A 57,671-nucleotide genomic window follows, 5' to 3' on the forward strand; every position below is an offset into this window, starting at 1 on the left:
CGAATTCGGCGTCCTTGCCTGCGACCTCGTTCGACGCATAGTCGTCGGGGAATTTCACCTTCACCGTCCCGCTCTCGCCAGCGGCAAGCCCGATTAGCTGGTCTTCGAAGCCGGGGATCAGGCGGTTCGAGCCGATCACCACCGGAACGTCCTCGCCTTTGCCACCGTCGAATTCGACGCCGCCGATTTTCCCGTTGAACGAAATCGTGACGCGGTCGTCCTTCGCGGCTTTCCCTTCTTTCGTCACATAAGGCCGTGTGCCTTCCGCCATCTTCCGGATGGCTTCGTCGACCTGCTCGTCGCTCACCGTCGTGACCGGTTTTTCGATCTTGATCTTGGAGAAATCCGCGAGCTCGATTTTCGGCAGAATTTCCATCGCGACCGTATAGGCAAGATCCGCCTTGCCCTCGATCACTTGCTTGATCGCCTTTTCGTCCTCGTTCGCGAGCGTGATTTTAGGCTCCATCGCGAGCTTGAGGTTGTTGTCGGTGACGATTTTGGTGTTCGCTTCCGAGATCGCCTGCTCGATCACCTCGCCCATCACGGCCTTGCCGTGCATGCGCTTCAGGTGCTGCATCGGCACCTTTCCGGGACGGAAGCCCGGCAAATTCACGCGATCCTTGATGGAAGCGAGGCGTTCGTTCGCCTTCGAGTCGAGTTCAGCCGCAGGCAGAACCACCGCGTATTCGCGCTTCAATCCGTCCGAAAGGGTTTCTTTAACTTGCATCGATCTCTTCTTTCCAAATGCATGAATTGGTGCGGGCGGAGGGACTCGAACCCCCACGTCTTGCGACACGGGAACCTAAATCCCGCGCGTCTACCAGTTCCGCCACGCCCGCGATCGGCGGATAGGGCCGCCTCAATTTCCCTGCCCGCGAACCGGGATCGCTTGAGATGAAATCGAACCGTTCGATTCCCTCTCAAACGATCCTGTTCCCCCGAAAAGGCGCAGTCCCTTGCGCGTCTGAGGGCGCGCCAAGGCGCTCCCAAGCGCGAACTCGATTCGTCGGGCGTCGCTCTATAGCATGGACGCGACGGGATGCCAGCCGCCGCCGGCTATTGTGGCGCCACGCGGTGATCCGCCCCGTCGAGGCCGCGGATCAGCGTAATGACTTTTTGGTGCCCCTGGGGGTCGCGCCATTTGGCGTTGCAGAGCGTCGGACCGCAGACGACTTCCGGAAACTTATACAGGGGCTTGCCGCGGGCGGTTTTCAGCCCGTAGCCGACATTGGGCTTCCAGCCGCCGGCGATCAGCGACTGGCGATAGTCGGAATAGCCTTGCGAAGCCTGCGCCCAGGCGGCGAGCGGCAGAAACCCGCACGCGCTGCAGAAGCCTAAAATAGCGGCAGTCTTATTCATGCGCGGCGCGCTCATGTCTCAAGCCTCCTCGAATCCTGGCCGTTCTCGCGCTCCCCCTACGGCGCACGAGAAGTCGAAGCTCTCGATCATTGCCCAACGGGCCGGGCTGCGCCATAGCTAGATGGCGATGTCACAACCTCTCTCCCGCCGCGTCGTTCTTTCCGGCGTCGCCGCCAGCCTGGCGGCGCTTCCGGCCGTGGCGCAGTCGCCGCCGCGCTCCCTGCGGCAGATCGAGGCGCGGCCGGGGAAGGCGCGCCTGTCCGGCGGCGGCGAAACCGGCATTCTCGGTTTCGAGGGGAGCACGCCGGGGCCCGTCCTGCGCTACCAGCAGGGCGACGAACTCGCCGTCCGTTTCCTGAACAAGCTCGACCAGCCCGCAACCATTCACTGGCATGGCTTGCGCGGCGTCAATGCGATGGAGGGCGTCGCGCCGCTGACGCAGGCGGCGGTTGCGCCCGGCGGGTCCTACGATTATCGCCGCAAGCTCGCCGATCCCGGCCTGTTCTGCTACCGGCCGAGCGTCTATGGCGCGACGCCGGAGCTCGTCGGGCGCGGCCTCAAGGGCCTGCTCATCGTCGACGAGCCGGCGCCGCCGCCCGCAGACGCCGACCTGCTTCTCGTCCTCGACGACTGGCGGCTTGATGACGCAGGTCAGATCGTCGGCGGCTTCGACGATCCGGCGGCCGCGCGCGGCGTCGGCCGGATCGGCCCGCTGCTCTGCGTCAACGGCAAGGCTGCGCCGGCCCTGCAGAGCCTGGCGCCCGGCGCCAGGGTGCGGCTGCGCCTGGCCAATCTCAGCAACGCCCGCATCATGGTGCTGTCCCTGGCGGGCGCGCAGCCTTTCGTGATCGCCATCGACGGCCAGCCCTGCGACGCCTTCGAACCGATCAAGCGGAGCATTCCCGTCGCGCCGGGGGCGCGCTTCGAGCTGATGTTCGACATGCCGGAGACCGAGGGCGCCAAGGCCAATTTGATCTTGCGCGGACCGAATGGCGAGGATCGCGACCTTTTCGTCGCGGAAGCCAAGGGCGCAAAGACGTCGAAGCGTCCGCCGATAGGGTCGCTGCCGCAGAATGCGGCGCTTCCTGCCGAAATCAAGCTTGCAAGCGCCAAGAAGGTCGATCTCGTGATCGAACCGCGCAAGGCCGCAGCCGGCCCCGCCTGGACGATCAATGGCGCTTTGACCAAAGGCTACCAAGGCCCGCCGCTCTTCAAAGTGGCCAACGGAACCCCGGTGACGCTGGGCTTTGTCAACAAGTCTGGCGCGGCGCTCGCGATGCATGTTCACGGGCAGTGCATGCGTCTTCTGCATGACCTCGATGACGGATGGGAGCCCTATTGGCGCAACGGCGTCATCGTTCCCCCGGGAAAAACCAAGCACGCCGCCTTCCTCGCCGAATCGCCTGGAAAATGGGCCGTACATGATGATATTCTGGAGCATGAAGCGGGCGGACTGGCGACTTGGTTCGAAGTCGCCTAGAGCAAGCGTCACAAAGGTTAATAGAACCCGAAATAGAATCACGTTTTTTCCGTCTGTTCAGATCCCTGTCTGAACTTCTGTGACGGAAAAAGCTTCGACCGCGAGTTGAAAGCATTGCCAAATGCTAGATCAAACGCACTTGAAGCTTTTGGCGGCTTAGCCCGCCCGCGCCGCCGCGCCTTGCGGCGGGATCCGGATGGCGTGTTTTCTTGCCTGATCGAGGGGGGAGGCCTTGGCCCCGAAGTATTGGATATGACCAGGGCCGTGCGCGGACCTCTTCCGGAGGAATTTCCAAACTGGAAGTTCGATAATCTTGACGTTGAGTATGATGCGGCGACGGAATCCGTCTGGATGATCTATGGCGCGCAGGCGCCCGTCTGCTACACGCCGCATACCCTGAGCGAAATGAGCCGCTTCAGCCAAGCGCTTCAGGCGCTGTTTGCCGCCGGCCTCACATCACGAAACCCTATTCGTTACTTGGTCATCGCTTCGAATAAGCCGGGGGTCTTCAATTTAGGCGGCGATCTGGCTGTTTTTTCCGCCGCTATACGCGCGCATAACATCGACCTGCTGCGTCGTTATGCTCATAGTTGCATTGACTTGATAGACAGTCTGGTGAGGGGGCTTGATTTACCTATCGTTACCGTCTCTGCAGTGCATGGCCAGTGCCTTGGGGGAGCATTTGAGGCGGCGCTCGCGACAGATTTCATCATCGCGGAGGAGAATGCGCGTTTCGCAATGCCGGAAATCGCCTTCAACACATTTCCTGGAATGGGCGCCGTTTCGCTACTGAACAGGAAACTTGGCGCCGCGCTCGCACAAAAAATCATTTCTGAAGGCAGAGCGTATTCGGGCCGCGAGATGTATGATCTCGAAGCGGTCGATTTTCTCGCCTCCGACGGCGACATAAAGTCGGCGACGCTTGCCTGGATGCTCAAAGGCGGCAAAGTGGCCTGGGTTCGCCGGCGGACGCTGGCGGAAGTGCGTCGCCGCACAGCGCCAGTGACTCGCGAAGAGCTCATGCGGATCACCGATCTATGGGCCGAATGCTCAACGCGCATCAGTGACGCTGACCTGCGTCACATGGAGCGGTTGGTCCGTGCACAAGGCCGGCTCCTCAACGCAATCAGCGTTACAAAGCAAGATGACTGCGCTCGTCCGGCACTCTCGGAGGGATGAAATGGAAGCCGCCTCGCAGTTCGTCAAACTTTCGGGCGACGATACAGCCGAGAAGCCGGAAGCAAAGGCCGAGGTGAAGACGGATAACGAGATCTATCAGGACCTCGTCGAAACTCTGTTCGCGACCCAGGGCTCCTTCCTTGCAGGGATAGCCGCCGGCATGCTCGCACCCACAATCGCATGGCTGTCGACGTGGCAATCTGTCTACTTGCAACTCATTATTTTGATGAGTTGCATGGCCGCCTACCGCATTTCCGTATTGCTCGCATACACACGGCAACCTCCAGCGCAACGCCGCAAAGATGCCCGTCGATGGGAGTTTCGATACGCGATAGGCGCCGTGGGTTTCATGACCGCGGTCGGCATCACCGCCGCTATACTTTTCGTAGAACACCACGATGAAATGCTGGCTTATTATGGAGTAATTTTGATGACCGGTTGCGCGGGAGCGTTAGCGAGCCGCAATTCTGGCAGGCCAATGATCGTTTTTGGACAAGTCATCGGGGCGTGCGCGCCTCTCGCGATCGCTTGTCTTTTTTACTACAGCTTCTGGTATTGGGGTCTGACGCTTATTCTGATCATCGGAATGATCTCCGTAAAATCGACAACAACATTTCTGCACGCCAACTTGGAGACGGCACTCCGTAACGGCTACGAGGCGGTCAGGCAGCGAACGCTCTTCAGCCTCGCGCTGAACTCGATGACGCACGGCCTGTGCATGGGCGACGCCGACCTCTCCGTCACGGTCGTCAATCGGCGCGTCATCGATTTCTTCGGCATCGTCGCGGCGACAACGCCGATCCGGCTCGAAGCGCTGGCGCATGCGATCGGCAAGAGCGTCGGCATGTCGTCGCAGGAAGGCAAAATCTTTTTCGAGCGATGGAGGCGGCACGTCACAATGCCGCGTGCGAATATCTTCACGCACAAGCTTGGCGAACGCTTTTTTGAATTTCACTGCGAACGCGCCGAAGCGGGATCCTTCATTACCGTCATCGAGGACGTGACAATACAAAAGCGCGCGCTCCGCGAGATCGAGCGCATGGCGCATTTCGATGATCTGACCAATCTGCCGAACCGCTATCAATTTCAGGAGACGCTTGAGGAGGAAATGGTTCAGCTCAGGCAACGTGGGTTTCACGCCGCGTTGCTCAACATCGATCTCGATCGGTTCAAGGAGGTCAATGACACATTGGGCCATTCCATCGGCGATCAGCTGCTGTCTGCGGTCGGAGCGCGTCTTGCCGCCTGCGTGCCGCGTCCACATGTGGTGGCGAGGCTCGGCGGCGACGAGTTCTGCGTGCTGCTGCGCGCCGGCGAACGCCTGCCTGACGTGGATGAACTCGCCGCCAATATACTCACCGAGATGCATCGCACCTTCATCGTCGAAAACCATGTCGTCAACATCGGCGCGAGCATCGGCATGGCGGCGGCGCCAAAAGACTCGGAGACCTCCGGCGGCCTGCTCAAATGCAGCGATCTCGCGCTTTACCGGTCGAAAGCCGACGGGCGCGGCAAGGCGATCTGGTATTCCCAGGAGATGCAGGATGCGCTGACCCGAAAGCGCGCAATCGACACCGAATTGCGTCATGCGTTCCTGGCGAATGAATTGATCGTCTACTACCAGCCGGTCGTCGATTCCCGCACCGCGACCATCGTTTCCTTGGAGGCGCTGCTGCGATGGCGCCACCCGACCCGAGGAATGATCTCGCCAGGCGAATTCATTCCTATCGCCGAAGAAACCGGCATGATCATCGAGCTCGGCGCCTGGGCGCTGCGGCAGGCGTGCAATGACGCGAAATCGTGGCCCTCGAACGTCCGAGTCGCCGTCAATATCGCGCCGAGGCAATTCCAACAGAAGGATCTCGCTGAAATGGTCGCGGCGACGCTCCGCGAATCTGGATTGGAGCCCGATCGTTTGGAGCTCGAAATCACCGAAACGACGCTCATGGTGTCAGATGACGTGGAAAGCAAATTGCGCGAAATCGACGCGCTCGGCGTCCGTCTCTCACTCGACGATTTCGGAACCGGCTACAGCAGCCTCGGCTATCTCAATCGCTTCCCGGTCAAGAAGGTCAAGATCGATCGCGCCTTCGCGCGGCAGGCGATCGAGTCGCCCAAAACGCAGGCGATCATCTCGGCGATCTCTGCGCTCGCACAGGATCTATCCATCGATCTCGTCGCCGAAGGCGTCGAAACTGACGCTCAACTCGCGTTCATGGCGAGCAAGAATATTTTTCTCATTCAGGGTTACCTCTACACGCGACCGCGGCCAATCGAGGAGCTGAGACCGCTCCTCGATTATTGGCGCGATGCGCCGCGCCTCGTCAGCGCAGCGTGAGATTTCGCCAGCAGGCCTCAGTTGTGCTCAAGCGCCACCAGGCTGCGTCGATCAACCCCAGGTTGCAACATACGCTGCGCGCGAAATATCGCGTGCGATGCGTTATAGCGCCGGCCGAATCGGGCCAGGTAGCGCTCTATCGCCGCGGCGCCAGGCTGCGGTTCGACGACGTCTCTGGCGATCAGCAGTTCGTGCGCGTCTTCCGCAGTGAGCGCCGTATTGCTGTCCATCAGACGCTCGGCCTTCACGAAGCCCAATGTCCGACCGACTGCGGCGTAAAGCCCCAAGAGGTCGGAGGGATCTCCCGAGAAAGAGAATTGCGCGTCCCTTTCGGCGACGATGCCGGAGCAATGCATAGCGAAGTCGAAATCGGAGCCGGTCATGAGGCCGCGCGCCCAGGCGAGCGTGATCACCGGCGTATCGACGATCAGCTCGGAGTTTTCGGCGGCCATCTCTCCAAAACCCTCCGCCGGCCTCGGCGCCTCTCGCACGCCATGCGCGAAATCGTAGACGATGTAGCGGAGCTCGTTCAGCTCGCCTCGGTCGATCGCCGATAATATGTCTGTAATTGTACGGATCGTGGGCGCGTCAAAACCCGGACGAGTCTTGCGCAATACTAGAGCCTGGTGGTCTTTCAACCAGATGGTCGAAAGACAGCCGCCGGTGACAGAAAGTTCAGCTTGGTCACGCAGATAAGGAAAGTTCAACATGTTTCCCGCCATAGTTTGTGAAGGCTCGATTAAGTTAAATGAAAATTTAACTTCGCCAACCCTGGCGCTGATGATTGCCACGAAATTGCGCCGAAGTTACGCCAAGTGCATGACGCTTAAGCAACTTCTCTAACGCGCGAACCTTACGAAAAAATCATCGTCAGGCGACGGGATTGTACAATAAACGGGCCGCGCAGACTTTTTCGAGCGCGTGTGGCCCTTGGTCGCGGGACAAGTGGGCGCAGCTGATTTATATTAACTAAAGCGCAGCTGGAGGTTCCGGAGTTCGCAGTTCGCTTTCGCGCACGGAATATGCGAATTATTGGCGCGTCGGAACCGGACTGCGCGCCAATAAGAGACCGCTCATCGCAGAGCGGCTAGTTCAGAAGGGAGAGCACCAGATGATCATGCGATTTTTCGCCGCCATGCTGTTCGCGGCGGCCGGCTGGATCACGCAAGCGCATGCGCATGGCGACGTCGGCATCAACCAGGGCCAATGCCTGATGAAACTCGGCCCCGATACGATGACTTTCACGGGGTATCAGCCACAAAAGTCACGGGAGCAGTTCTGCGACGATATTCCAGACGCCGGGCCCACCATTATCACCCTGGATGCGCAGCAGGACGAACTGCGTGACATGAATCTTGAGATGCGCGTCGTCCGTGACGTCGGCCAGAAGGACGACACCGAAAGTCTCGAGGCGAATACGGAGTATTACTCTCCCCCCAAGAAGTATAAGTCGGGCACGCTCACCTTCGAGCATGTCTTTCCGAAGGAAGGCAAGTTTATCGGACTGGTGAAGGCAAAAAGCGATGACGGCACGAAGGAATATGTCGCGCGCTTCCCCTTCTCCGTCGGCTTGACCCAAACCAGGGAAATCACGATCGCCGTGTTCTTCGGGGCCCTGGCGCTGGTTGGCTTCGGCCTCTGGTACAGGCACCAGTTCATGGGCAAGAAGCCCACGCCGAAGGCTTAAGGCGGCTTCAGCTTAAGAGCTCCACTCGACCGTCGCGTAAGGTTACGCGGCGGTCCATTTGTTTCGCGAGCTCCATATTGTGAGTCGCGATGAGCGCCGCCAGTCCGGTGCTGCGCGCGAGCGCCAACAACGTCCCGAAAACATGCTCCGCGGTGCGCGGATCGAGATTGCCGGTCGGTTCGTCGGCAAGCAGAAGATGCGGCGCGTTCGCGACGGCGCGGGCGATGGCGACGCGCTGCTGTTCGCCGCCGGAAAGCTCCGACGGCCGGTGCGACGCGCGCGGTCCGAGCCGCAAATAATCGAGCAGCTGTTGCGCCCGCAGGCGCGCTTCGTTGCCGCTCAGGCCATTGATCATCTGCGGCAGCGCCACGTTCTCGAGCGCCGAGAACTCCGGCAGCAGATGATGGAACTGATAGATGAAGCCGACGGTGGGGCGCCGCAGCCGCGTACGCTCGGCGTCGGACATGCGCGACGTCGGCGCGTTTGCAATCAGCACTTCGCCGCCGTCCTGGCGCTCCAGGAGTCCGGCGATATGGAGGAGCGTCGACTTGCCGGCGCCAGACGGCGCCAGCAGCGCGACCGTCTCGCCCGGGTAGATTGACAGATTGACGTCCATCAGAATGTCGAGCCGCGCCGCGCCCTCGCGATAGTGGCGCGCAATGCTGCGGAGTTCGAGAACGGCCTCGCTCATCGCGACTACTCGTGCCGCAGCGCTTCGATCGGATCGAGCGATGCGGCTTTCCAGGCTGGATAGATCGAGGCGAGAACGGCGAGCGTGAGCGTCATGGCCACAATCGCCGTCACCTCGCGCGGGTCGACGATCGCCGGCAGGCGCGAGAGAAAATAGAACTCCGCGGGGAAGAGATTGGCGTCGAACAGCTTATTGACCCCGACGCGGATGGTGTCGAGATTTTTCGCCAGCGCCAGACCTAGCGCAAAGCCGGCCAGCGTGCCGACGACGCCGATCGAAGCTCCGATGATCAGGAACACGCGCAGGACCGCGCCCCGCGTCGCGCCCATCGTGCGCAGTATGGCGATGTCCTGAGTCTTGTCCTTCACGAGCATCGTCAACCCGGAGATGATGTTGAAAGCCGCGACCACGACGATCAAAGCGAGAATGATGAAGAGGATGTTCTTCTCGACCTGCAGCGTGTCGAAAAACGTCTTGTTGCGCTGGCGCCAGTCGGTGACGATCAGCGGCCGGTCGATGGATTTTTCGACGTTGATGCGAAAATCGTCCATCTTCTCGGGATCGGTGACGAAAGCCTCGACCACCGTCGCCTCATTCTCCTTGTTAAAGAAGAGCTGCGCCTCGGTGAGCGGCATATAGACGAAAACGCTATCGAATTCGGACATGCCGATAGAAAAGATCGCAACGACTTTGTAGGCTTTGATGCGTGGGGCGACCCCGAAGGGCGTCTGCACCCCCTTGGCGATGAGCAGGCTGACCGGGTCGCCGACGCCGACGCCGAGCGTCTCCGCCAGCCGCTGACCGATGGCGACGCCGCCGGCCTTGTCGAATCCGGCAAGCGCGCCGCTCTTGACATTGCCCGCCACGCCGGGGAGCCGCGTCAGGTCCTTCTCGCGCACGCCGCGCACAAGCACGCCCGATTGGCCGAACTGAGTCGATATGCCAGCCGCGCCCTCGACCATGGGAATTGCAAGCTGGACGCCGGGCAGCTTCGCTGTCTTCGCGGAGACCCGGTCCCAGTCCGTGAACGGCGTCTCCACCGCCTGCAAAAAGGCGTGGCCGTTGATGCCGATGATCTTGTCCATCAACTCGCGATGGAATCCGTTCATCACCGAAGTGACGACGATGAGCGTCGCGACGCCCAGCATAATGCCGAGGAACGAAAAGCCGGCGATGATCGAGACGAAGCCGTCGGCGCGACGGGCGCGCAGATAGCGCAGCGCCACCATCCGCTCAAAGGCCGAAAAGGCCCCGGCGCCTCTTGCCGGTTGCGCCGCGCCGGCGCTTTTTGCCGGTTGCGCCGCTTCGGTCATGCCTGAGCCTGTCTCATTGCGGCGACGATGCGGGTGACGGCGTCCTGAGGCGTGAGAAGCTCCCGCTCTCCGGTGCGGCGCTGCTTCACCTCCACCCTGCCCTCAGCCAAGCCCTTGGGCCCGACCAGAACCTGCCAGGGCAGACCGATGAGATCGAGCGTCGCGAATTTCGCGCCGGGGCGTTCGTCGCGGTCGTCATGCAGCACGTCCAGTCCCGCGTTCTCGAGCTGCGCCACGAGATCGGCGCAGACCTTGCCCGTCGCCGGGTCTCCGACTTTCAGATCGGCGACCCCGACATGGAACGGCGCGACGGATTCGGGCCATATGACGCCGTTGTCGTCATGGCCCGCCTCGATGATGGCGGCGGCGAGGCGCGACGGCCCGATGCCGTAGGAACCCATTTGCACGACGACCTCCTTGCCGTCCGGTCCGTTGACGACGGCCCTCATCGGTTCGGAATATTTGGTTCCGAAGTAGAAAATATGGCCGACCTCGATGCCGCGCGCCGCGACCCGGGCATCCTCGGGAACGGCGGCGAAGGCGGCGGCGTCATGCATCTCGCTCGTCGCTGCATAGCGGCTGGTCCATTTGTCGACGATTCCCTGCAGTCCCGCCGCATCGTCGAAATCGACCGAGGCGGGCGGCGGCGCGAAGGACAGAAAATCTTTGTGGCAAAAGACCTCGCTCTCGCCGGTCGACGCGAGAATGATGAACTCATGGCTGTTGCCGCCGATCGGGCCGGATTCGGCCGCCATCGGAATGGCGGTCAGGCCCAGGCGCGCGAAGGTGCGCAGATAGGCGACGAACATCTTGTTGTAGGAATGCTGTCCGGCTTCCGCCGTGAGATCGAAGGAATAGGCGTCCTTCATCAAGAATTCGCGCGAGCGCATCACGCCGAAACGCGGCCGCACCTCATCGCGAAACTTCCACTGGATATGAAAGAGATTGAGCGGCAGATCCTTGTATGAGCGCACAAAGGCTCGGAAGATCTCGGTGATCATCTCCTCATTGGTGGGGCCGTAGAGCATCTCGCGGTCATGGCGGTCGGCGATGCGCAGCATTTCCTTGCCATAGGCGTCATAGCGCCCCGACTCGCGCCACAGATCAGCGGGCTGAATGGTCGGCATCAGACATTCGATGGCGCCGGCGCGGGTCTGCTCCTCGCGGATAATGGCGTTGATCTTGTTCAAGACCCGCAACCCGAGCGGCAGCCAGGCGTAGATGCCGGCCGACTCCTGTCGGATCATGCCCGCCCGCAGCATCAGCCGATGCGAGACGATCTCGGCCTCTTTCGGGGTCTCGCGCAGAATGGGCAGGAAATAGCGAGAAAGGCGCATGTCGAATCCGGTTGGGCGAATCGGGGAGCGGCGAGCATAGCCTGTCCGCCGCCCGAGCAAACGGCGCGGGCGAGGCTGTTGAACCCCGGCGCGGCCGAAAACGCAAGCGGCGGGCGCTCTTCCTTTTTGGCCGCGCGCGCCCATTTCGGGAGCACTAACTCTTGAGGAGGCCGGCATGGGCGAGGCTATGGGCAAGGCTGTGGGCAAGTCTAAAGGAGAGCCTGCGACTAGACATCCCTGGGGAAGCGTCCGCGACAATCCCGAGTTCAGTCGCTTCGAACTGGACATCGATGGAGAGACGGCGCTCGCCTATTATCGCATCGACAATGACGTGATGGTCTTCACCTCAACGCAGACGCCGCCAAAGCTGCGCGGTCAGGGCGTCGCGTCGGAACTCATTCGCAACGCGCTGCTATTCGCGCGGGCGCGCGGATTGAAGGTTAAGGGCGATTGTTCATTTGTCGTCGATTATCTGCGGCGCCATCCCGAGTTTGCGGACTTAGCACGCTGACCTAGCGCCCGCGATTGTGAGCAAATTACCATTCCTGTTCGATGACAAATATCTTCCCCGAGCCCCATGATTATTGATTTCGGGGTGCTCCCTTCTCCCGCTTGCGGGAGAAGGGATGGCGTGGCGAGATTTTGGCCTTAGACCATGACCGCGGCTCTTTCACAGCGCCTCCGCCTCCGCGGCGAGCTCCAGCCACTGTTCCTCAGCCGCGGCGAGCGCCTGCGCGAGTTCCTCGCGTTGCGACGCCAGCCGCGCCGCCTCCTGCGGATTGCGCGCGAAGGCGTCTGGCGCGGCGAGCGCCTCGTCGACGCGGGCGATCAGCTGCGTGAATTTCTCGACGCGCGCCTCGGCGGCGGCGAGCTTGCGCCGCGCCTGCCCGGCGTCGCGACGCCTTGGCGCCTGTTGCTTTGCCGCCTCCTGCTTTGCCGCCTCTTGCGCCGGCGTCGCGAGCGCGCGCTTGGGCTCTTCGTCGCGCGATTTTGAGAGCACCAGCCGCGCATAATCGTCCATGTCGCCCTCGAAGGCGCGCACGGTTCCGTCATCGACCAGCCACAGGCGATCGGCGCAGGCCTCGAGCAGATAGCGGTCATGCGAGACCAGCACGACGGCGCCCTCATAATCGTTGATCGCCTCGATCAGCGCGGCGCGGCTGTCGATGTCGAGATGGTTCGTCGGCTCGTCGAGGATCAAAAGATGCGGCGCGTTGAAGGTGGCGACGCCGAGCAGCAGCCGCGCCTTCTCGCCTCCTGACAGCTTGGCGATGAGGGTTTCGGCGCGCGCGCCGGAAAATCCGGTCTGCGCCGCGCGGGCGCGAATGCGCGCCTCAGGGGCGCCCGGCATCAGCCGCGCGAAGATTGCGTAAGGCGTCTCGCCCTCATTCAGATCATCGACCTGATGCTGCGCGAAAAATCCCGCCTCCAGCTTCGCCGCGCGCACCATCTCGCCGCTGCAGGCCGCCAGCCGCCCGCCGAGCAATTTGGCGAAGGTCGACTTGCCATTGCCATTGGCGCCGAGCAGGCCGATGCGATCGTCGTTGGAGATCGACAGCGTGAGCCGCGACAGCACGATCCGATCGCCATAGCCGACCGCCGCTTTCTCCAGCGCGATGATCGGCGGCGATAGCGGCTTCTCGGGCGACGGCAGACGAATCGGCAGGACCGAATCGTCGACGATCGCCGCGACCGGCTCCATTTTGGCGAGGAGTTTCAAGCGCGACTGCGCCTGGCGCGCTTTGGTCGCCTTGGAGCGGAAGCGGTCGACGAAGGCCTGTAGATGCTTGCGCTGCTCTTCCTGCTTCTTGGCGCCCTTGACGGCGAGGAGCTGCGCCTCGCGCCGCTGCTTTTCGAAGGAGGAGTAGTCGCCCTTATAGAGCGTCAGTCTTCCCCGCTCGAGATGCAGAATATGCGTGGCGACGTCGTCGAGCAGATCGCGGTCATGGCTGATGACGATCACGCTCGCCGGATAGCGCGACAGATAATCGACGAGCCACAACGTGCCTTCAAGATCGAGATAGTTGGTCGGCTCGTCGAGGAGCAGCAGGTCGGGCTGCGCGAACAGCACCGCCGCCAGCGCGACGCGCATGCGCCAGCCGCCGGAGAATTCCGACAGCGGCCGGCGCTGCGCCGCGGCGTCAAAGCCCAGCCCGTGCAGGATGGCGGCGGCGCGGGCGGGCGCCGAATGGGCGTCGATGTCGGCGAGCCGCGTCTGAATGTCGGCGATGTCGTGCGCATCATGCGCGACGTCGGCGCGCGCCAGCAGTTCGGCGCGCTCAAGGTCGGCCGCCAGCACGAAGTCGATCAGCGCCGTCGGACCGCCCGGCGCCTCCTGCTCGACGCGCCCGAGCCTTGTGCGGGCGGGAATCGAGATCGCGCCGCTTTCGGGGGCGATTTCGCCGCTGATCAGCCGGAACAGCGTGGTCTTGCCGGCGCCATTACGGCCGACGAAGCCCGCGCGGGAGCGTCCGGGGAGGAACACCCCGGCGTGGTCGAACAGCAGCCGGCCGCCGAGCCGGTAGACGAGATCGTTGATCGTGAGCATTGCTGCGATGCTTTAGGGCCTCGCCCGAGGGCGCGCAAACGCGGCGCCATGCGCGGCGATTGGCGCCGCCGGTCGGTCTTGTCTTGCGCCGCCCGCGCCTCTATACACGCCCTCGCGCCGCCGCCATGCGGCCGCGCAGCCGCGCCCATCGTCTAGAGGCCTAGGACGTCGCCCTTTCACGGCGAAAACAGGGGTTCGAATCCCCTTGGGCGCGCCAAACGGCGTAGCCGCCTGTCCCGGACGATTGGTCGGGATCAAGCGAGAGAATACGGCGAAGCCGTCCGAACCCACGGCCTTCGCTCATCTCAGGCCGGCCGCCTTCAAAATGGCGTCGGCGTCAGCCAGCCATACAGCGTCGTCCGCCTTCAGGCGCAAAAGAACGCGCCGCAGCGCGAAGGCTCCGTCAGGCGTGCCGACGACAAAGGGATGAATTCCGATGACCACAGTCGTGGCGCCTCGCGCCGGGTTGGCGCGAGCCTCAATGGTCAGCTCCGAAACATAGTCTAACCAGAGCGTCTCGATCTCTCTGGTCGTTTTCATCCGCGCCAGATATTGCCCCATGTCGACGGTTACGGTCGGATAGGGCAGCAGGATGAGCGAGCCTTCCGGCGTCTTCAGACGTGAAATGACATCCGAATCCATCTGGTCGAGGGTGTAGGCGACGCCTTCGGCGGCCATCGCCCGCATCGTGTCGCGATTGGCGTAGACGCTCGGACTCGACCAGCCCGTCGGCCGGACGCCGGCGGCTTTCGCGATGAGATCCAACGTGCCGCGAATATAGGCCTTCTGCGCGGCGATCCCGCTCCGCAGCGGCAACATGCGGCTGGTGTTGTTCATGCCGTGCGCGATGAGCGGCGCGTTCGGCAGCATCGAACGGAACTCCTTCCAGACCGATGGGCGCCTGCCGAAAAACTCCGCATTCACCACGATGGTGAGCGGCACATCGAGTTCCTTAAATAGCCGGCCGACGCGGACGACGCCCCAGTCGATCGCATATTGACGGAACGCCTCGTTCACGAGGTCAGGCTTGCGCGACGCAAGATCTGGACGGAAGATCGGACCTTGGCCGAAGCCGAACTCCTCCAGGAAGAACGCAAAGCTGACGGCGACCTTTTTGCCAGCCGGCCAGGCGGCGGTATGGATCGCTTCGCGCTCGAAACCCGTAACGGGGTCAATGCGATCTTGCGCACCGCTCTCGAGAGGAAGCAGAACGGCAAAAAGGAGCGCGACTCCCACGATAAGGCCGAACTCAGGAACATTTCGCGCCGTGATCGCGGCTGCGGGGTTCAGGTTCACGGAAGATCGCTCAAGCTCTTCGCGCCGGGCCCGGGCGTGATCAGCGTCGGCCATTGACGCGAGCCGAACGGCGCCTGCGGCGGCAGGACCACATTCATTTTGCGCTTCGCGTCTTCGTCGATGATCGCCTGCCGCGCGTCTCCGCCCATCAATTCGAAATCCATGAGATGGTAGTCGCCGAAAAAGGCGGCGCCAACGGATCGGTCGGCGATGATGCGCGTCAGCGAGTCCAGCATGTCGTCGGGCGTCGTGGTGAATGATATCGTCTCGATCAGCATCAAGCGATCATTGATGGCGTCAGGGCCGAAGAACTGCGCGAGCACGCTAAACAGGACGTTGTTCTGGCGGGCGACATAGATCGTATTGCTGGCCGCATAGGTTTTGTCCCAGTCGGCGCCAAGCGTCTCTTTCCAGCCGCCGATGACATCCATCCAATGGGCGACCTGGGTTTGCGCCGCCCAAGCGATATTTTTCTTCAGCAGCGGCGACTGCGTCTTGGCGAATTTTTGCAGGCCTTCCGCTGAGATCGCATTGTTCTTCAGGCACTCGTCCATGAACGCGATATTGTTTCGCAGAATGCTTCGATTGTTTGTTCGCCAGTCTTTTTGCATTCCGCTCGCGTCAAGCGTGTCGAGCGTGGATTGCATACGGCTCCTATACGCCGCCAATGCGCCGCGCCATGTCGTGTCCTTGGGACTGTTCAGATACGGAACGACGACTTCGGCCAACGCCATGGTGCTGTGGCCAACCGATTTCAGCAACTGATAGACGATCGGCGCCTGCGGCGCCTCAATCGGCGCCATGCCGGGGCGATAAAGGATAAATCGCCCGCCGGCGCCGGAAAACAGTCCGAGAATGACCGGATGCTTGGCGAGGATGTTCTTCTTGAAGATCTGTGCGGCGTCGCCGTAGAGCTGGAACATCGACGTGTTCAGCTGCAGCACATTTTTGTTGGCGATGTCGGCGGGACTGGCCGTCTCGACGCCGACAAGTTCTTTGAAATAGGGGGGCAACTCCGCAGCGCGACCGGGCGAAACCGATAATCCAAAGACGACAACCGACGACAGCAGCGTGCCGAGACCGCTTGTCGTGAGCGTGATGGGCATCATGAGAATCTCCGTTAGAAGAGGACAGCAAAGGCGCGGCGTGGACGGCGACTGTTCGACGATAGATTGGAAGGACGTCGTGCGATCGCCTCACCGGAAGGCGCGCAGGGTTCGCTTATCCTCCGCTATTTCGGGCATACTGCCCCGGTGTTGATCCAAGCTTCGACGAGCGCCTCCGCCTCCTTCTGCGTTCCCGGCGCAGGCTGGCGGCCAAATCCGGGCGACCAAGCCCAGCCTACGAGCGTGTCGCCGCCAATGTGGCGTGCAAGCGCCTCCAGCGAACGGCCGCCATTGCGCGCGCGATCTTTGATCTGCGCACAGATCTCACCGAGCGTTTTGCCTTCCCAACCCATCTCACGCGGCGCGAGACGCCATTCGTGGTGACCGGGAACGCGGCCGGGATCAAAATTGGCGTCCTGATGGCAGATCGGACAGCGCATCGCCGTGAGGCCTCGGCCATCCGGTCCCCGCTCGACCGGCGGCTGGTGACTCCGGCCCAGTTCCCCCTGATGCGGACGATCGCCGGCGGGATGGCAATTGACGCAGCGCGGGTTGGTCAGGACTTTGCCAAGCTCGGTAAACAAAGCCGCGGACCGCGCCGCGGCGTCGCCGATGCCGGCAAATGTTTCTGGAGTTGCGAGCGTCGCCGATCGGCTGTCGCATGTCACGCATGTCGTCAGTCCCACGAACGCTGCGAGAACCGCAAATTTCATCTTCGGTCCCCCCTCCTGCGCCGCACTCATGCGAAACGCCGTTTCGCTACGTCAAATATCGTCCCGGATCGGCGAGAATGACGTCGCGCACCGCCTCGTGATATTTGACGTAGCCCGTGCACCGGCACAGATGGCCATCAAACGCGTCAACGATCGTTTTCTCGAGATCGGCGCGCGCCACCGGCGTCTTCGCCAGACGCTCGAGCAGAACCTGTCCCTCGTTCAAGAAGCCGGCTGTGCAATAGCCGCATTGGAACGCGAAATGGTCGATGAACGATCTTTGCAGCGCAGTGAGCTCGCCGTTCGTCGCATGGCCTTCGACGGTCCGAATGGATTTCCCGTTGAAGCTCGCCGCCGGAACGAGGCAGGTTGGACTGGTGCGGCTCGTCCCGTCCGGATCGTCGATGATCACTGCGCAACTGAGGCATTGGCCGGCGCCGCAGCCAAATTTCGTGCCGGTGAGTCCGAGGCGCTCGCGCAAAAAATCATTCATGGTCAGTTCGTCGCGCACCGTCACCGGGCCGTATGCGCGCCCATTGATCCTCATGCGCACGGTCGTCACGCGAGCGCCCCCTTGAGCATTTGTTGAGTCACCGGCAAGGCATGGAAGCGACGCCCGGTCGCGTCGAAGATCGCGTTCAACAACGCCGGAACGATGGGAATCATCACGACCTCAGCCATGCCCTTTGGCGGATCGTTCGGCAGCGGGGGCAACACTTCGATCTCGAGTCCCTGCAACGGCAGGTCCGACCCGCGCGCGATCAGATATTGCCCGAGATTCCACTGCCCGTTGCCGGGTCCATCTTCATAAAGCGGCAGCGATTCGAGCAGCGCGTAGCCGACGCCCATCGCGAAACCGCCCTGCGCCTGGCCAAGCACGATTTCGGGCGTCAGCGCGCGACCACATTCAAGGACGGTATATGCCCTGTCGATGCGCAAGGCGCCGGTGGCGCGCTCGATCTCGACACGGACCAGCGCGCCGCACAGCGATGTGTAGGAGGTCCCGATCCGGTTGAACACGGTGGGCGGGTATTTGACGTCGGCGCGATCTAAGCGAACGAATTTACCTGAGCTTTTTCGCACGGCCAGCGCATCAATTTCCGCCGTCCAAGGTTCTCCGCCGATCGCAAAGGTCGCTTTCGACCATGACCAGCGAGAGAAGCTGTGCGCCATCGCCGCGGTCACGCCTTTGCGCGCATGCGCCCTTGCGGCGATCTCCGACAGCGGCAAGGGTCTCAACTCCGGCATCGTGAGCCGTCCCTGCTCCCAACGCGCCGCCTCCCATTTCGCGGCTCTCGGATCGGTTGGCGCGAGTCCCCACAGTTCGAGCGCCGCGGGCCACAAGCCGAACCGGAAGATGACGCGGGCCGCTTCGGACGCCGAATGAGTCCCGACATGCGCGCCAATCGAGGAACTGGTTGGCGAACTGATTGCCGGAACCCAGCGCGGATCGCGTTGTGCGGCGTCCTGCGTCGCCTGGTCCATCGTGTAAGGGTCGCCGGAGGTGATGAGCCCGAGCGCGGCGAAACGGTCGACTTCCGCGACGGCGACTTCGTCGGCGACGGCGCCGAGATGGGCCGCGACCCGGTTCGCAAGCGCCGTCCCTATGCCGTTCCCCATCTCGACGTGATCGCAGTGGATTGAGATCCGACCCTCTGGGTCAATGTCCACCGACGACAATGAAGTGTCGGCCCCGCTGCCGTAATCCTTGGTGACGCAAGCCACGCCCGTGCCGACAACGCTCCCTGCGCGCCGTCCACGCGCCTTCTCTTCGGCGCGGTGTCGCCAGATCGCATGCTGTTCCAGTCGGTCCAAAATCTCGGGCGTGCGAACCACGACGTCATAGGTGTTCCCCGCCATTGTCCGACCGCCGGTCCTCAGCGCGTTGCGGCGGCGGAATTCGATCGGATCGACCGCCAGCGTCGACGCCGCCTCGTCGATCAACACTTCCAGCGCCGTCATCGTCTGCAGCGTGCCATAGCCCCGCATCGATCCTGCCGTCACGCCGCGTGAATGCAGCGCGACGGTGGTGACGTCGACTTTTGGAACGTCGTAGATGCCTATCGCGGCGTTTGCGGAAACGGCCGCCACGCTGGCCGAATAATTGGCGAGGCCGCCGCCATCCAAAACATGGTCGGCGGCGAATGCGGCAATTTTGCCTGTCGCTCGATCAACGCCGATGCGCGAGTGGACCTTGAATGCATGCCGCTTAATTCCCGCCTGGAACTGCTGATAGCGATCGTGGGCGAGCCGCACGGGGCGGCGGGGAAGGAACATGGCCGCCAGCGCGACGTAAAGCGGGAACGGCGTATGGTCGCGCCCGCCAAATCCCCCGCCCATATAAGCGAAATGCGCGTTGATATGCGCCGGCTTGAAGTTGGCGCGGGCGTTGCCCAGCAGCGTTGCGACTGAAGTTGCGGCCTCGTACGGCGACTGTACGCCGAGCACGAGCTCCAGGTTTTTGCGATCGGCGTCGTACCAAGCCAGACCGCATTCCGGCTCAAGAAACATCGGGTCGATCGATTGGGTCTCGAATTCGCGATCGAGAACGAGAAGCCTTGAAGCGTTGACGTCAAGTTCGGCGCGGATCTGTTCGCCGTAGTCTGCCGCTTTAACGTAGGCGGCCCCCGTCGGCTCGGGGAGCCGCGCCCATATTGGGCGCTCTCCATTTTGAAAGAAGCCCGGGCTAACCCAGCCTTCCTTGACCGGCGAGTAAACGTCGGGCGCATCTGGCGTTGCGCCGGCGACGCGCGTAAAACGAAACGCGCCGTAATTGCGCTCAACGACGGGGCCGGTTTCCGCGCCGAATTTCAGAAGCGTTTCATTGCGTAAGGCGAGTCGCGCCTGATCGAAAGCATCGAAGCTTTCATAAATCAACAGAGCCGCCGGCTGACCAAGATACAAAGGCGTCTTGCCAATCGAGCAGAACAGATCGCCGGAATAAAACTCGGGAACGCGGGCGCCGATGCGCGCGAGATCCGTCGCGGTAATGACCACGGAAGGCTTCAGCGCGCCGCTCAAACGCGCGAGATCGACGCCTTCATAGATGTGCGTGGCGTTCGCCGTCCGTATGAGCATGGCGTGCGCAGTATGCGTCGGCCATCCCGGGAGATCCGCGGCGCGGAAATCGGACGCGTAAAGCTTCGCGCCGGTGACTTTGGCGACTCCATCAATCCGACCCGCGCCCGCAGCGGCCGGATTCCAGCGCTGTCTTCCAGGCAGCGTCTCGCGTGCGGCGAACTCAGGCTCATTAGCTAGGGCCAGACGCGACAGGCTGAGCGCAATGCCGCTCGCGGTGACCAATTTGGCGAACTCGCGTCGAGAAGCCTTCACGCTCCGACCTCATGGCTGCACCCCGGCGACCGCCAATGGCGATGCTTTTATTGGCACGGGCATGGATCGCCAGCAAGCTCGGCTCGCTGCGCCTTGGCCTTTACCGGCGCTGATCCGCGAAGATCAATTCGACCAGATTGATGATGCAGTCGTCGTAAGCGCTTTGCGGGGTTGTCTTCTAGCCAACCGCATCGCGACGCCACCGGCGTGCCGTCAGATCGGTCGTCGTTCGCATCGACAGCGACGTCGTTATCGCGGTCGTCGATCGCCGCGAAGGGATCGCGTCTACGACAAAGTCGCGGGCCGACGAGCCTTGCGCCCGTTACGCCGTCGCGCGCAGCTGCGCGACTCGCACCGGCACGGGCGGATGCGAGAAATAGAAGGTGGCGTAGAGCGGGTCGGGCGTCAGCGTTGCAAGGTTGTCGCGCGTCAGCCGCGTCAGGGCCGAGATCATCGGCTCCTTGCCGACGATATCGCGGGCGAAGGCGTCGGCTTCGAACTCCGCCCGACGCGACCGCCACGCGAGCAAGGGCGACAGGACATGCGAGATCGGCTCTCGCGCAAGCAGCAGCGCGACGAGCACCACGCCGGGGTCGTTCGGCAGGCCGAACCAGCCGGCGAAGACATCCGAGCCGAAGGCCCACCACAGCACCGCGAAACCGACGAAGGCGATCGCCGCCGCCAGCGCCAGCATCTGCCGCACATGGCCGAATTTAAAGTGGCCAAGTTCATGCGCGAGAATCGATTCGATCTCGTCCGGCGAATGTTTCTCGAGCAGCGTGTCGAAAAAGACGATGCGCTTGGCCTTGCCGAAGCCGCTGAAATAAGCGTTGCCATGCGTGGAGCGCGTCGAGGCGTCCATCACATAGAGGCCTTTCGACTCGAAGCCGCATCTGGCGAGCAGCGCCTCCATGCGCCGCTTCATGGCGCCGTCTTCAAGCGGCGAAAATTTATTAAACAGCGGCGCGATGACCGTCGGATATAGCACCGTCATCGCAATCGCGATGGCGATGAAGACGAAATAAGCGATGAGCCACCATGTGTCGGGGGCAGCGCCCAGAAGCCAGAACATGCCGAAAAGCAAGGGCGTCGAAATGGCGAGTTCCAGCGCGCCGGACTTTGCTTGATCGACGAGAAACTTTTGCAGCGTCAGCCGATTGAATCCGAACTTTTCTTCGAGCCAGAAGGCGCGCGCCGCGGCGAAGGGCATGTCGATCAAACTGCCGATCACGCCGAAGACGAGAACGAAAAGAACGCTGCGAACGAGGCCAGGTTCGACAAAGGCGGCGATCGCCGCATAAAGCGGCGCGAGCCCCAGCGCCAGCCACGCGATAGAAATCGCGGCGTCGAAAATCGTTTCCGCGATGGAAAATTCTGTTTTTGCGATCGTATATTCGGCGGCGCGGCGATGATCGTCGAGCGTGACTTCGTGCGCGAAATCCGCTGGCACCTGATCGCGATGGGCGTTTACCGTCGCCATCTGCCGCATGCGCAGATACACGCCAAGGCCGGCGGAGGCGGCGATCGCCAGACAAATCACGACGCCCATTGCGCTCATGCTTCTCTCCCGCAAACTTTCATGCGGCAATATAGGAAAGCGCGGCCTTCTTTGCGAGAGCGCCGCCTTATGTCGCCGCCGAGCTGGGCCGCTGTGCGCTCGCGCCGTCGATAACGCTCATCTCACGTTCATGCAGATGAGCTCTTCTCCTGACCATGGACGAAAGCCTGGACACAGTTGATGTCGTCGGCGCTTCGGTTTACCGCGACGTCGGCGCGCTATTTGAAAGCGCGATCTCGTCTCCAGCGGAGGCGCGAAACGGAGTTTGCCATTGAGACTGTCGTTCGCCATCGCGACTATCGCCGCTCTTCAAGGAGTGGCCGGCGTCTCTCTCGCCGCCGCCGCGGCCCATGCCGACGCGAGTCCCTTTCTCGCGACCGCAAGCCAATTTCTCATGCTCCACGCCGCCGCCGGCGTCGGCCTCGCGGCGCTGATACGCACGACGCCGCGGCCAAAGGCGAATTGGCTCGCCGCTATCGCGCTGGCGCTCCAGGCGGGAGTCACGCTGTTCGCAGGCGACCTTGCCGCCCGGGTCTTTTTATCGGGGAGACTGTTTCCTCTCGCCGCGCCGATCGGCGGCGGGCTGACGATCCTGAGCTGGTGCGCTCTCGCCGTCTGGGCGGCGTTCGCCATGTTCGCAGCAAATTCACTGCAAAAGCCGCCCGAAAGCTAGACAACTGCGGCATTCCGCCCCACCATTTATTCATGTCGGTTTCCAGCTCCGGCCTTTCGTCCTCGGCCGCTCCAAGCGATGACCCCCAGCGCACGAGCGATCCTTTGCTCGGGCGACGGCTGCTGATTGTCGAAGACGATCCCTATATCGCGCTGGCGCTGGAAGAGACGCTCGCGGAATTCGGCTTAGTTATCGCGGGGATGGCGCGCAGCGTCGACGAAGCGGTGCGGCTCTCCCGCGAGGACGGAGTCGAGCTGGCCTTGCTCGACGTCAATATCGGCCACGAAAAGATTGATCCGGTCGCCGACGCGCTCGCCGCCCGCGGCTGCCCCTTTATTTTCACGACGGGGTGCGGGCGCGCAGGACTGCCCGAGGCGCATCTTGAGCACGCCATGGTCGAAAAACCGTTCTACGTCGAGGAGATCCTGACCGCGCTCCGCAGCGAACTGTCGCGCGCCGAAGAGCGCTAGGCTCGGCCTTTCGCCACTATATCGCCGCCCTTGACCGCGACAAGCGACGTCTCAAGACTCGCTTCAGGAGCATGCGGCTGCAGCCCTCCGCCATAACCGACAAGCCCTCCGCATCGCTGAGAGCGCGCCGCCCTTCAGGCGCTGCGCTTCGGCTGTTGGCGACGGCCTTGGCGGCGGGGGCGGCACTGGCGGCGATCGCCGCCGCTGTTGCGCCGTGGCTGTTCTCGCCCGGCGCTCTCATGGAGGCCGTCGCCGATCAGCTCCAAGGCTCTTCGGGGCTTTATGTCGCCGCGCGCGGCCGAACGCGCTTCTCGCTCTTTCCGCGTCCAAGCATCGCGGTCGAAGGCGTCGCCTTCGCCGACCGCAATGGCGCGCTGCTCATCGAGTCGAGCGAGCTGCGCGGCGACGTCGACGTTCTGCCGCTGATCGCGGGGCGCCTCAGAGTCGCGTCGGTGAAGCTCGTACGGCCGCGCGCCCACATCGATCTTGACAGAAAGCCGGCCGGCGCGCCCGGCGCAGCCGCCCGAGCGGCCGCCGCAAAGCCGGCGACGCTCGAAGCCGCAGCGGCCGATAACGTGCGGTTTGGCGTGGTGTCGATCGTCGACGGCGACGCACGGATCACCTACCGCAGCCGCGTCTATGCGCTGGAGCGAATCAACGCGAATTTTGAATGGCGCCGCATCGGCGAGGCGGCGGCCCTGACCGGCGCGTTCGATTTCAACGGCGAACGGCTTGAGGCGATCTTATGGGTCGCGCGTCCGGGAGCGTTGTTGCGCGGAGAACCCTCCGTTGTGACGACCCGGCTCGACGGCAAGAGCCTTCGGGCTGAAGCGCAAGGCGTGGGACAACTCGGAGCCAACGCCCGCTTTGAGGGGCGCGCAGCGGCCAGTGCGCCATCGGCGCAACAGGCGCTGCAGCTCTTCGGCGTCGCCGCGCCCCTGCCGGGCGCCTTCGCCGACGCGCAATTCTCCGCGCAAGCGACGCTCGCGCCCGGAGAGGCGCATTTCAAGGGGGCGCGTCTCTTTGTCGACGGAAACGAGTTTCGCGGCGATATCGACCTGCAGAAAGACGATGGCCGCCCGACGCTGACGGCGGCGCTCCAAAGCGAATTCCTCTCCTTGCGGCCGTTTCTCGCCGACGCGCCGCCGCTCGTCGCCGCGAACGGACAGTGGAGCGATCAGCCGTTCAATCTCCCGGACCTCTCCGGCGCGGACGTTGATCTGCATCTCGCCGTCGGCCACGCCAGGCTTGGCCGGCTCAAGGTCGAAGACGCCGCCATCGAAGTCACTTTGCGCGACGGCGCCGCGGAGTTCGCGATAACGCAGGCGCACGCCTATCGCGGCGGACTCAAGTTTCGGGCCTCGATCGCGCCTTCGCCGGATGGGCTGGCGCTGCGGGCCGATGCGCAAACGACAGCGGTCGAAGCAGGTCCGCTGCTCTGGGACGCTTACGGAAAACCTGTTCTGGCGGGAGCGCTTAACGCGACTCTCGCGGTCGACGGCATGGGCGATCGGATGGCCACGCTGATGCAGAGCCTGAACGGGCGCGCCAGCGTCGCTCTCGTCGACGGCGAGATATCCGGCGTCGATCTCGAGAAAGCGCTGCGCCGATGGGAGACGCGGCCGCTATCGAGCGCCTTCGACATCCGCTCGGGCCGCTCGACGCTCGTCGCCGCGAGCGCCACCATAAAAATAGAAAACGGCGTCGCCGACATCGCCAAAGGCGTCGCGCGAGGACCTGGCTTTACGCTTGCCTTCGACGGCTCGGCGCGCCTCCCGGAGCGCAGTCTCGCGGTCAGAGCCGTGGCGCGCGAAGCCGACAGCGCCGGTCTGACCGCCGAGTCGGCGCCAAGCATCGCCCTCGACCTCGCCGGCCGCTGGGACGAATTGGCGTTGGGGCTGGACGCGCGAGCCTTCATCCGCCGCTCCGACGCGGCCGCTCCGCTGCTGCCGCGACTGGATCCGCCGCCGCAGGACGGACCGGCGGCGCAATGACGCGAGAACGTTAAACGTCCTCCAACTGCGTTTCGTGCAGAAGCCTTGTCAATTCGTCAGGGATATCGAGATAGCGAAAGCGGCGAAGCTCGAAACCAACCTCGACGACGCCCCAGGGAGGCGCATAGGTTCGCCAGGGCGACACTTCCCCAAGAATGACGACGTGACCGCCATCGATGCCGCGGGCGATCCGCGCGACCGTGTAAATGGCGCCACGGGCCAAGCCCTCGCAACGACCATAGGGGCCCGCGGTCGCGTCTACGCAAACCACCTCGGCGCCAGGAGGCGTTTCAGGACTGATCATTTAGCGACCTCGTTCTGCGGCGCGATGAACGCGCGCTCCTAATTCAATTATGGAGCGCGCGTCGGCGGACGAAAGAGCCGACGCGCCGCATAGCGGTCACCAGACTTTCAAAAAACCGAAAATGCCTCTCTTCAGCTTCTTGCGGTCAAGCGCGCTGAGTTCGTCATAGACGCGGCGCGCCGAGGCCCGCAGTTCCAGGAGCCTGTCGTCCGAGACGTCGAAATCAAGAACGGCGGACTTCAACTCGCGGCGCGCCTGGTCCAGCCGCGCCTGCGCATCCGCAATCAACGCATTCAGCATCGTTACCCTCTTCGATGTGACGTCGCCTCAACTATAGCGCAACCGCGAAGAAAACGAACCCGAATGCGGCCCCTGTGAGCCGCGCGGTCCGCTTCTTCTGCGCTATCGTTAAGCGCGCGCCTTCAAATTGACGACGCCCATTTCTCGCGTGAGAAAGGCGAGGCCTCGGAGGGAATCGAACCCCCGTACAAGGATTTGCAGTCCTCTGCGTAGCCACTCCGCCACGAGGCCTTAACACGGCGTGCGCCGCGTGGGCTCGCTCATACAGGAGGGCGTCATGGCGAGCAAGCGCTCCGCAGGGAACCAATTGGCCCGGGTGAGAGCTATATACGCTATGGCTGATTTTCCCCTCGTTCTTCTGCTCGCCTCGCTGCCGACCCTCGGCAATTTCGCCGGCGGCGTTGTCGCTGAATTCGTCGAGGCCTCGCCGCGCATGCTGAGCCGTGCGCTACACGTCGCCGCAGGGGTGGTGAGCGCCGTCGTCGCCGTCGAGCTGATGCCAAACGCTCTCTCCGGCGGCGCTCCTATCTGGGCAATCGCGCTCGCGCTGCTCATCGGGGGCGCCTTCTACATGCTTCTGGAATTGTCGGTCGACTGGCTGATCGGAGCCGACAGCGACAGGGCCGGCGCCTCCATGGTTTACGCCGCGGTGGGCGTCGATCTCTTCAGCGACGGCCTCATGATCGGCATCGGCTCGGTTCTGTCCTTAAGCCTAGCTTTAATCCTGGCTATGGGTCAGTTGCTCGCCGACTTCCCCGAGGGCTTCGCCGCGATCGCCAATCTGAAAGGCAGTGGGGTGGGCCGGCTCTGGCGCCTGACGCTCTCCGCGTCCTTCTTCATCTTCTGCCTTCTCGGCGCGACGATCGGCTACTGGCTCCTGCGCGGCCAAAGCGAGCCGCTAAAGCTATCGGCGCTCGCCTTTACCGCCGGGGTTCTGCAAATCGCGGCGGTCGAGGACCTGATGAGAGAAGCGCATGAGACGGCCGAGGACACGCGCTGGTCCTCAGCCTTTTTCATCGGAGGCTTTGCGCTTTTCACGGCGCTCACCGGCTATTTCAAGCACTGAGCGGCGCGGCGCAGCCTTCGAGGTCAGGACGAGCCAATTTGACAGGGGGCGCCCATTTTGACCATCTTCCGCCGCTCGCCAAGCCGGCGCGCCTCCTGGAATAATCACGAAATGAATGTCGTTATCGTCGAATCGGCGGCCAAAGCGCAAACGATAAACAAATATTTAGGCAAGAATTTCAATGTGTTGGCCTGCTACGGCCATGTTCGCGACCTTCCCGCCAAGGACGGATCGGTCGACCCCGACCAGGATTTTCTCATGGTCTGGGAAATGGACGCCAAGGGCGCAAAGCGCGTCGCCGCCATCGCCGAGGCGGTGAAGGGCGCCGACAAAGTCATCCTGGCGACCGACCCCGACCGTGAGGGAGAGGCTATCTCCTGGCACTTGCTCGACATTTTGAACAAGAAGCGCGTGCTCAAGGACAAGAAGATCGAGCGCGTCGTCTTCAATGCGGTCACCAAGGCCGCGATCCAAGAGGCGATGGCGCATCCGCGCGAGATCGATCAGGCGCTGGTCGACGCCTATCTCGCGCGCCGCGCGCTCGACTATCTCGTCGGCTTCACCCTGTCGCCGGTGCTGTGGCGCAAGCTCCCCGGCGCCCGTTCGGCCGGCCGCGTGCAGTCCGTCGCGCTTCGCCTCGTCTGCGACCGCGAGCTCGAAATCGAGAAATTCGTCGCGCGCGAATATTGGTCGCTCGTCGCCCATCTGAAGACCCAAGCGGGCGAACCCTTCACGGCGCGCCTCGTCGGCGCCGACGGCAAGAAGATTTCGCGGCTCGACATCGGCGCGGGCCAGGAGGCCGAGGACTTCAAGAAGGCGCTGGAGACCGCCGCCTTTGTCGTGCGCTCGGTCGAGGCAAAACCCGTCAAGCGCCACCCTTACGCGCCCTTCACGACCTCCACCTTGCAGCAGGAGGCCTCGCGAAAGCTCGGGCTCGCGCCGGCGATCACCATGCGCATCGCCCAGCGGCTCTATGAAGGCGTCGACATCGGCGGCGAGACGGCGGGTCTCATTACTTATATGCGAACCGACGGCGTCGACATGGCGCCCGAGGCGGTCGCCAGCGTGCGCGGCGTGATTGGAAAGAAATACGGCGACCGTTTCGTTCCCAAGGTTCCGCGCAAATATACGACGAAGGCCAAGAACGCGCAGGAAGCCCATGAGGCGATCCGCCCGACCGACCCCACGCGCCTGCCCAAGGAAGTGGCCAAATATCTCGAACCCGAACAGGCGAAGCTCTATGAGCTGATCTGGACGCGCACCATCGCCAGCCAGATGGAGTCGGCCGAGATGGAGCGAACCACCGTCGACATCGACGCGAAAGCCGGAGCCCGCGCGTTGGAGCTGCGCGCGACGGGTCAGGTCATTCGCTTCCCAGGCTTCCTTGAACTCTATCAGGAAGGCCGCGACGACGGCGAGGACGAGGACGGCGGTCGCCTGCCGGCGATGGCGCAGGGCGAGCCCTGCACGCGCGAAAAGATCGACGCCACCCAGCATTTCACCGAGCCGCCGCCGCGCTTCACGGAAGCGACGCTCGTCAAGCGCATGGAGGAGCTCGGCATCGGCCGCCCCTCGACCTACGCCTCGACGCTCGCCGTGCTGCGCGACCGCGACTATGTGCGAATCGACAAGAAGCGCCTCGTGCCCGAGGACAAGGGACGGCTCGTCGTCGCCTTCCTCGAAAGCTTCTTCTCGCGCTACGTCGAATTCGACTTCACCGCTGACCTCGAAGAAAAGCTCGATCTCGTCTCCAATAATGAGATCGACTGGAAGCAGGTGCTGCGGGACTTCTGGAAAGATTTCTCGGCGGCCGTCGACGGCACCAAGGATCTGCGCGTCAGCGAGGTGCTCGACAGCCTCAACGAGCTGCTGGGTCCGCATGTATTCCCCTCGAAGGAGGACGGAGGCGATCCGCGGCTCTGCCCGGCCTGCAACAGCGGTCAGCTCTCGCTGAAAGTCGGCAAATTCGGCGCCTTCGTCGGCTGCTCCAACTATCCCGAATGCCGCTATACCCGAACCCTGTCGCCGCCGACGGGCGACGCCGCCGACGCGGCGAGACCGGGCGTGAAGGTCTTAGGCGTTAACCCCGAGACCGGCGCGGAAGTCACGCTGCGGGAAGGCCGCTTCGGCGCCTATGTGCAGGAAGGCGAGCAGGAGGAAGGCGGCGAAAAGCCCAAACGCGCTTCGCTCCCCAAGAGCATCAGGCCTGACGATCTGACGCTGATGCAGGCCATCGCCCTGCTCGCGCTGCCGCGCGAAGTCGCGAAACATCCGACGAGCGGCGATCCGATCGTCGCCGGCATCGGCCGCTTCGGGCCCTACGTCCAGCATGGCAAGACCTACGCTAATATCGGCCGCGACGACGACGTGCTGAGCATCGGCGCAAACCGCGCCATCGATCTCATCGTGCAAAAGGAATCGGGCGGCTCCCGCTTCTCGCGCGGGTCCTCGGAGCCGGCGCGCGTGCTGGGCGATCACCCTCAGGGCGGATCGGTGACCGTCAAGGCTGGCCGGTTCGGTCCTTATGTGAACTGGGGCAAGATCAATGCGACGATCCCGCGCGCCGTCGATCAGGCGTCGCTGACGCTCGAACAGGCGCTCGAGCTTCTCGCCGAGAAGGCCGCCGGCGGCGGCGGCGCGACGGGCGGGGGACGCGCGCTCGGCGAGCATCCCGAGGGCGGCAAGGTCACGGTGCGCCCCGGCCGCTTCGGCGCTTACGTCAACTGGGGCAAGATCAACGCGACGCTGGCCAAGGGCGCTTCGGCCGAGGACGTGACTCTCGAAGAGGCCCTGCGACTGATCGAAGCCAAAGGCGGCGCGCCGAAGAAATCGGCGAAAAAAGCGCCGGCCAAGAAAGCGCCCAGTAAGAAAGCGCCCAGTAAGAAAGCGCCGACCAATGCAAAGAAGAAAATCGAAGACAGCGATGAGACGCCTTTTGACGAATCCCAGCCCGTAAAGGTCGCCGGAACGGTCGCAAAGAAACCTGCGGCGAAGAAGGCGCCCGCAAAAAAAACCGCGACGAAAAAAGCCGCGGCGAAGTAGAGGAAAGCCTTCTCGAATTTCGCCGATCTTGAAGCAGCGTTTCAACTTTGCCGCCAGCGTCCTATATGTGTGATGCCGAGTCCGGTTGAAGTGCACGCCCGCCGCGTCGAACGGCGATTTTATTGCCTCTTTTGAGCGAGCCCTTGGCGAAAGACGACGAAGCGAAACACGCGGCGAAACACACGCCCTCTCGCGAAGACATTCTCGCCTTCATCTCCCGCGAAACCGAGGCGGGCGGCCCGCGCAAGATCGGCGTGCGCGAAATCGCCCGCGCCTTCGGCGTCACTGGCGACGACCGCATCGCCATCAAGCGCCTGCTCGCCGAGATGGCGGACGAAGGCATTCTGGAAAAGCGCGGCAAGCGCGTGAACCGCAAGGGGGCGCTGCCGCCGGTGGCGCTCGTCGACATCATCGCGCGCGACCGCGACGGCGAGATGATCGCCGCGCCGGTCGAATGGGACGAGGACGAGCTGGGGCCGGCGCCGCGCATCCGTATCCACGCGCCACGCCGCGCCCGGCCGGGCGAGCCCCTGCCCGGCGTCGGCGATCGCGCGCTCGTGCGCGCCGAGCCCGACCGCGACGCCGGACCGAACGAACCGCCCTATGTCGGACGCGTCGTCAAACTCCTCTCGCGCCAGCGGCAACGCGTGCTCGGCGTGTTGCATATCGAAGCGAATGGCGCCGGCCGCGTCGAGCCGATCGATAAGAAGCAGGCCGGACGCGAACTCGCCGTCGCCGCGGCCGACATCGGCGCAGGCAAGCACGGCGACCTCGTCTCGCTCGATCTTATCGGCAAGACGCGCTTTGGCGCGCCGCGCGCCCGCGTGCGCGAGACGCTCGGCTCGGTGACGGGCGAAAAGGCGGTGAGCCTGATCGCGCTGCGCGCGCATGACATTCCGGATGTGTTTCGCGCCGAGGCGACGACGGAAGCCGAGCGCGCGCAGCACGCGTCTCTGCACGGCCGCGAAGACTGGCGCGATCTGCCGCTCGTCACCATCGATCCGCCGGACGCCAAGGATCACGACGACGCGGTGCACGCCGCGCTCGACAGTGCGCCGGATAATGACGGCGGCTTCGTCCTTACGGTCGCGATCGCCGACGTCGCGCATTATGTGACGCCGCGCTCGGCGCTCGACCGCGACGCCTTGGAGCGCGGCAATTCGGTGTATTTCCCGGACCGCGTCGTGCCGATGCTGCCCGAGCGCATCTCCAACGACCTCTGTTCATTGCGGCCCAATGAAGATCGGCCGGCGCTCGCCGTGCGCATGCGCGTCACCAGCAAGGGCAGAAAGATCGACCATAGTTTTCATCGCGTGATGATGCGCTCGCACGCCAAGCTCGCCTATGCGCAGGCGCAGGACGCGATCGAGGGGCGCACGGATGAAACGACGAAGCCGCTGCTCGGCCCGGTGCTGCGGACGCTTTACGCCGCGCATGAAGCGCTGCAGCACGCCCGCAATCTGCGCGCGCCGCTCGATCTCGATCTGCCCGAGCGCAAGATCCTGTTGAAGAAAGACGGCTCCTTCGACCGCGTCATCATTCCGCCGCGGCTCGAGGCGCATCGGCTCATCGAAGAATTCATGATCCTGGCAAATGTCGCGGCGGCCGAAACCTTGGAGCAGCATCGCCAGCAGCTGATCTATCGCGCCCATGACGAACCTTCGCGCGAAAAGGTCACGGCGCTTTCGGAATTTCTCGCGACGATTGGCGTCAAGCTCGCCAAGGGCCAAGCGCTGCGCCCCGCGCATTTCAATGTGATCCTGGGTCGCGTGAAGGGCCTGGAGCATGAGAACATCGTCAACGAGATCATTCTGCGCACGCAGGCGCAGGCCGAATATACGCATGAAAATTACGGGCACTTCGGCCTCAATCTGCGCCGCTACGCGCATTTCACGTCGCCCATTCGCCGCTACGCCGATCTGATCGTACATCGCGCGCTCATTCGCGCCTTGAAGCTCGGCGAAGGCGCCTTGCCGGAGATGCCGGTCGGCGAACTTGCGGAGATCGCCGCCCGCATCTCGGCCGCCGAACGGCGCGCCATGGCGGCGGAGCGCGAGACCGTCGATCGGCTCATCGCGCATCATCTCGCCGACCAGATCGGCGCGCGCTTTCAGGCGCGCATTTCCGGCGTGACAAGATCCGGTCTGTTCGTGCGCCTCGCCGAGACAGGCGCCGATGGATTCGTGCCGGCGGCGACGCTGGGCCGTGAATATTACGCCTATGACGAAGCGGCCCATGCGCTCACCTCGCGCTCCGGCGTCAGCTACCGGCTGGCGGATATTATCGAAGTGAAGCTGATCGAGGCGGCGCCGATCGCCGGCGCCTTGCGTTTCGAGGTCGTGAGCGGCGGCGAACGCCGCGCCCCGCCGCCGCGGGCGAAAAAGGAACGTGAGCGAAAGCCCGCGCGCCGCAAACGATAGTCTGATGCGGGTCCGGCTGATGAGTTCGCTTGGACCGCTGCCATTCCCGACAGGCCGAAGGCCTGATCGGGAATCCAGAGCCGATTCCAAGAACGCTGGTTTGCTCTGGATTCCCGATCGCGCGCTTTGCGCGCGTCGGGAATGACAGCCGAGCCGTTCGAACGGAGCGTCGATCGAGGCCCTATGTGATGCCCGTCACAACCGACTCTACTTCTCGCCAAACGCCGTTGCGCCTTTCGAGAATTACCGCCACGACCATAAATTCGAGAGGTAAGGGCGTCACCTTACCGTCTGGCCATCGTATAAATTGCCGTTCTTCAACGACTTTGATGAACGCAGCCTTGCGAAATCTGGTGTCAAACACCGGAAAAGAATATTCTGAACGCCTATAGTAATCAGACAGAGGAGAAGCTTCAATCTTACGCTCCTCTCGCAATTTTATTTTTTTCTTGAATGCTTCAAACAACTCGTGAAATTCTTCTTTATCCTGATCCTCTGTGCAGAAAGCTTCCGGCTGCTTACCTTCCGGATCGAATATTTTCTTGACCTCATAGAAGCCAGAAGGATTTTCCGCGGCCAGTCCCGCCAGCGCCTTGATCCCGAAATATTTGCGCGACAAACCCTCGGGAATGCTCGTCCACCTCCATCTCGCCGCATAGAAGCAGCGCGGCAATGAATTGGGAATCCCTTTAGGGTGCATGACCCCATAGGCGCGAAACAGCGCGATCGCTTCTTTCACGAGCCGCTCCTCCGCCTTCTCCGCCAGAGCGACGCCTGAAAACAATATGGCGGCGAGCGCGAAAGCGGTCGCTATGCGATGTTTGAATGTCAATTTGGCCTCCATCGAAAAAGTTGAATTCACGCCTTCGAGAAAACGCAAAAGCCCCGCCACTAACGTTCGGCGGGGCTGCTATTGTATCCGAAGTTGCGGCGGGCGCGCCGCGCCCTCCAATGATTCTACGCGAGCGAAAGGCCGATAGGCTCGCTTCACGCGCCCTTGGCGCAGATGAAGACCTGGCGGCGCCGGCCCCAGCACTCGCCTGTCCGATAGACCTTGCCGAGGCTGCGGCCGCCGAGGCTCGCCGTCCACGTCCGTCCATGATCTTGCGTCAGAACGACGGCGTCGTCTCCGGCGTTGAGCGTCAGCGTTGAGCGCCCGGGCTGGCGGAGCATGCAGCTGCGCTCGAAGAGAACCCGTCCATCGACCTTGACGAAGCATTTTGCGCGGCGGCCTTCGTTCGCGGGCGCGTCCTCGCGCTGGCTTTCGCGCGCCGCACTCCGCGCCGCGGGCGCCTCGTCATCCGGCTCCGCCGTCGCGGCCGTATCGACGGGCGGCGCGTCGTCGAAGGCGGTTTTCGGCAGCGCCGCGCCGAGCGGCGGAACCGTCGCCGCGCCGAGCGCTGGCGCGGCGGCGGAAACGTCGGTTTTTTGGGGCGGCGGCAGCGGCTCGGGCAAGGGCTCCGCCGCGGCCTGGGCCTCCAGAAGCCGCTCTTTCAGCTCCTTGGTGTCGGGCGTCGACGGCGTCGGAGACGCAATTGTGTCCGGCGGGGCGCTAACCGTAAGCGCCGAGGATGGCGCGACGTCGGTGGCTTGCGCGGTCTCGGTGACAGGCGCCGGCGGCGGCTCGATCCGCACAGGCGTCGTCGGCGTTTCGACCTGACGCAGCGTCGCGCCATCGGCGCGCGGCGCGCCTCTCGAGGCAAGATGTGCGACGAAGCCGACGCCTCCCAGCAGGATGGCCCCGGCGACGACATAAAACCAGATCGGCGCTCTGAATGACGCGGCTCCCTGGACCGCGCGCCACTCGCCGGCGACGTCGCTCGAAACATCCTTGATCCAGCCCATCGCGCGCGTGTTGCGGAAGGGCTTCTCCAAGCTTTCGAGCTCTCTTAAGAGGCGCCGCTTCTCTTGGAGTATCCGCCGTTCAAAATTCTCCAACTCCGCGACTTTGCGCCGCTTTTCGAGTGTTACGCTCATACTACTCACTCCAAGCGCGTTCGCGTGAAGGCGAAGGAAGCACTTCTTCACGTCGATACATGCAGGCGCGGCGCTCGACGGCGCGCGCGAGCGCCAGCTACTTACGAGATATTTCCTCCCGCCCGAGTATTGCCGCGCAATTCGCCGGAGTCGTTCCAGCCACACGCCGCTTCTCTTGTGGATTAACCAACGAAATTATGGCTGTTCTTTGCTGCTTCCTCTTGACGAGGCGCGAATCGCGCTGGACTCAGACTGGCCCGGCGCGCCTTCTTGACATCGTTCGCGCCGCACGTATGTTGCCGGCCAATTCGCTCCCGGCGCGCTCTGCGACCGGGACGATTTCATTTCTCTGATAGACTGGGATGAGCGATGGCCAAGTCCGCCATGATCAAGATCAAGCTCCTGTCCACGGCGGATACGGGCTATTTCTACGTGACCAAAAAGAACGCGCGCACCAAGACGGAAAAGCTCGTCTTCAAGAAATATGATCCCGTCGTGCGCAAGCACGTGGAATTCAAGGAAACCAAGATCAAGTAAGCGCGCGCAGATAAAGCGCGCGCCCTGTCGAGGCGTTCGTCACAATCGCTGGTCTAGCCAGAAGGAGCGTCGCCGCAGGGACGCTCCGATATTTTTTGGCTGGAGAAGAAACCGCCTTGGGGAAGGCGGCCGACTGACGATGGCTTCAAGGAGGCCACTCCAACCACCGCCAGTCGGCCAACCCCACGGACCCAGGAGATGCGGCGGACCTGAGCACTCCGCAGGGTATTCAAAGTTGTGCCGAATACGCATCAAACGCTTACGCACGCCATGGGTCTTCTTACAGGCCCTTCGACGCCGCCAGACGCGCAACTCATTTGGCGCAGTCACGTTACTCCGGCTGCACAAAAATGCAACTATCTGATATGAAATTTCACAGATGGGGAGTTGCGAGGGCGTTTCGACGACCAGCGTAACCAATAACATCGCGCCCTGATGAACGTGGCGCTGGAGGAGTAGATGGCATCTGGATTCCGCTTTGTTCTTGGGCTTGTGGCCGGCGTCTCGGTCGCCCTAACGCTTTCCGCTTGCGGCGAACATATGCCCGGCGACGCCACGGGCGCGAAGGTCTTGCGCAATCTTCTGGAGAAGAACGGCGTCGACGCCAAGCTCGTCTCCTTCAAGAAGGTGCAGGGTCGCGAAGTGAAGCGCGAGAACGTCGACGCTTACGAATTGATGTATGAGGCTGAAATTCTGTTTCCCGAGGGTTTCGAAGCCAAATGCGCGGATGAGCGCGAGCGCGGAACCTGCGCCTTTCTCGGCCTCGACGACAACCGGACATTCGCCAAGGCCGAAGTGCACACGAGCGAAGGCACGCTGCATTTCGTGAAGAGCGAAAAAGGCTGGATGGCCGAGGATAGCAACGCCTATTAGCGCCGTGCAGGCGTCGCTCGCGCCGATCGTCATTATTCCGGCGCGTCTACGCTCGACGCGTCTGCCCGGCAAGGCGCTCGCCGAAATCGACGGTCGGCCCATGATCGTCCATGTCTGGGAGCGCGCATGCGCCGCAGCGCTCGGACCTGTCGTCGTCGCGACCGACTCTCCCGAGATCGCGCACGCGATCGAATCGGTCGGCGGACACGCGGCGCTCACGCGCGGCTCTCACGCCTGCGGCAGCGATCGCATCGGCGAAGCCTTGCGGGCGCTCGACCCGAAAGGCCGCCATGGCGCCGCCGTCAATCTGCAAGGCGACCAGCCCCTGCTTCCTGACGGGGCGCTCGAAGCGGCGCTCGCGCTTCTCGACGATCCAGCCGTCGACATCGGCACCCTCGCCTGCTTGGCGCGCGCCGAAGACGCCAGCGATCCCAACGCCGTCAAGCTCGTGGGAGCCTCGCTCGCGCCTGGACGGGTTCGCGCGCTTTACTTTACGCGCGCCCCCGCGCCTTATGGCGCGGGGCCGCGATTGAAGCACATCGGCGTTTACGCCTTTCGCCGCGCCGCGCTGGAACGATTCGTCGCGCTTCCGCCCTCTCCGCTCGAATTGCGTGAGCGCCTCGAGCAGTTGCGCGCGCTCGAGGCCGGCATGCGCATCGACGCCGCGCTGCTGGACAAAGGCGCCCCATCGGTGGATACCGAACGCGATTTGACCGCGCTGCGCGCCGCGGCGCGCGAATAGGACGCAAAGTGACGCAATATATCGCCTATCAGGGAGAGCCCGGCGCGAATTCCGACCTCGTCTGCCGTCAGGCCTATCCGCATCTGACGCCGCTCCCTTGCGCAAGCTTCGAGGACGCCTTCGCGTCGGTGACCGAGGGGCGCGCCGCGCTCGGCATGATCCCGATCGAGAATTCGATCGCCGGACGCGTCGCGGATATTCATCATTTCCTGCCGTATTCGGGTCTGCATATCGTCGGCGAACACTTCCTGCCGATCCATTTCCACCTGATGGCGCCCAGGGGCGCGACGCGGCAGGGGCTCAAAAGCGTCTACAGCCATGTCCACGCGCTGGGTCAATGCCGCCGCGCCATCCGCCAACTCGGCCTTGCGGCGCACACCGCCGGAGACACCGCCGGCGCCGCGCGCGAAGTCGCCGAATGGGGCGACCCGACGAAGGCCGCGATCGCGCCGCGACTCGCCGCCGACATCTATGATCTCGACGTGCTGGCGGAGAACATCGAGGACGAGGCGCATAACACGACGCGTTTCATCGTGCTGTCGAAGACCAGGCATTGGGCGGCGCCGAGCGCGGGGTCGATCATCACCACCTTCATCTTTCGCGTCCGCAACGTGCCGGCCGCGCTCTACAAAGCGCTTGGCGGCTTCGCCACGAATGGCGTCAATATGACCAAGCTCGAAAGCTACATGGTTGACGGCGAATTCGCCGCGACGCGCTTTCTCGCCGACGCCGACGGACATCCCGAGCAGCCGGCGATGGCGCGCGCGCTCGAAGAACTGCAGTTCTTCTCCAAGGAAGTGGAGATTCTCGGCGTTTATCCGGCGAGCGATTTTCGCCTCACCAATATCCGCGCCTTCGCCTTTGGGGATTGACAGGCCTCAACCGCAATTGCTTTCCTTGCCGGCCTTCTTCAGCGGGAACGGGACTGTCGCCGCCAGGCGACGCTGCGTTCGCGCCATGAGCGACGTCCCTCGAGACGCAAGCGCCCGTCGGAACGGCCAAAACGATTTTAAGGAGCAAGCGCTCGAAGGGAACAGCCCATGGCCGTCGCCTATGACCCCAATAATATTTTCGGCAAGATTCTGCGCGGAGAAATCCCCGCGCATAAGGTCTATGAGGACGATGTCTCGCTCGCGTTTATGGACATCATGCCGCGCGCCGAGGGCCATGTTCTGGTTATTCCAAAAGTAGGCGCGCGCGGACTCCTCGACGTCTCGCCGGAAACGCTCGGCCAATTGATGAAGCGCGTGCAGCATGTCGCGAAGGCGATCGAAAAGGCGTTTGCCGCGGACGGCCTGACGCTGCATCAATTCAACGAAAGCGCCGGCGGACAGGTGATTTATCACCTGCATTTCCACCTACTGCCGCGCTGGGACGGCGTCGCCTTGCGCCCTCCGGGGACCATGGCGGACGACGCGAAGCTCGCTGAACAGGCGGAGAAAATTCGCGGCGCAATGGCGCCGTTCGAAGGATGAGTCCGCTGCGGGGCCGGCTTGCCTGATCGGGCAAGCCTTTGACTAGGCAAGCCTTTGACTAGGCGAGCCTTGCCGAAAAAACCTATTCTTCGCCGACCTTCGCCGGCCTCAGCGCCACGGGGCGCAGCAGGAAGGACGGCACATGGTCGCCCAGTCCAATGACGGGCGGCCCATCGTCTTCATGATGGCGAGGGCGGCGTTCACGGCGCTCTGCGGCCGGCGGCGCGGCCGGCGCCCCATAGGCCGGAGGCCTTACGCCTTCTCCATCAGCCTTGACGCGGCCGCCGCGGGACCGGCCGATGCTCACGGGGGCCTCGCGTTCAGCGGCGGCTGGCCGGCGGTTGACGGGCGTTTCGCGCTCGGCGGCGGCTGGTCGGCGGCTGACGGGCGCGTCGCGTTCGGCGGCGGCCGGCCGGCGGCCGCGCTCCCGGCGCGGCCCGCGTTCGGCGCGCTCGCCACGGCGCTCTTGCGGGCGGCTCGTCTCCATCGGCGGCGGCAAGGCGTCGAAGCCCGGCCCCTCCCAGTCGATCGCCTTGCCGATGAGGCTCTGGATCTGGTCGATATATTTCATGTCGTCTTCGGTGACGAGCGTGATCGCCACGCCCGACCGGCCGGCGCGGCCGGTGCGGCCGATCCGGTGCACGTAATCTTCGCTGTGCGTCGGGACGTCGAAGTTGAGCACATGGCTCACGTCCGGAATATCGAGGCCGCGGGCCGCCACATCCGAACACACGATCAGCGACACATCGCCAGTCTTGAAGGCGTCGAGCGAGGCCATCCGCGCCAGCTGATCCATGTCGCCGTGCAGGGCGCCGGCGGAAAAGCCGTGCTTGACGAGCGAGCGATGAAGGGTCGCCACGTCGCGCTTGCGGTTGCAGAAGATGATCGCGTTCTTGAAGTTATCGGCGTCGCGAATGAGGTTGCGCAACGTCTCGCGCTTATCGGCGTGGCCCCGCGAAGCGACGAGAACCTGCCGGATCGTGGTCGCCGTCGTCGCGGCGCGCGAGACTTCGCAACGGATCGGATTATGCAGAAAGGCTTCAGTCAGCCGCGTGATTTCAGGCGGCATCGTCGCAGAGAAGAAGAGCGTCTGCCGCGTGAACGGCACCAGCTTGCAGACGCGCTCGATGTCGGGAATGAAACCCATGTCGAGCATACGGTCCGCCTCGTCGATGACGAGAATTTCGATGCCGGTGAGCAGCAGCTTGCCGCGATCGAAGAAGTCGAGCAGGCGGCCCGGCGTGGCGATCAGCACGTCGGCCCCGCGCATGATTTTGGTTTCCTGCTCGCCGAAGGCGACGCCGCCGATCAGCAGCGCGACGTTGAGACGATGGTTCTTGCCGTATTTGGCGAAGCTTGCTTCGACTTGCGCGGCGAGTTCGCGCGTCGGCTCCAGAATGAGCGTTCGCGGCATTCTGGCGCGGGCGCGGCCGCTTTCGAGACGGCTCAGCATCGGCAGGGTGAAGGCGGCGGTCTTGCCGGTGCCCGTTTGGGCAATGCCGAGAATGTCGCGCCCCTGCAAGGCGGGTGGAATGGCCTGCGCCTGAATTGGCGTGGGGGTCGTATAGCCGGAGGTTTGGACGGCCGCGAGAACCTTTTGGGAAAGGCCCAGTTCTTCGAATGTCATTAATTATCCTGAATTACGGCTCGCATGTGCGGAAATTCCGCTTGCGCGCCAGCCGTAAAGAAGCGCGCGTGGATGTTGAGAGAAGTCGCCATCGACGCTGCGACAGCTATCTGGCCCGCCGACGGTCCGCCGCAAAGAAGCGCGGGCGATAGCCACGGAAATGCTTTAAGGGCAATTGCCAGATTGTCAATAAATATATGCGCGCGTCGGGCCACGCACACGAGGGTTGGTCGCAAAAAAACTAATGATCGGCGATTTCGCCAGCTTCGCCGCAAGGCGTCAACGCCTTCCGCCCTTTGCGCCTGTCCGGGATCGTACCTGTCGGCAAACGGTCGACGTCGGCCTCGCGTTGTTCTGTCGGCGCCGGCGCCTCACGTTGCGGCGCCGCCTTGGCAAGGCCGCGCCGCTCGGCTTCCGCGCCCCGGGAAAGGCCTGCGGGCGCCAACGCTTCGGGAGGCTCAAACATATTTGAGAGCAGCTTGGCGCCGAGCACGCTGCACAAACAAGCGGCGATCGACAGCGCCGCGAGACTCCAGACGCCCGCCGGAAGGCCGGCGCGGGGTTGGCTTAAACGGCGATGCTCGAGGGGTCGACGCACTTGAATGCCTGAAGGTTAGCGGTGTGACGCTAATCTAGCGGAGGTGAATTTTTTATTGATGCGGCTTTCGACAAAACTCGGCGACGACGCGTCGCGCGACCCCTTGCCAAGCCGCAGGGAAAGCTCAAAACTAGCGATGTTCTTGATTTCCCTCACCGTGGAAATGGCCCAGATTCTGCGAGTCGACCCTAAAAGAACCACTGTGCCGACCTACATGAAAAGGATCGAAAGGGTGAAGACGTGGCGGCGGAGGATTTAACGCTAGCGATGGCGGCTAGTGCGCCGCGAGCGGCCAAGGAGCCGCGCAAGGGAGGCGACGTCGGTCCCGGGGCCGGAACCGCGCTCGTCACGCGAACGCGTCCTCAGACGCGCAAGCCCAATATGTATCGGGTGCTTTTGTTGAACGACGACTACACGACCCAGGAGTTCGTGGTGATCGTGCTGCGGAAATATTTCAACAAATCGGTGGAGGAAGCCACGCGCATCATGCTCCACGTCCACAATCACGGCGTCGGCGAATGCGGCGTTTACACCTATGAGGTCGCTGAGACCAAAGTCACCCAGGTCATGGATTTTGCAAGGAAGCATCAGCATCCTCTGCAATGCATCATGGAAAAGAAATAGGACGAGCGCATGCCGACCTTCTCGCGCAATCTCAAGCAGACCCTCGACCGTGCGCTCGCGTCCGCCCGCGAGCGGCGCCATGAATATGCGACGCTCGAGCACCTCCTGCTGAGTCTCGTCGAGGACGTCGACGCGTCGGCGGTGCTCCGCGCCTGTTCGGTGGATCTCGACGTCCTGACCAAGAATTTGCGGGACTACATCGATCGCGAACTCGACAACCTCGTCAACGAAGACGCGGATGAATGCAAGCCGACCGCCGGGTTCCAGCGGGTCGTGCAGCGGGCGATTATCAGCGTCCAATCGTCCGGCCGCGAAGACGTCAGCGGGGCCAATGTTCTAGTCGCGCTGTTCGCCGAGCGCGAAAGCCACGCCGTCTATTTCCTGCAGGAGCAGGACATGACGCGCTATGACGCCGTCAATTTCATCAGCCATGGCATCGCCAAGCGTCCCGGGCTTTCGGACGCCAGCCGGAGTCCGCGCGGCGTCGAGGAAGACGGCGAGCGCAGCGAAGGCCGCGAGGGCCGCGACGGCGAGAGCCGCAAGAAGGAAGGCGCGCTCGAGGCCTATTGCGTCAATCTCAACAGGAAGGCGCGCGACGGCCGAATCGACCCGCTGATCGGCCGCGAGCCGGAAGTGCTGCGCACGATTCAGGTTCTGTGCCGCCGGCAAAAGAATAATCCCCTGCTCGTCGGCGATCCCGGCGTCGGCAAGACGGCAATCGCCGAAGGCCTTGCGCGTAAGATCGTCTCGAACGAGGTGCCCGAAGTTCTCGCCGGGGCGACGGTGTTCGCGCTCGACATGGGCGCGCTGCTCGCCGGCACGCGCTATCGCGGCGACTTCGAAGAACGCCTGAAGCAGGTCGTGAAGGAAATCGAGAATCACAAGAACGCGATTCTCTTCATCGACGAGATCCATACGGTGATTGGCGCGGGCGCCACCTCGGGCGGCGCGATGGACGCCTCGAACCTTCTAAAGCCCGCGCTGGCGCAGGGGGTGCTGCGCTGCATCGGCTCGACGACCTACAAGGAATACCGGCAGTATTTCGAGAAGGATCGCGCACTCGTTCGGCGCTTCCAGAAGATCGACGTCAACGAACCCTCGATCCCCGATGCGATCGAAATCGTGAAGGGACTCAAGCCCTATTTCGAGGAGTTCCATAAGATTCGCTACACCAACGACGCGCTGAAGGCGGCGGTGGAGCTCTCGGCGCGTTACATTCATGACCGCAAGCTGCCGGACAAGGCGATCGACGTGATCGACGAAACCGGCGCGGCGCAGATGCTGGTCGCGGAAAACAAGCGCAAAAAGACCATCGGACTGAAAGAGATCGAAACGACGATCGCCACCATGGCGCGCGTGCCGCCGAAGACCGTCTCCAAGGACGACGCCGAAGTTCTCGCGCATCTCGATGAGACGCTGCGGCGCGTCGTCTACGGGCAGGATAAGGCGATCTCGGCGCTGACGTCGGCGATCAAACTGGCGCGGGCGGGTCTGCGCGATCAAGAGAAGCCGATCGGCTGCTATCTCTTCTCCGGACCGACCGGCGTCGGCAAGACGGAAGCCGCGCGCCAGCTGGCGACCTCGCTCGGCATCGAGCTCGTGCGCTTCGACATGTCGGAATATATGGAGCGCCATACGGTGAGCCGGCTGATCGGCGCGCCTCCCGGCTATGTCGGCTTTGATCAGGGCGGACTGCTGACCGACGCCATCGACCAGCATCCGCATTGCGTGCTGCTGCTCGACGAGATCGAGAAGGCGCATCCCGATCTCTACAACATCCTGCTGCAGGTGATGGACCACGGGAAGCTGACCGATCACAACGGCAAGACGATCGACTTCCGCAACGTCATCCTCATCATGACGACGAACGCCGGCGCGCAGGATCTTGCCCGCACGCCGATCGGCTTTACACGCACGCGCCGCGATCTCGACGACAGCGAAGCGATCAATCGGCTTTTCGCGCCGGAGTTCCGCAATCGTCTCGACGCCATCGTGCCTTTCGGTCATCTGCCGGTCGACGTCATCAAGCGCGTCGTCGACAAATTCATTATGCAGCTCGAAGCGCAGCTTGCCGACCGCAATGTCACGATCGAGCTCACCGATGAAGCCCGCAGCTGGCTCGTCGAGCATGGCTATGACGAATCGATGGGCGCGCGGCCGATGTCGCGGGTCATCCACCAGCACATCAAGACGCCGCTCGCCGACGAGGTGCTGTTCGGCCGCCTGAAGAACGGCGGCGCTGTGCGCGTCGTCGTCGTCGGCGACGACACCGGAGCGAAGTCGCTGGGCTTCGTCTTCCCGGAGGGTCCGGTGTTGCCGCGGCCTGAGCGCGACATCTTCGAGGCCGGCAAGAAGCGCGCCGCGGAGGAAGCCGCATCGGGAGATGACGCGGCGATTCGCGCTGCGGATGCGGAACGCGACGAACGTTCGGCGCCGTTGAAGAGCTAAACGCCGAACGGGCGCGCGCCGCGCAACAAACATGGGCCGCTTCGCATGCGCTGCGAGGCGGCTCCTGCTTTTTTGAGGAGAAGGCGTGGCGGCGGCGCTTCTGTGAGGGACCTTAAAGCGAACGGGCTTTCTTAGGTTTCGCCGGCGCCGCCGCAGATGGTTTTCGCGCCATCGCTTCGGCGAGATAGCGCCCCGTGTGGCTGCGCGTTTCCTTGATGATCTGAGACGGCGGTCCGGTCGCGACGATCTCGCCGCCGCCGTCGCCGCCCTCCGGTCCCATGTCGATGATCCAGTCCGCCGTCTTGATGACTTCGAGATTGTGCTCGATCACGACCACCGTATTGCCCTGCTCGACGAGTTCATGCAGCACTTCGAGCAGCTTGGCGACGTCATGGAAATGCAGACCCGTCGTCGGCTCGTCGAGAATATAGAGCGTGCGGCCGGTCGAGCGGCGCGACAGCTCCTTGGAGAGCTTGACGCGCTGGGCCTCGCCGCCCGACAGCGTCGTCGCCTGCTGGCCGACATGGATGTAATCGAGACCGACGCGTTTCAAGGTTTCCATCTTGTCACGAATCGACGGCACCGCCTTGAACAGATTCGCCGCCTCCTCGACCGTCATGTCGAGCACGTCGGCGATGGACTTTTCGCGATATTTCACTTCCAGCGTCTCGCGATCGTAACGCTTCCCCTTGCACACGTCGCAGGTGACGTAAACGTCGGGGAGAAAGTGCATCTCGATTTTGATGACGCCGTCGCCCTGGCAGGCTTCGCAGCGGCCGCCCTTGACGTTGAAGGAGAAGCGTCCCGGCGCATAGCCGCGCGCCTTCGCCTCAGGGAGGCCCGCGAACCATTCGCGAATGGGCGTGAACGCGCCGGTATAGGTCGCCGGATTGGAGCGCGGCGTGCGGCCGATCGGCGACTGATCGATGTCGATGATCTTGTCGATCTGCTCGAGTCCTTCGAGGCGATCGAAGGGCGCCGGGTGCTCATGCGCGCCGGAAAGCCGCCGGGCTACGGCCTTGTAGAGCGTTTCGATGATCAGCGTCGACTTGCCGCCGCCCGAGACGCCGGTGACGCAGGTGAAGAGGCCAAGCGGCACGTCCGCCGTGACGTCCTTGAGATTATTGCCGCGCGCGCCGAAGAGCTTGAGCCAACGCCCGGCCGTCGGCTTGCGCAGCTTGTGACGAAGGATCACCTGCTTCTCGCCGGTCAGATATTGCCCGGTGAGCGAAGCCGGATCGTCCATGATCTCCTGCGGCGTCCCTTGCGCGACGATTTTGCCGCCGTGAATGCCGGCGCCGGGTCCGACATCGACGACATAGTCCGCGGCGAGAATCGCGTCCTCGTCGTGCTCGACGACGATGACGCTATTGCCGAGATTGCGCAGCCGCCGCAGCGTGTCGAGCAGCCGGTCATTGTCGCGCTGATGCAGCCCGATCGACGGTTCGTCCAGCACATAGAGAACGCCGGTCAGTCCCGAGCCGATCTGCGACGCAAGGCGGATCCGCTGGCTTTCGCCGCCCGACAGCGAGCCTGAATTGCGCGACAGCGTCAGATAGTCGAGGCCGACGTCGACGAGAAAGTTTAGCCGGTCGCGAATTTCCTTCAAGATGCGGAAGGCGATTTCATTGCGCTTCTTGTCGAGCGCGTCGGGCAGCGCGCGAAACCAGTCGAGCGCGGCGCGCACGGAAAGCTCCGAGACTTCGCCGATATGTTTGCGCGCGACTTTGACGGCGAGCGCTTCGGGCTTCAAGCGAAAGCCTTCGCATGCAAGGCACGGCGTCGCCGACATATAGCGGCCGATCTCGTCGCGCGCCCATTCGCTGTCGGTTTCGAGATAGCGCCGCTCGAGATTGATGACGACGCCTTCGAAGGGCTTCTTGACGTCATAGGCGCGAAAGCCGTCGTCATAGGAGAAGCGGATCTCCTCCTCGCCCGAGCCGTAGAGAATGACGTTTCGCGCCTTGTCGGAAAGCGTCTCCCACGGGACGTCGAGCCGAAACTTGTAATGCTTGCCGAGCGCTTCGAGCGTCTGCTGATAATAGGGCGAAGTTGATTTCGCCCAGGGCGCGATCGCGCCTTTGCGCAGCGTCAGCTTCGGATTGGGCGCGACGAGGTCGGCGTCGACCTTCTGTTCATGGCCGATGCCGCCGCAGACCGGACAGGCGCCGAAGGGATTGTTGAAGGAAAACAGCCGCGGCTCGATCTCCGGGATGGTGAAGCCCGACACCGGACAGGCGAATTTCGACGAAAACAAAATGTGATGCGGGGCGTAATGCATCGAGACGTTCGCCGCCGCTTGCACGGGCGCGAGCAGAACATTCTGGCCCTTTGGCGCGTCGGCGAATTCGACGACGGCGAGGCCGCCCGACAAATCGAGCGCGGTCTCAAAACTGTCGGCCAGCCTCGCGCTCATGTCGGGACGCACGACGATGCGATCGACCACGACATCGATGTCGTGCTTCAACTTCTTGTCGAGCGCCGGCGGGTCGGCGATCTCATGATAGGCGCCGTCGATCTTGAGTCGCTGGAAGCCCTTTTTCGTATATTCGGCGATCTCCTTTCGGTATTCGCCTTTGCGGCCGCGCACGACCGGCGCGAGCAGATAGAGCCGCGAGCCTTCAGGAAGCGCCAACACGCGATCGACCATCTGCGAGACGGTCTGGCTCTCGATCGGCAGCCCTGTCGCCGGCGAATAGGGCACGCCGACTCGCGCCCAGAGCAGACGCATATAGTCGTGAATCTCGGTGACCGTGCCGACGGTCGAGCGGGGGTTTTTGGACGTCGTCTTCTGTTCGATGGAGATCGCCGGCGACAGCCCGTCGATCTGATCGACGTCGGGCTTCTGCATGATCTCCAGAAATTGCCGCGCATAGGCCGACAGCGACTCGACATAGCGGCGCTGGCCTTCGGCATAGATGGTGTCGAAGGCGAGCGACGACTTGCCCGAGCCGGACAAGCCCGTGAACACCACCAGCTTATCGCGCGGAATCGTCAGATCGACGTTCTTGAGATTATGTTCGCGCGCGCCGCGGATGGAGATGGATTTGGAGTCGCTAGGCTTAATTGATGCGCCCGCTCGCGCGTCCTTTTGCTTGATGGTCGCCATTCACAAAGGCCGGAAGGAGAGTGGAAGCGTCATTTAGGCGCTGAGCAAGGCAAATGCCACGCGCCGCCGCATAAATCCATTGAAGCTTATCCGATGCTCGATCAGCCCCCTTGCATGCCGGTCTTGATATCGCGCCAGCACAGCGATATCATTGATATCAAACTCGGAGCCTGACGTGCCTGACATACTGTTGAGAAACGTTCCCCCGGAAATGAAGCGCCAGATCGAGGATCTGGCGCACGGGCATAAGCGCAGCATTTCGAGCCAGGCGAAAGTGTTGCTTGAACGCGCTTTGTCTCAGGCTATCCGGCCAGAACGCGCCCGAGGGGCCGGAGGACTTGGAACGCGGCTCAAAAGTCTCGTGTCGCAAGAGGATTGGACGGACGACTTCATTCCGCCGCGCGATCACAGCGACCGCGCGCCGCCGGATTTCGAATGATCCTGCTCGACACGAATATCGTCTCCGAAATGATCAAGCCGACGGGCGACGCCAATGTGCGCCGCTGGATGGATTCTTTCGCCGATATCGACTTCTTCATCGCCGCGCCGATCGTCGCCGAACTTCGTTTCGGCCTGGCGTTGTTGCCCGACGGCCGCAAGAAGGAGGCGCTGACCAGGGCTTGCGATATGATCGAAGCGGAGATTTTCGCCGGCCGGATACTCACCTTCGATCAACGCGCGGCGCATGCCTTCGCGCGGCTGCGGGCGAAGCGGCAGGCGCTCGGCAAACCGCTCAATGTCATGGACGCGCTGGTCGCGAGCATCGCCTCGGCGCACGCCATGACTCTCGCGACGCGCAACGTCGCGGATTTCGTCGATCTCGACATCGCCGTCGTCAATCCGTTCGAAGCGCGCTAGCGATACGCTTTGGAAATCCCCGCCGTCATTGCGAGGAGGCGCAGCCGACGAAGCAATCCAAAGGCGGCGGCGGACGGCTGGATTGCTTCGCTTCGCTCGCAATGACGGGCGGTTTTGACGCGAAAGGTGATACTAAAGTATGCGTTGCTCCCGTTACGCGCGGCAGGCGCCAATACCCTCATGACCGCCAATCCCTCCGCCACCCGCAAACCCCTTTACCGCCATCTCTATGTCCAGGTGCTCGCGGCGATTGCGCTGGGCGCGCTGTTTGGCGGGCTGGCGCCCGAGGCCGCCGCGCAGGACTGGGTGAAGGCGCTCGGCGACGGCTTCGTCAAGCTCATCAAGATGGCCATCGCGCCGATCATCTTCTGCACGGTCGTCTCCGGCGTCGCCCATATCGAGGACGCGCGCAAAGTCGGCCGCGTCGGTCTGAAGGCGCTCCTTTATTTCGAGATCGTCTCCACCTTCGCCCTCGCGCTTGGCCTGCTGATTGGAAATCTTGCGCAGGTCGGCGCTGGCTTCGCCGGAAAACCCGACCCTTCCGCCATCGCCAAATATACGGCGCTCGCGGAAAAGCGCGGCGGCGTCGATTTTCTACTCGACATCATTCCCGACAGCGCGATCGGCGCCTTCGCCAAGGGCGACATTCTGCAAGTCTTGCTGTTCTCGCTGCTCTTCGGCTTCGCGCTCTTAGCGCTCGGCGAGCGCGGCCGGGCGCTGCGGGTGATCATCGACGACGTCGGCCACGCCATGTTCGGCGTCATCGCCATCATCATGAAAGCCGCGCCGATCGGCGCCTTCGGCGCCATGGCCTATACGGTGGCGAAATACGGCTCAGCCGCACTTCTGTCGCTCGCCGGACTCGTCGGGCTGTTCTATCTCACGGCCGGGCTCTTCGTCGTCTTCGTGCTGGGCCTCATCGCGCGCGCGGCCGGCTTCAACATCTTCAGCCTTATCGCCTATTTGCGCGACGAGCTGCTCATCGTGCTTGGCACATCCTCATCGGAGAGCGCCCTGCCCGCTCTGATGGAGAAGCTGCAATGGCTCGGCTGCTCGAAGTCGGTCGTCGGACTCGTCGTGCCGACCGGCTATTCCTTCAATCTCGACGGCACCAACATCTATATGACGCTGACGACGCTGTTCATCGCGCGCGCGATGGGCGTCGAGCTTGATCTGTCGCATCAGGCGACCATCCTCATCGTCGCAATGCTGACGTCGAAAGGCGCGAGCGGCGTTTCCGGCGCGGGGTTCATTACTCTGGCGGCGACCTTGATGGCGGTCGATCCGCAGCTGGCGCCGGGCATGTCGCTTGTGCTCGGCGTCGATAAATTCATGAGCGAGTGCCGCGCCTTGACGAATTTTATTGGCAATGGCGTCGCCACCATCGTGGTCGCCGCCTGGGAGGGCGAGCTGGATCGCGCGCGGCTGACGGCGGGGCTCGCACGCAAAATCGATCCTTCCGATGTCGCGATCGGCGTCACGACGGAGTGAGGCCGGGCGCCCGCAGGCGCTAAGCTTAGGAAAAGAGAACAAAATTCCGCTGTGCTTGCGCGGTGTTGCGACCGGTGCTAGAACAAAAAATGAACATCTGAGGTCGCGTCGTGGCGCGCGCACATCATCTGTGGACAAGCCAAGCCGGCGCGCCCCAGGAGCGGCCTTTGCACTAGAGTGCCACGCGTCAAGCAAGCGGAGAGCGACATGGCGGGCAGCGTCAATAAAGTGATCCTGATCGGCAATCTCGGCCGCGATCCGGAGGTGCGGACGCTGCCGTCCGGCGATCGCGTCGTCTCCTTCTCGGTGGCGACCACCGAGTCCTGGCGCGACAAGAACACCGGCGAGCGCAAAGATCGGACCGAGTGGCACAATGTGTCGATCTTCAACGAAAATCTCGGGAAGATCGCCGAGCAATACTGCCGCAAGGGCTCCAAGATCTATCTCGAGGGCCAGCTGCAGACCCGCGAATACACCGACAAGGACGGCAATCAGCGCAAGGCGACCGATGTCGTGCTGCAGCGTTTCCGCGGCGAACTGACTCTGCTCGACAGCAAGGGCGGACGCAGCGAGGGCGACTATGACAGCGGCTATAGCCAGAGCGGCGGATCCTTTGGCCGCTCCTCGCCGATGGAGCGCGGTCCCGGCGAGCGGCGTCCCGCCCCGGCCGGCAAGCTCTCCGACCAACTCGACGACGACATTCCCTTCTGATCCCAGACGCACCGCGCGCTCGCTTAAGACCGCCCGCGCGACGCATATTCGAGGATGATGTCAGCCGCCCGAGCGCTCGGCGTCTGGCCTGCCTCGAGCAGGCGCGCGCGGACGCGCTGGAAGGCCGCGAGTTGCGCTTCGCGCGCGGCGCTCTCGCGCAAGAGCGGCCTCAGCGCCTCGGCGAGCCCGCGCGGCGTCGCGGCCTCCTGCAGGAATTCCGGCACAATATTCTCGCCGATGATGAGATTGGGCAGCACGATCGATTCCACTTTGACGAGAAAGCGCAGCAGCGATTCGGCGCGCGAGACCTTATAGGCGACCGCCATGGGAACTCCGGCGAGCGCCAGCTCCAGCGTCGCGACGCCGGACGTGACAAGCGCGGCGCGCGCATGTCGGAAGGCGGCGAATTTCTCATCCTGGCCGATCAGACGCGGCGTCAGCGGCCACCCCCGCAGTTCGCGTCGCAAGGTCTTCTCAACATTCGGCGCGACAGGAATGACGACCTCGAAGTCGGCGCGTTCGCGCAAAAGCAGTTCGAGCGCCTCGCCGTAGATCGGCGTCATGCGCCGCACTTCCGCCAGACGCGAGCCGGGCAGAACGAGCAGCGACCGCGCCGCGCCGCGATCGTGAGACGGCCGCGTCAGCTCGTCGAGCCGCTCGACGAGCGGATGGCCGACATAGACGCATCGCGGGCCGCCGAGGCGAACATGCGCCTGCGGCTCGAAGGGCAGCAGCGCCAGCAGGCAATCGACATAATCACGCATCGCGGGCGCGCGGCCGGGCCGCCACGCCCATACGGTCGGGCTGACGTAATCAACGATCGGCAGGTCAGGTCGGGCGGCCCGCACCCGGCGCGCGACGCGATGGGTAAAATCCGGCGCGTCGATGATGACGAGACAATCCGGCGCCTCATCGACGACCGCGCGCGCCGTCTGTGCGATGCGCCGGACAAGACGCGGCAGCCGCGCCAAGACGGGAACGAGGCCCATCACCGCGATGTCTTCGAGCGGAAACAGTGACGCGAGGCCCTCCCGCGCCATCGCCTCGCCCCCGACGCCGGAAAAAACGGTCTCCGGACGCGCGGCGCGCAAAGCCCGCATCAGCGCCGCGCCGAGCTGATCGCCAGAGGCTTCGCCGGCGATAAGGAAGATGCGCGGCGCGCTCACGGCGATTCAGCGCGCGCGCGAGGCGCGCACAGCGGCCGCGTCGAGGGCGCGCGCAGAAATTCGATGATCGCCGCAATGTCTGCGTCGCCGGCGAAATCTCGTGACAGACCGTCGATGCGTTCGCTCAGCGCGCGCGCCTCTCGCGCGAAGAGCAGACGATACGCCCGGCGCAGCCGCTCGATGCGCTCCGGCGCGAAACCGCGCCGCTGCAGGCCGATGCGGTTGAGGCCGAACAGATGGGCGCGGTTGCCCGACGCAAGCGCGAAGGGAATGATGTCGCCTTCGACGCCGGAGAGGCCGCCTACGAAGGCATGCGCGCCGATACGCACATTCTGATGCACCGCCGTCGCGCCGCCGATCATCGCATGGTCCCCAATCTCGACGTGGCCGCCCAGCAGAACCTGATTGGACAATATCACGTCGTCGCCCAGCCGACAGTCGTGAGCGACGTGCGAAGCGGCAAGAAATACGCAGCGCGCCCCAATACGCGTGCCCTCCCCCGCGCCTGCATTGATCGTCACGCCTTCGCGAATGACGCAATCGTCGCCGATCGTCAGCGCGCCCTGCGCGAGCGCAGCCTTGATATCCTGCGACGGCAGTCCCACGGCGGCGAAGGGGAAAATCCGGGCGCGCGCGCCGATCCGCGTTCGCCCGCCGACGACGACATGGGAGAGGAGAGTCGCGCCGTCGCCGATCTCGACTCCGGCGCCGATATGGCAAAACGGGCCGATGGCGACGCCGGCGCCAAGCCGCGCGCCGTCTTCGACGACACAGGACGGATGAACCGAAGGGTTCAATGTCGCACTCGCCGCGCCGGCGCTAGAGCGCGTTGCGAAAAAGTGGGAACCGGTTTTTCGCATAGAGCGCGCTCTAAACTTTGGGAATCGATCACGTTATCTGCATTTGGGCGATTCCGCCCAAATGCAGCGTGATCTAGGCGCCCATCATGACGCTGATCTGCGCCTCGCAGACCAGCGCGCCGTCGACCATCGCGCGCCCAGAATACCACCAGATATTTCGCTTCTGCGCGGTTTTGGCCATGTGGAATTCGACGCGGTCGCCGGGCGTCACCGGCTTGCGGAATTTCGCATTGTCGATCGTGACGAAATAAACCAGACGCGCCCGGTCCGCGCCTTTCAGCGCGCGGAGAGCGATGACTCCGGCGGTCTGCGCCATCGCCTCGATGAGCAGGACGCCGGGCATGATCGGACGCTCGGGAAAGTGCCCCTGAAACTGCGGCTCATTGACCGTGACGTTCTTCACGCCGACGCATGATTCGTCTCCGCGGATGTCGAAGATGCGATCGACGAGCAAGAACGGATAACGATGCGGCAGTTGGCTCATGATCTGCAAAATGTCGGCGCTCTCCAGAGTCGCGCCGGCCGCGGCCTCGGGCATTTCTTCCTCCCTCTCGAGGGCATGGCGAGCGCCATCCCTTTTGTTTTGCTTGTTACTCGCTTGTCTTACGTCGGCTTGTCCCTGCGCGCGAGTCGGTCGAGCAGCGCCGCGCCGCGCAAGAACCGCCGCAACGGTCGCGCTGGCGCGCCGCCGACTCGCGCCCCGGCCGGCAGGTCGCGCATCACCCCGGATTTGGCCGCAACCGCTGCGCCTTCGCCGATTGTGAGGTGGCCGGCGACGGCGGATTGTCCGCCCAGCGCGACGAAATCGCCGATCTCGCAGGAACCGGCGACGCCCGATTGGGCGACGATGGCGCAAAAACGGCCGATCACCACATTGTGGCCGATCTGCACGAGATTATCGATTTTCGTTCCCTCGCCGATAATCGTGTCGCGCGACGCGCCGCGATCAATCGTCGTATTGGCGCCGATCTCAACATCGTCCTGCACGATCACCCGACCGACCTGCGGCGTCTTGAGATAACCTTCGCGCGTCGGCGCGAAGCCGAAGCCGTCCTGCCCAAGCCGCGCCCCCGGGTGGATGACGACGCGGTCGCCGATCAGCGCATGCGTGAGGCTTGCATGCGCGCCAATCGAACAGTCGCGGCCGATGCGCACATTCGGACCGATCACCGCCTGCGGCCCGACAATCGTTCCGGCGCCGATCTCGGCGCCCGGCCCGATCACGGCGCCGGGATCAACAATCACGCCGGGTTCGAGTCGCGCCTGCGGATGCACCGCCGCTCCCGGAGAAACGCCGCTGGATTGGAATAAGGAGCCGGGCCGCAACGCCTCCGGAAAGAGATGCGCCGCCGCGAGCGTCATGGCGCGCTGCGGATCGTCGACGAGAAGCGCGACGACGGCGTTCGGCAGCAGATCAAGATGGCGCTCGCGCAGGAAGCAGGCGGTCGCTCGGCATTCCGAGAGCGCCTTACGATAGCGCGGGTTGTCGTAGAAGCAGAGGTCGCCCGGCCTGCTCCAATCGAGCGGCGCGACGCTAATGATGAGCGGCGGCGGCGCAAGCTCGCCTCGCGCGGGCGCGCCGTCAGGGCCGCCGCGAATTTCTGCGCCGGCGATCTGCGCAATCTCGCTCAAAGGCGCGGGCCGCGCCAACGGAAAGAATGCCGCTGCGCTCACGCTGCAAGGACCTGTGTGGCAGCCCACGCCGGCCCTTGAGCCGTCCGCCGGGCGTGGTTCGCCCGGCGATCGTCTCTGATCATTAGAAGTTGGTGCCGCCGCTGAAGCGGAAGTTCTGCGTGATGTCGCCATAGACCTTCGAGGTCACGACGGCGTAATCGAAGCGGATTGGTCCCATCGGCGAATTCCACAGCACCGAGGCGCCGACTGACGAGCGGATCGCGAATTTGTTCGCGATCGGCACCACGCAATTGCCCTGGCCGAAGCCCGCCTGCTCCGTATAGGCGCCGATGCAGGTCACGCCGGGAATTGTCGGCATATTGTTGGCGTAGTTCGTCCGGCCGCTGAAATTCCACAGCGAACCGGCGTCGGCGAAGAGCGCGCCTCTCAGCCCGAGATCCTTCGGCAGGTACCAGAACGGGAACTGCACTTCGAGCGACCCGCCGACATAGTTGGAGCCGCCCAGCGAGTTGCCGCGGTTGTTGTTGAAGCTCGTCAGAATGTTCGAATCGCGCGGGCCGATGCCGCCCGGCGCGAAGCCGCGCACCAGGCTGGGGCCGAGGTTGAAGTTGTCTTGAATACGCGGCTTGTAGCCGCCGAAGGTCGACAGATCGCCGCCCTGCAGACGGGCGATGCCGACCACGTCGTCGAGATAGGGAATCTCGCGGAAGTAGCGGATGTCGCCGGTCGTGCGCAGGTAGCGCGTTCCGCCGCCCAAACCCGCCACGTCCTGATTGAGCGAGGCCAGCCAACCATTATGGGGGTTCTTGAAGTTGTCGATGGTGCTGTAGTTCAGCGAATAGCCGACGAGCGACGTCAGCAGCCCTCCCTGCGACGACTTGATCGCGAGCGAGGCTTCGCCGTTCGATTGGCAGTTGACCAGGAGGTTCGGATAGCCGACAGACTGCGGATAGAACGGACTGAAGCCAGGCGTGTAGCCAAACACCGGCACCAAACAGTCGTTGTAAGGACGATTCTTGTCGTTCGGGATTGAGATCGTCGTCTGATAGACCGAATAGTGCGGCGAGAAGCTGAGCTCTTCGGTGATCGGTATGCCGAAGCGCAACGTGCCGCCGTAGGACGTCGAACTGTAGATCGAGTAGTTATAAGCGTCCTGTCGACGCACGAAGACGTCGAAGCCGGCGGCGATGCGCTGGTCGAGGAAATAAGGCTCGGTGAAGCTGAACGTCACGCCGCGGGCGATCTGGCCGCCCTGCACCGAAAGGCGAACCGCTTGGCCGCGACCCATGAAGTTGCTTTCCGACACGGACACTTCGGCGATGAAGCCCTGGTTGGTCGAATAACCGCCAGAGATGCCGAAGTTGCCGGTGGGCTGGTCCTCGACGTCGACGTTCAGGATCACGCGGTCCGGCGCCGAGCCCGGCTCATTGGTGATTTTCACCTTTTTGAAATAGCCGAGGCCATTCAGCCGGCGTTCGGCGCGGTCGATCAGGACGCGGTTATAGGCGTCGCCCTCGCCGATATCGAACTCGCGGCGAATGACATAGTCTCGCGTGCGCGTATTGCCGCGAATGTTGATGCGTTCGATATAGACCCGAGGTCCTTCCTCGAGCAGGAACTGGATCGCGACCGTCTGATCGGCCGGATTGCGTTCGCCGCGCGGGCGCGCCTGGGTGAAGGCGTAGCCCCGCTTGGCGATTTCGCGCGTCAAAGCTTCGACGGTCTTCTCGACCGCGTCGCCGTTGTAGACGTCGCCCGGCGCAAGCCGCAGCAAATCATTCAACGCGGCGCCGTCGACGTCGGGCAGATGTGATTCGACGCCGACGGACGACACGCGATACTGCGGGCCTTCGTTCACGACGATGGTGATGATGTAGCCGGCGACCGTCGGATCGAACTGCACGTCGGAGCTGATCACGCGGAAATCGGCATAGCCGTTCTTGAGATAGAATCGACGAATGAGTTCGAGGTCCGCGGCGATGCGGTCGGGATCATAAACGTCGCTTGTCTTGAGGAACGACAGGAAGTTCATTTCCGTCGTCTCCATCATGCCGACGAGACGGCGTGTGGAATAGACCTCATTGCCGATGAATCGGATCTCCTTAACGCCGGTCTTGTCGCCTTCAACGATGGTGAAGACCAGGTCGATCCGTCCGTTCGGCAGATCAACCGTCCGATAGCTCAATTTCGCCGCAGCGCGTCCCGACCGGCGATAGACTTCCGTCAATCGCGCGACGTCGGCCTCGGCCAGCTGCGGGTTGAAGGGCGTGTGGGCGCGCGAGCGCACCTGCTCCTGCAAGATGTCAGTCTTGACCTTGCTGTTGCCCTCGAACGCGACGCGATTGATGTCGGGCGCGGCGAACGCCGGAACGCTAAACGCCAGCAGAGCGGCCACAACCGCGAATAGGAACGATGATTTCCAAATGCCGCTGATTGAGCGCATATAGTGCAGTTCCTCGTCGCAACGTCGCCGCCCGGGCCGCGGCGCGAAACTCATGTAAATTCGCCGACGATCGGCGCTTCGCCAGCGTTGAGCGATTCTTTCTACAAGGTTTGCCCGACCCTGCAAATGCAGAATAAATGGTGTTTCCGCAATTTGTCGAAGGCGTGACGTTAAAGCCACGATTCATGGTCAGCGCATGATTAAGACGTGGCGCCGCAAGCGCGATCATGTCCAAATTGCGACGAGAATCGCGCCCTGTCGCGGCGTCCTGCGCGCCGCATAGTTACAACGGCTGCGTGCGCGCCAGAGCGCGTCCCGATCACATGGAATCATGTGCTCGGTAAGGAATCGCTCAATATCAAAATGGTGGAGCAGTTTTCATCGAAAAAGTCTGTCGACTTTTTCGGAACCTGCGCTACGAGCCCGAGCCGGTGAGCTTATGAATGAGTCGCGCGATGTCGTTATAGGTCGAGAAAATCATCAGCGCGCCGACCATCGCGAGACCCACGCGGAAGGCGACTTCCTGCGCGCGCGCGTTGAGCGCGCGGCCGCGCGCCGCCTCAATCGCGAAGAACAGCAAATGTCCGCCGTCAAGCAGCGGCACCGGCATGAGATTGAGCAGACCGATCGAGACTGAGAGAATCGCGATGAGGCTCAACAGCGGCGCGATGCCCACCTTGGAGACCGCCTGCGCCATTTGCCCCGAGACTTGCGCGATGCCAATCGGTCCGGAGAGCTGATCGGCGCTCTCCCGTCCGGTGACAAGTCCGCCGATGTAATTTCCCGTGCGGCGCACGACCGTCCATGTTTCCTGCACGCCCATCGCCACCGCGTCGGCGGGTCCGTAGCGTTCCTGGCGGATGTCGGCCGCGGCCTTCGACGCCTGAATGCCCAGCATGCCGATTCGGATTTTGCCGATCGCGCTCTCGACCTCGCGCAGGGCGGGAACGACCGGAAGCGTCAGCTGCTGATCGCCGCGCTGAATCACGAAAATGAGTTTCTTGTCGGCCGAGCTCGAAACGATTTCCTGCAGATTGGAAAAGGAGTCGATCGGCGCGCCATCAACGGTCAGCACCAGGTCGCCGGCCATGAAGCCCGCAGCGGCGCCGGCCCCGCCAGGCGTCAGCGAGCCGACGCGCGGCGCATAGATCGTGCGTCCGTAAACCCCGAAGAGAATGGCGAAAATCGCGATCGCCAGAACGAAATTCGCAAAAGGTCCGGCGAATACGATCGCGGCGCGCTTCCACACACACTGCGCGGCGAAAGTCACTGCGCGCTCGGCCTCCGGCATCGCGCGCACGGCTTCAGGGTCCGGCGCGCTTGCGGCGTTGGCGTCGCCATGGAAGCTGACATAACCGCCCAGCGGAATGCTGGCGATGCGCCAGCGCGTGCCGAGACGATCCACCCGAGACCACAGCTCCGGTCCGAAGCCGATGGAAAAGGCGTCCACCTTCACGCCGCACCACCGGCCGACGATGAAGTGCCCAAATTCGTGCACGAACACGACCAGCGTGAGAACGAGCACGAAGGGGATGAGATAGAAGGCGAAGGTCGTCAGGAAGTCTAGCAAAGCGCTGTCTCGCAGGTCTCGCTTGCGCCAAGCCTGCCGGCGGCGCGCGCCATGATCACTGAAGCAGCATGCCTGATGCGGCACGCCCGGCCAAGGCCGATCGTGATCTTTCTCTGACAATATGGTCCACCGCGAGGGCGTCCTCAACTGTTGCGGGCGCATTTGCGGTTCCATCGCGCAAAGCGGCCTCGCAGGCCTCGGCCACATGGCGAGCGATGCCGTCGAAGGACATGCGGCGATCGAGGAAGGCTTCGACGGCGATTTCATTGGCGGCGTTGAGCACGGTCGGCAGGCCGCCGCCGGCGCGCAGAACCTGGAGCGCCAGTTTGAGCGCTGGAAACCGTTCAAAATCAGGCGCCTCGAATGTCAGCGTGGCGATTTTCGCCAGATCGAGGCGCGGCGTCGGGGTCGTCAGCCGATCAGGATAGCCGAGACAGTGGGCGATCGGCGTGCGCATGTCCGGCACGGCGATTCCCGCGGTCACCGAGCCGTCGGAAAAGGCGACGAGGCCGTGGATGATCGACTGCGGATGGACCACGACTTCGAGCTTTTCGGCCGGAATGCCGAAAAGATGATGAGCCTCGATCAGTTCGAGCCCCTTGTTCATCATGCCGGCCGAATCGACGGTTATTTTCGGGCCCATCGCCCAATTGGGATGATTGAGCGCCTCCTCGACGCTCGCCTCGGCGATGCGCTCCTTGCTCCAGGTGCGGAAGGGGC

49 protein-coding genes and 3 tRNA genes (1 of these 52 running past the window's edge) are annotated in these 57,671 nt (G+C 63.3%); 23 read left to right on the forward strand and 29 right to left on the reverse strand.

Annotation, left to right across the window (positions count from 1 at the left end):
• From tig to ACR65T_RS07705, 3 genes are all read right to left on the reverse strand, one after another.
• Positions 1-727 (reverse strand): trigger factor (gene tig, locus ACR65T_RS07695; protein ID WP_434495928.1); only part of this gene is annotated, 727 nt, incomplete at its 3' end.
• A gap of 27 nt (positions 728-754) precedes the next feature.
• Positions 755-839: transfer RNA gene (locus ACR65T_RS07700), tRNA-Leu, on the reverse strand.
• 217 nt (positions 840-1,056) lie between these two features.
• Positions 1,057-1,359: a hypothetical protein gene (locus ACR65T_RS07705; RefSeq protein ID WP_434495929.1), complete on the reverse strand. Its 303-nt coding sequence runs from the start codon at positions 1,357-1,359 to the stop codon at positions 1,057-1,059.
• A 121-nt stretch (positions 1,360-1,480) separates the two neighbouring features.
• Here ACR65T_RS07705 and ACR65T_RS07710 point away from each other — a divergent pair, with 121 nt between their 5' ends.
• The 3 genes from ACR65T_RS07710 to ACR65T_RS07720 all read left to right on the forward strand — a co-directional run bounded on the left by ACR65T_RS07710 (position 1,481) and on the right by ACR65T_RS07720 (position 6,356).
• Positions 1,481-2,839, forward strand: a complete 1,359-nt coding sequence (locus ACR65T_RS07710; RefSeq protein WP_434495930.1) for a multicopper oxidase family protein — start codon at positions 1,481-1,483, stop codon at positions 2,837-2,839.
• 105 nt (positions 2,840-2,944) lie between these two features.
• Positions 2,945-4,018, forward strand: a complete 1,074-nt coding sequence (locus ACR65T_RS07715) for a crotonase/enoyl-CoA hydratase family protein (protein ID WP_434495931.1) — start codon at positions 2,945-2,947, stop codon at positions 4,016-4,018.
• Position 4,019: 1 nt separating this feature from the next.
• Complete coding sequence (locus ACR65T_RS07720) at positions 4,020-6,356, forward strand: putative bifunctional diguanylate cyclase/phosphodiesterase (RefSeq protein WP_434495932.1); 2,337 nt, start codon at positions 4,020-4,022, stop codon at positions 6,354-6,356.
• Between the two features lie 17 nt (positions 6,357-6,373).
• On the opposite strand, the gene ACR65T_RS07725 is transcribed toward ACR65T_RS07720, so the two are convergent.
• The gene (locus tag ACR65T_RS07725; protein ID WP_434495933.1) at positions 6,374-7,066 is read right to left on the reverse strand and encodes an enoyl-CoA hydratase-related protein; all 693 of its coding nucleotides are present in this window, start codon (positions 7,064-7,066) and stop codon (positions 6,374-6,376) included.
• Positions 7,067-7,467: 401 nt separating this feature from the next.
• On the opposite strand from ACR65T_RS07725, the gene ACR65T_RS07730 reads away from it, so the two are divergent.
• Positions 7,468-8,043, forward strand: coding sequence for a hypothetical protein (locus tag ACR65T_RS07730; RefSeq protein WP_434495934.1), 576 nt, complete (start codon positions 7,468-7,470; stop codon positions 8,041-8,043).
• Between the two features lie 7 nt (positions 8,044-8,050).
• On the opposite strand, the gene ACR65T_RS07735 is transcribed toward ACR65T_RS07730, so the two are convergent.
• The 3 genes from ACR65T_RS07735 to proS are packed head-to-tail and all read right to left on the reverse strand — an operon-like array spanning position 8,051 to position 11,384.
• Positions 8,051-8,734 carry an ABC transporter ATP-binding protein gene (locus ACR65T_RS07735; RefSeq protein WP_434495935.1) on the reverse strand — a complete coding sequence of 228 codons (684 nt, stop codon included), beginning with the start codon at positions 8,732-8,734 and terminating at the stop codon, positions 8,051-8,053.
• Positions 8,735-8,739: 5 nt separating this feature from the next.
• Positions 8,740-10,047 (reverse strand): lipoprotein-releasing ABC transporter permease subunit, encoded by a 1,308-nt coding sequence (locus ACR65T_RS07740; protein WP_434495936.1) that lies wholly within the window; start codon positions 10,045-10,047, stop codon positions 8,740-8,742.
• Positions 10,044-11,384, reverse strand: coding sequence for a proline--tRNA ligase (proS, locus tag ACR65T_RS07745; protein ID WP_434495937.1), 1,341 nt, complete (start codon positions 11,382-11,384; stop codon positions 10,044-10,046). Before proS ends, ACR65T_RS07740 begins: the two co-directional genes overlap by 4 nt.
• Before the next feature lie 175 nt (positions 11,385-11,559).
• Between proS and ACR65T_RS07750 the strand changes: the two genes are divergently transcribed.
• Complete coding sequence (locus ACR65T_RS07750) at positions 11,560-11,895, forward strand: GNAT family N-acetyltransferase (RefSeq protein ID WP_434495938.1); 336 nt, start codon at positions 11,560-11,562, stop codon at positions 11,893-11,895.
• A 159-nt stretch (positions 11,896-12,054) separates the two neighbouring features.
• On the opposite strand, the gene ACR65T_RS07755 is transcribed toward ACR65T_RS07750, so the two are convergent.
• Positions 12,055-13,932, reverse strand: coding sequence for an ABC-F family ATP-binding cassette domain-containing protein (locus tag ACR65T_RS07755; protein ID WP_434495939.1), 1,878 nt, complete (start codon positions 13,930-13,932; stop codon positions 12,055-12,057).
• 141 nt (positions 13,933-14,073) lie between these two features.
• On the opposite strand from ACR65T_RS07755, the gene ACR65T_RS07760 reads away from it, so the two are divergent.
• A tRNA-Glu gene (locus ACR65T_RS07760) sits at positions 14,074-14,149 on the forward strand.
• An 83-nt stretch (positions 14,150-14,232) separates the two neighbouring features.
• Here the strand turns inward: ACR65T_RS07760 and ACR65T_RS07765 are convergent.
• From ACR65T_RS07765 to ACR65T_RS07790, 6 genes are all read right to left on the reverse strand, one after another.
• Positions 14,233-15,228 carry a polysaccharide deacetylase gene (locus ACR65T_RS07765; RefSeq protein ID WP_434495940.1) on the reverse strand — a complete coding sequence of 332 codons (996 nt, stop codon included), beginning with the start codon at positions 15,226-15,228 and terminating at the stop codon, positions 14,233-14,235.
• Complete coding sequence (locus ACR65T_RS07770; RefSeq protein WP_434495941.1) at positions 15,225-16,337, reverse strand: hypothetical protein; 1,113 nt, start codon at positions 16,335-16,337, stop codon at positions 15,225-15,227. Before ACR65T_RS07770 ends, ACR65T_RS07765 begins: the two co-directional genes overlap by 4 nt.
• Before the next feature lie 122 nt (positions 16,338-16,459).
• Entirely contained in the window at positions 16,460-17,047 is a 588-nt protein-coding gene (locus ACR65T_RS07775; RefSeq protein ID WP_434495942.1) for an Isoquinoline 1-oxidoreductase subunit, read from the reverse strand.
• Between the two features lie 46 nt (positions 17,048-17,093).
• The gene (locus ACR65T_RS07780; protein WP_434496184.1) at positions 17,094-17,594 is read right to left on the reverse strand and encodes a (2Fe-2S)-binding protein; all 501 of its coding nucleotides are present in this window, start codon (positions 17,592-17,594) and stop codon (positions 17,094-17,096) included.
• 11 nt (positions 17,595-17,605) lie between these two features.
• A complete protein-coding gene (locus ACR65T_RS07785; RefSeq protein ID WP_434495943.1) occupies positions 17,606-20,380 on the reverse strand; it encodes a xanthine dehydrogenase family protein molybdopterin-binding subunit in 2,775 nt (924 codons plus the stop codon).
• A gap of 322 nt (positions 20,381-20,702) precedes the next feature.
• Positions 20,703-21,938 carry a M48 family metallopeptidase gene (locus tag ACR65T_RS07790; protein ID WP_434495944.1) on the reverse strand — a complete coding sequence of 412 codons (1,236 nt, stop codon included), beginning with the start codon at positions 21,936-21,938 and terminating at the stop codon, positions 20,703-20,705.
• Between the two features lie 271 nt (positions 21,939-22,209).
• On the opposite strand from ACR65T_RS07790, the gene ACR65T_RS07795 reads away from it, so the two are divergent.
• The 3 genes from ACR65T_RS07795 (at position 22,210) to ACR65T_RS07805 (ending at position 25,075) form a co-directional block, all read left to right on the forward strand.
• A complete protein-coding gene (locus tag ACR65T_RS07795; protein ID WP_434495945.1) occupies positions 22,210-22,611 on the forward strand; it encodes a DUF423 domain-containing protein in 402 nt (133 codons plus the stop codon).
• A gap of 32 nt (positions 22,612-22,643) precedes the next feature.
• On the forward strand, positions 22,644-23,081 hold the full coding sequence (locus ACR65T_RS07800; RefSeq protein ID WP_434495946.1) for a response regulator: 438 nt from the start codon (positions 22,644-22,646) through the stop codon (positions 23,079-23,081).
• Between the two features lie 155 nt (positions 23,082-23,236).
• Complete coding sequence (locus ACR65T_RS07805; protein ID WP_434495947.1) at positions 23,237-25,075, forward strand: AsmA family protein; 1,839 nt, start codon at positions 23,237-23,239, stop codon at positions 25,073-25,075.
• Between the two features lie 10 nt (positions 25,076-25,085).
• Here the strand turns inward: ACR65T_RS07805 and ACR65T_RS07810 are convergent, their stop codons facing one another.
• The 3 genes from ACR65T_RS07810 to ACR65T_RS07820 all read right to left on the reverse strand — a co-directional run bounded on the left by ACR65T_RS07810 (position 25,086) and on the right by ACR65T_RS07820 (position 25,910).
• Positions 25,086-25,379: a hypothetical protein gene (locus ACR65T_RS07810; RefSeq protein ID WP_014892642.1), complete on the reverse strand. Its 294-nt coding sequence runs from the start codon at positions 25,377-25,379 to the stop codon at positions 25,086-25,088.
• A gap of 96 nt (positions 25,380-25,475) precedes the next feature.
• Complete coding sequence (locus tag ACR65T_RS07815) at positions 25,476-25,679, reverse strand: hypothetical protein (RefSeq protein WP_256034262.1); 204 nt, start codon at positions 25,677-25,679, stop codon at positions 25,476-25,478.
• A 160-nt stretch (positions 25,680-25,839) separates the two neighbouring features.
• Positions 25,840-25,910: transfer RNA gene (locus ACR65T_RS07820), tRNA-Cys, on the reverse strand.
• Between the two features lie 103 nt (positions 25,911-26,013).
• On the opposite strand from ACR65T_RS07820, the gene ACR65T_RS07825 reads away from it, so the two are divergent.
• The 3 genes from ACR65T_RS07825 to rnr all read left to right on the forward strand — a co-directional run bounded on the left by ACR65T_RS07825 (position 26,014) and on the right by rnr (position 32,207).
• Positions 26,014-26,745 carry a ZIP family metal transporter gene (locus tag ACR65T_RS07825; protein WP_434495948.1) on the forward strand — a complete coding sequence of 244 codons (732 nt, stop codon included), beginning with the start codon at positions 26,014-26,016 and terminating at the stop codon, positions 26,743-26,745.
• A gap of 111 nt (positions 26,746-26,856) precedes the next feature.
• Positions 26,857-29,787 (forward strand): type I DNA topoisomerase, encoded by a 2,931-nt coding sequence (gene topA, locus ACR65T_RS07830; RefSeq protein WP_434495949.1) that lies wholly within the window; start codon positions 26,857-26,859, stop codon positions 29,785-29,787.
• Positions 29,788-29,930: 143 nt separating this feature from the next.
• Entirely contained in the window at positions 29,931-32,207 is a 2,277-nt protein-coding gene (rnr, locus tag ACR65T_RS07835) for a ribonuclease R (protein WP_434495950.1), read from the forward strand.
• 181 nt (positions 32,208-32,388) lie between these two features.
• Here the strand turns inward: rnr and ACR65T_RS07840 are convergent, their stop codons facing one another.
• Positions 32,389-33,099 carry a hypothetical protein gene (locus ACR65T_RS07840; RefSeq protein WP_434495951.1) on the reverse strand — a complete coding sequence of 237 codons (711 nt, stop codon included), beginning with the start codon at positions 33,097-33,099 and terminating at the stop codon, positions 32,389-32,391.
• Positions 33,100-33,194: 95 nt separating this feature from the next.
• Positions 33,195-34,184, reverse strand: a complete 990-nt coding sequence (locus ACR65T_RS07845) for a hypothetical protein (RefSeq protein ID WP_434495952.1) — start codon at positions 34,182-34,184, stop codon at positions 33,195-33,197.
• A 369-nt stretch (positions 34,185-34,553) separates the two neighbouring features.
• On the opposite strand from ACR65T_RS07845, the gene rpmG reads away from it, so the two are divergent.
• The 5 genes from rpmG (at position 34,554) to ACR65T_RS07870 (ending at position 37,811) form a co-directional block, all read left to right on the forward strand.
• Complete coding sequence (rpmG, locus tag ACR65T_RS07850) at positions 34,554-34,721, forward strand: 50S ribosomal protein L33 (RefSeq protein ID WP_014892635.1); 168 nt, start codon at positions 34,554-34,556, stop codon at positions 34,719-34,721.
• A gap of 459 nt (positions 34,722-35,180) precedes the next feature.
• Complete coding sequence (locus ACR65T_RS07855) at positions 35,181-35,594, forward strand: hypothetical protein (RefSeq protein ID WP_424375773.1); 414 nt, start codon at positions 35,181-35,183, stop codon at positions 35,592-35,594.
• A gap of 4 nt (positions 35,595-35,598) precedes the next feature.
• On the forward strand, positions 35,599-36,336 hold the full coding sequence (locus ACR65T_RS07860; RefSeq protein ID WP_434495953.1) for a 3-deoxy-manno-octulosonate cytidylyltransferase: 738 nt from the start codon (positions 35,599-35,601) through the stop codon (positions 36,334-36,336).
• 8 nt (positions 36,337-36,344) lie between these two features.
• Entirely contained in the window at positions 36,345-37,208 is an 864-nt protein-coding gene (locus ACR65T_RS07865; RefSeq protein WP_434495954.1) for a prephenate dehydratase, read from the forward strand.
• Positions 37,209-37,376: 168 nt separating this feature from the next.
• On the forward strand, positions 37,377-37,811 hold the full coding sequence (locus ACR65T_RS07870) for an HIT family protein (RefSeq protein WP_434495955.1): 435 nt from the start codon (positions 37,377-37,379) through the stop codon (positions 37,809-37,811).
• An 82-nt stretch (positions 37,812-37,893) separates the two neighbouring features.
• On the opposite strand, the gene ACR65T_RS07875 is transcribed toward ACR65T_RS07870, so the two are convergent.
• Positions 37,894-39,438, reverse strand: coding sequence for a DEAD/DEAH box helicase (locus ACR65T_RS07875; protein WP_434495956.1), 1,545 nt, complete (start codon positions 39,436-39,438; stop codon positions 37,894-37,896).
• A gap of 241 nt (positions 39,439-39,679) precedes the next feature.
• The gene (locus ACR65T_RS07880) at positions 39,680-40,036 is read right to left on the reverse strand and encodes a hypothetical protein (protein ID WP_434495957.1); all 357 of its coding nucleotides are present in this window, start codon (positions 40,034-40,036) and stop codon (positions 39,680-39,682) included.
• Between the two features lie 267 nt (positions 40,037-40,303).
• Between ACR65T_RS07880 and clpS the strand changes: the two genes are divergently transcribed.
• Both clpS and clpA read left to right on the forward strand, forming a co-directional pair.
• Positions 40,304-40,660: an ATP-dependent Clp protease adapter ClpS gene (gene clpS / locus ACR65T_RS07885; RefSeq protein ID WP_123175299.1), complete on the forward strand. Its 357-nt coding sequence runs from the start codon at positions 40,304-40,306 to the stop codon at positions 40,658-40,660.
• A gap of 9 nt (positions 40,661-40,669) precedes the next feature.
• The gene (gene clpA / locus ACR65T_RS07890; protein ID WP_434495958.1) at positions 40,670-43,108 is read left to right on the forward strand and encodes an ATP-dependent Clp protease ATP-binding subunit ClpA; all 2,439 of its coding nucleotides are present in this window, start codon (positions 40,670-40,672) and stop codon (positions 43,106-43,108) included.
• 112 nt (positions 43,109-43,220) lie between these two features.
• Here clpA and uvrA read toward each other — a convergent pair whose 3' ends face one another.
• Positions 43,221-46,217, reverse strand: a complete 2,997-nt coding sequence (uvrA, locus tag ACR65T_RS07895; RefSeq protein ID WP_434495959.1) for an excinuclease ABC subunit UvrA — start codon at positions 46,215-46,217, stop codon at positions 43,221-43,223.
• 175 nt (positions 46,218-46,392) lie between these two features.
• Between uvrA and ACR65T_RS07900 the strand changes: the two genes are divergently transcribed.
• From ACR65T_RS07900 to ssb, 4 genes are all read left to right on the forward strand, one after another.
• Positions 46,393-46,656, forward strand: a complete 264-nt coding sequence (locus ACR65T_RS07900) for a hypothetical protein (RefSeq protein WP_434495960.1) — start codon at positions 46,393-46,395, stop codon at positions 46,654-46,656.
• Entirely contained in the window at positions 46,653-47,075 is a 423-nt protein-coding gene (locus ACR65T_RS07905; protein WP_434495961.1) for a type II toxin-antitoxin system VapC family toxin, read from the forward strand. The genes ACR65T_RS07900 and ACR65T_RS07905 overlap by 4 nt, the downstream gene beginning before the upstream one ends.
• Before the next feature lie 180 nt (positions 47,076-47,255).
• Positions 47,256-48,566, forward strand: coding sequence for a C4-dicarboxylate transporter DctA (gene dctA, locus ACR65T_RS07910; RefSeq protein WP_434495962.1), 1,311 nt, complete (start codon positions 47,256-47,258; stop codon positions 48,564-48,566).
• A gap of 207 nt (positions 48,567-48,773) precedes the next feature.
• Positions 48,774-49,277, forward strand: coding sequence for a single-stranded DNA-binding protein (gene ssb, locus ACR65T_RS07915; RefSeq protein WP_434495963.1), 504 nt, complete (start codon positions 48,774-48,776; stop codon positions 49,275-49,277).
• Between the two features lie 23 nt (positions 49,278-49,300).
• Here the strand turns inward: ssb and lpxB are convergent, their stop codons facing one another.
• The 7 genes from lpxB to dxr all read right to left on the reverse strand — a co-directional run.
• On the reverse strand, positions 49,301-50,443 hold the full coding sequence (gene lpxB / locus ACR65T_RS07920) for a lipid-A-disaccharide synthase (protein WP_434495964.1): 1,143 nt from the start codon (positions 50,441-50,443) through the stop codon (positions 49,301-49,303).
• Entirely contained in the window at positions 50,440-51,240 is an 801-nt protein-coding gene (gene lpxA / locus ACR65T_RS07925) for an acyl-ACP--UDP-N-acetylglucosamine O-acyltransferase (protein WP_434495965.1), read from the reverse strand. Before lpxA ends, lpxB begins: the two co-directional genes overlap by 4 nt.
• 136 nt (positions 51,241-51,376) lie before the next feature.
• Entirely contained in the window at positions 51,377-51,841 is a 465-nt protein-coding gene (fabZ, locus tag ACR65T_RS07930; RefSeq protein ID WP_434491998.1) for a 3-hydroxyacyl-ACP dehydratase FabZ, read from the reverse strand.
• A 65-nt stretch (positions 51,842-51,906) separates the two neighbouring features.
• Positions 51,907-52,977, reverse strand: coding sequence for a UDP-3-O-(3-hydroxymyristoyl)glucosamine N-acyltransferase (gene lpxD, locus ACR65T_RS07935; RefSeq protein ID WP_434495966.1), 1,071 nt, complete (start codon positions 52,975-52,977; stop codon positions 51,907-51,909).
• 82 nt (positions 52,978-53,059) lie between these two features.
• Positions 53,060-55,381 carry an outer membrane protein assembly factor BamA gene (gene bamA / locus ACR65T_RS07940; RefSeq protein ID WP_434495967.1) on the reverse strand — a complete coding sequence of 774 codons (2,322 nt, stop codon included), beginning with the start codon at positions 55,379-55,381 and terminating at the stop codon, positions 53,060-53,062.
• A gap of 415 nt (positions 55,382-55,796) precedes the next feature.
• Complete coding sequence (locus ACR65T_RS07945; RefSeq protein WP_434495968.1) at positions 55,797-56,951, reverse strand: M50 family metallopeptidase; 1,155 nt, start codon at positions 56,949-56,951, stop codon at positions 55,797-55,799.
• Between the two features lie 55 nt (positions 56,952-57,006).
• Positions 57,007-57,671, reverse strand: the 3' portion of a protein-coding gene (gene dxr, locus ACR65T_RS07950) for a 1-deoxy-D-xylulose-5-phosphate reductoisomerase (RefSeq protein WP_434495969.1). Its footprint extends 583 nt past the window's final position; 665 of the gene's 1,248 nt are visible here — the last part of the coding sequence; its start codon lies off the right edge, out of view; its stop codon occupies positions 57,007-57,009.

The sequence above is a fragment of the Methylocystis sp. genome (assembly GCF_051061285.1).
Classification (GTDB): Bacteria; Pseudomonadota; Alphaproteobacteria; order Rhizobiales; family Beijerinckiaceae; genus Methylocystis.

Excerpts from the sequence above, each read along its gene's own strand:
- ACR65T_RS07905 (WP_434495961.1), top strand. The coding sequence starts at position 46,653 with ATGATCCTGCTCGACACGAATATCGTCTCCGAAATGATCAAGCCGACG.
- ACR65T_RS07775 (WP_434495942.1), bottom strand. The coding sequence starts at position 17,047 with ATGAAATTTGCGGTTCTCGCAGCGTTCGTGGGACTGACGACATGCGTG.
- ACR65T_RS07845 (WP_434495952.1), bottom strand. The coding sequence starts at position 34,184 with ATGAGCGTAACACTCGAAAAGCGGCGCAAAGTCGCGGAGTTGGAGAAT.
- ssb (WP_434495963.1), top strand. The coding sequence starts at position 48,774 with ATGGCGGGCAGCGTCAATAAAGTGATCCTGATCGGCAATCTCGGCCGC.
- ACR65T_RS07810 (WP_014892642.1), bottom strand. The coding sequence starts at position 25,379 with ATGATCAGTCCTGAAACGCCTCCTGGCGCCGAGGTGGTTTGCGTAGAC.
- ACR65T_RS07770 (WP_434495941.1), bottom strand. The coding sequence starts at position 16,337 with ATGATGCCCATCACGCTCACGACAAGCGGTCTCGGCACGCTGCTGTCG.
- ACR65T_RS07800 (WP_434495946.1), top strand. The coding sequence starts at position 22,644 with ATGTCGGTTTCCAGCTCCGGCCTTTCGTCCTCGGCCGCTCCAAGCGAT.
- ACR65T_RS07750 (WP_434495938.1), top strand. The coding sequence starts at position 11,560 with ATGGGCGAGGCTATGGGCAAGGCTGTGGGCAAGTCTAAAGGAGAGCCT.
- ACR65T_RS07790 (WP_434495944.1), bottom strand. The coding sequence starts at position 21,938 with ATGAGCGCAATGGGCGTCGTGATTTGTCTGGCGATCGCCGCCTCCGCC.
- ACR65T_RS07730 (WP_434495934.1), top strand. The coding sequence starts at position 7,468 with ATGATCATGCGATTTTTCGCCGCCATGCTGTTCGCGGCGGCCGGCTGG.
- clpS (WP_123175299.1), top strand. The coding sequence starts at position 40,304 with ATGGCGGCTAGTGCGCCGCGAGCGGCCAAGGAGCCGCGCAAGGGAGGC.
- ACR65T_RS07735 (WP_434495935.1), bottom strand. The coding sequence starts at position 8,734 with ATGAGCGAGGCCGTTCTCGAACTCCGCAGCATTGCGCGCCACTATCGC.
- ACR65T_RS07725 (WP_434495933.1), bottom strand. The coding sequence starts at position 7,066 with ATGTTGAACTTTCCTTATCTGCGTGACCAAGCTGAACTTTCTGTCACC.
- ACR65T_RS07710 (WP_434495930.1), top strand. The coding sequence starts at position 1,481 with ATGGCGATGTCACAACCTCTCTCCCGCCGCGTCGTTCTTTCCGGCGTC.
- ACR65T_RS07855 (WP_424375773.1), top strand. The coding sequence starts at position 35,181 with ATGGCATCTGGATTCCGCTTTGTTCTTGGGCTTGTGGCCGGCGTCTCG.
- ACR65T_RS07825 (WP_434495948.1), top strand. The coding sequence starts at position 26,014 with ATGGCTGATTTTCCCCTCGTTCTTCTGCTCGCCTCGCTGCCGACCCTC.
- ACR65T_RS07740 (WP_434495936.1), bottom strand. The coding sequence starts at position 10,047 with ATGACCGAAGCGGCGCAACCGGCAAAAAGCGCCGGCGCGGCGCAACCG.
- topA (WP_434495949.1), top strand. The coding sequence starts at position 26,857 with ATGAATGTCGTTATCGTCGAATCGGCGGCCAAAGCGCAAACGATAAAC.
- clpA (WP_434495958.1), top strand. The coding sequence starts at position 40,670 with ATGCCGACCTTCTCGCGCAATCTCAAGCAGACCCTCGACCGTGCGCTC.
- dctA (WP_434495962.1), top strand. The coding sequence starts at position 47,256 with ATGACCGCCAATCCCTCCGCCACCCGCAAACCCCTTTACCGCCATCTC.
- ACR65T_RS07755 (WP_434495939.1), bottom strand. The coding sequence starts at position 13,932 with ATGCTCACGATCAACGATCTCGTCTACCGGCTCGGCGGCCGGCTGCTG.
- uvrA (WP_434495959.1), bottom strand. The coding sequence starts at position 46,217 with ATGGCGACCATCAAGCAAAAGGACGCGCGAGCGGGCGCATCAATTAAG.
- fabZ (WP_434491998.1), bottom strand. The coding sequence starts at position 51,841 with ATGCCCGAGGCCGCGGCCGGCGCGACTCTGGAGAGCGCCGACATTTTG.
- rpmG (WP_014892635.1), top strand. The coding sequence starts at position 34,554 with ATGGCCAAGTCCGCCATGATCAAGATCAAGCTCCTGTCCACGGCGGAT.
- ACR65T_RS07705 (WP_434495929.1), bottom strand. The coding sequence starts at position 1,359 with ATGAATAAGACTGCCGCTATTTTAGGCTTCTGCAGCGCGTGCGGGTTT.
- ACR65T_RS07780 (WP_434496184.1), bottom strand. The coding sequence starts at position 17,594 with ATGAGGATCAATGGGCGCGCATACGGCCCGGTGACGGTGCGCGACGAA.
- ACR65T_RS07875 (WP_434495956.1), bottom strand. The coding sequence starts at position 39,438 with ATGACATTCGAAGAACTGGGCCTTTCCCAAAAGGTTCTCGCGGCCGTC.
- bamA (WP_434495967.1), bottom strand. The coding sequence starts at position 55,381 with ATGCGCTCAATCAGCGGCATTTGGAAATCATCGTTCCTATTCGCGGTT.
- proS (WP_434495937.1), bottom strand. The coding sequence starts at position 11,384 with ATGCGCCTTTCTCGCTATTTCCTGCCCATTCTGCGCGAGACCCCGAAA.
- ACR65T_RS07815 (WP_256034262.1), bottom strand. The coding sequence starts at position 25,679 with ATGCTGAATGCGTTGATTGCGGATGCGCAGGCGCGGCTGGACCAGGCG.
- ACR65T_RS07870 (WP_434495955.1), top strand. The coding sequence starts at position 37,377 with ATGGCCGTCGCCTATGACCCCAATAATATTTTCGGCAAGATTCTGCGC.
- ACR65T_RS07720 (WP_434495932.1), top strand. The coding sequence starts at position 4,020 with ATGGAAGCCGCCTCGCAGTTCGTCAAACTTTCGGGCGACGATACAGCC.